58 protein-coding genes and 1 tRNA gene (2 of these 59 cut by a window edge) are annotated in these 54,406 nt (G+C 57.7%); 30 read left to right on the forward strand and 29 right to left on the reverse strand.

Annotated elements, in window-relative coordinates; translation table 11 throughout:
* Positions 1-151 carry the final stretch of a GNAT family N-acetyltransferase gene (locus ACN0VM_RS01925; protein WP_417449140.1) on the forward strand. The gene continues 695 nt to the left of window position 1, outside the view, so 151 of the gene's 846 nt are visible here — the last part of the coding sequence; the start codon falls outside the window, past its left edge; the stop codon is at positions 149-151.
* Between the two features lie 44 nt (positions 152-195).
* Here the strand turns inward: ACN0VM_RS01925 and ACN0VM_RS01930 are convergent, their stop codons facing one another.
* Positions 196-891 (reverse strand): response regulator transcription factor, encoded by a 696-nt coding sequence (locus ACN0VM_RS01930; RefSeq protein ID WP_417449141.1) that lies wholly within the window; start codon positions 889-891, stop codon positions 196-198.
* A gap of 184 nt (positions 892-1,075) precedes the next feature.
* On the opposite strand from ACN0VM_RS01930, the gene ribA reads away from it, so the two are divergent.
* Both ribA and ACN0VM_RS01940 read left to right on the forward strand, forming a co-directional pair.
* A complete protein-coding gene (gene ribA / locus ACN0VM_RS01935; protein ID WP_417449142.1) occupies positions 1,076-2,185 on the forward strand; it encodes a GTP cyclohydrolase II in 1,110 nt (369 codons plus the stop codon).
* 3 nt (positions 2,186-2,188) lie between these two features.
* Complete coding sequence (locus ACN0VM_RS01940) at positions 2,189-2,710, forward strand: L,D-transpeptidase family protein (protein ID WP_417449143.1); 522 nt, start codon at positions 2,189-2,191, stop codon at positions 2,708-2,710.
* A 274-nt stretch (positions 2,711-2,984) separates the two neighbouring features.
* Here ACN0VM_RS01940 and ACN0VM_RS01945 read toward each other — a convergent pair whose 3' ends face one another.
* A complete protein-coding gene (locus ACN0VM_RS01945) occupies positions 2,985-3,656 on the reverse strand; it encodes a YggS family pyridoxal phosphate-dependent enzyme (RefSeq protein WP_417449144.1) in 672 nt (223 codons plus the stop codon).
* Between the two features lie 69 nt (positions 3,657-3,725).
* Here ACN0VM_RS01945 and ACN0VM_RS01950 point away from each other — a divergent pair, with 69 nt between their 5' ends.
* Positions 3,726-4,328: a thiamine phosphate synthase gene (locus ACN0VM_RS01950; protein ID WP_417449145.1), complete on the forward strand. Its 603-nt coding sequence runs from the start codon at positions 3,726-3,728 to the stop codon at positions 4,326-4,328.
* Positions 4,329-4,364: 36 nt separating this feature from the next.
* Here ACN0VM_RS01950 and ACN0VM_RS01955 read toward each other — a convergent pair whose 3' ends face one another.
* Positions 4,365-5,243, reverse strand: coding sequence for a porin (locus tag ACN0VM_RS01955; RefSeq protein ID WP_417449146.1), 879 nt, complete (start codon positions 5,241-5,243; stop codon positions 4,365-4,367).
* A gap of 247 nt (positions 5,244-5,490) precedes the next feature.
* Between ACN0VM_RS01955 and ACN0VM_RS01960 the strand changes: the two genes are divergently transcribed.
* The 5 genes from ACN0VM_RS01960 to ACN0VM_RS01980 all read left to right on the forward strand — a co-directional run bounded on the left by ACN0VM_RS01960 (position 5,491) and on the right by ACN0VM_RS01980 (position 10,733).
* Complete coding sequence (locus ACN0VM_RS01960; RefSeq protein ID WP_417449147.1) at positions 5,491-5,931, forward strand: DUF3576 domain-containing protein; 441 nt, start codon at positions 5,491-5,493, stop codon at positions 5,929-5,931.
* Positions 5,932-6,079: 148 nt separating this feature from the next.
* Entirely contained in the window at positions 6,080-8,644 is a 2,565-nt protein-coding gene (gene leuS / locus ACN0VM_RS01965; RefSeq protein ID WP_417449148.1) for a leucine--tRNA ligase, read from the forward strand.
* Positions 8,644-9,138: an LPS assembly lipoprotein LptE gene (gene lptE, locus ACN0VM_RS01970; RefSeq protein WP_417449149.1), complete on the forward strand. Its 495-nt coding sequence runs from the start codon at positions 8,644-8,646 to the stop codon at positions 9,136-9,138. The genes leuS and lptE overlap by 1 nt, the downstream gene beginning before the upstream one ends.
* Complete coding sequence (holA, locus tag ACN0VM_RS01975) at positions 9,135-10,154, forward strand: DNA polymerase III subunit delta (RefSeq protein ID WP_417449150.1); 1,020 nt, start codon at positions 9,135-9,137, stop codon at positions 10,152-10,154. Before lptE ends, holA begins: the two co-directional genes overlap by 4 nt.
* 9 nt (positions 10,155-10,163) lie before the next feature.
* Positions 10,164-10,733, forward strand: coding sequence for a GDSL-type esterase/lipase family protein (locus ACN0VM_RS01980; protein ID WP_417449151.1), 570 nt, complete (start codon positions 10,164-10,166; stop codon positions 10,731-10,733).
* On the opposite strand, the gene ACN0VM_RS01985 is transcribed toward ACN0VM_RS01980, so the two are convergent.
* A complete protein-coding gene (locus ACN0VM_RS01985; RefSeq protein WP_417449152.1) occupies positions 10,730-11,704 on the reverse strand; it encodes a GlxA family transcriptional regulator in 975 nt (324 codons plus the stop codon). The genes ACN0VM_RS01980 and ACN0VM_RS01985 overlap by 4 nt on opposite strands.
* A gap of 117 nt (positions 11,705-11,821) precedes the next feature.
* Between ACN0VM_RS01985 and ACN0VM_RS01990 the strand changes: the two genes are divergently transcribed.
* A complete protein-coding gene (locus tag ACN0VM_RS01990; RefSeq protein ID WP_417449153.1) occupies positions 11,822-12,493 on the forward strand; it encodes a DJ-1/PfpI family protein in 672 nt (223 codons plus the stop codon).
* 74 nt (positions 12,494-12,567) lie between these two features.
* Here the strand turns inward: ACN0VM_RS01990 and secB are convergent, their stop codons facing one another.
* Complete coding sequence (secB, locus tag ACN0VM_RS01995; RefSeq protein ID WP_417449154.1) at positions 12,568-13,134, reverse strand: protein-export chaperone SecB; 567 nt, start codon at positions 13,132-13,134, stop codon at positions 12,568-12,570.
* Between the two features lie 122 nt (positions 13,135-13,256).
* Positions 13,257-13,745 (reverse strand): FxsA family protein, encoded by a 489-nt coding sequence (locus ACN0VM_RS02000; protein WP_417449155.1) that lies wholly within the window; start codon positions 13,743-13,745, stop codon positions 13,257-13,259.
* 112 nt (positions 13,746-13,857) lie between these two features.
* On the opposite strand from ACN0VM_RS02000, the gene ACN0VM_RS02005 reads away from it, so the two are divergent.
* Genes ACN0VM_RS02005 through ACN0VM_RS02020 form a run of 4 tightly spaced genes read left to right on the forward strand, consistent with a single transcriptional unit; the run spans position 13,858 to position 16,682 of the window.
* The gene (locus ACN0VM_RS02005; RefSeq protein WP_417449156.1) at positions 13,858-14,514 is read left to right on the forward strand and encodes a Tim44/TimA family putative adaptor protein; all 657 of its coding nucleotides are present in this window, start codon (positions 13,858-13,860) and stop codon (positions 14,512-14,514) included.
* A 2-nt stretch (positions 14,515-14,516) separates the two neighbouring features.
* Positions 14,517-15,731 carry a murein transglycosylase A gene (locus ACN0VM_RS02010; RefSeq protein ID WP_417449157.1) on the forward strand — a complete coding sequence of 405 codons (1,215 nt, stop codon included), beginning with the start codon at positions 14,517-14,519 and terminating at the stop codon, positions 15,729-15,731.
* Complete coding sequence (locus ACN0VM_RS02015; RefSeq protein ID WP_417449158.1) at positions 15,724-16,314, forward strand: Smr/MutS family protein; 591 nt, start codon at positions 15,724-15,726, stop codon at positions 16,312-16,314. The genes ACN0VM_RS02010 and ACN0VM_RS02015 overlap by 8 nt, the downstream gene beginning before the upstream one ends.
* 2 nt (positions 16,315-16,316) lie before the next feature.
* The gene (locus ACN0VM_RS02020; protein ID WP_417449159.1) at positions 16,317-16,682 is read left to right on the forward strand and encodes a helix-turn-helix domain-containing protein; all 366 of its coding nucleotides are present in this window, start codon (positions 16,317-16,319) and stop codon (positions 16,680-16,682) included.
* Between the two features lie 7 nt (positions 16,683-16,689).
* Here ACN0VM_RS02020 and ACN0VM_RS02025 read toward each other — a convergent pair whose 3' ends face one another.
* Both ACN0VM_RS02025 and ACN0VM_RS02030 read right to left on the reverse strand, forming a co-directional pair.
* Positions 16,690-17,307: a hypothetical protein gene (locus tag ACN0VM_RS02025; RefSeq protein ID WP_417449160.1), complete on the reverse strand. Its 618-nt coding sequence runs from the start codon at positions 17,305-17,307 to the stop codon at positions 16,690-16,692.
* A gap of 32 nt (positions 17,308-17,339) precedes the next feature.
* Positions 17,340-17,903, reverse strand: a complete 564-nt coding sequence (locus ACN0VM_RS02030; protein WP_417449161.1) for a hypothetical protein — start codon at positions 17,901-17,903, stop codon at positions 17,340-17,342.
* A gap of 314 nt (positions 17,904-18,217) precedes the next feature.
* Here ACN0VM_RS02030 and ACN0VM_RS02035 point away from each other — a divergent pair, with 314 nt between their 5' ends.
* Positions 18,218-19,756 (forward strand): YifB family Mg chelatase-like AAA ATPase, encoded by a 1,539-nt coding sequence (locus ACN0VM_RS02035; protein WP_417449162.1) that lies wholly within the window; start codon positions 18,218-18,220, stop codon positions 19,754-19,756.
* Positions 19,757-19,778: 22 nt separating this feature from the next.
* The gene (locus tag ACN0VM_RS02040) at positions 19,779-20,108 is read left to right on the forward strand and encodes a VOC family protein (protein WP_417449163.1); all 330 of its coding nucleotides are present in this window, start codon (positions 19,779-19,781) and stop codon (positions 20,106-20,108) included.
* A 24-nt stretch (positions 20,109-20,132) separates the two neighbouring features.
* On the opposite strand, the gene ACN0VM_RS02045 is transcribed toward ACN0VM_RS02040, so the two are convergent.
* Together ACN0VM_RS02045 and ACN0VM_RS02050 are read right to left on the reverse strand one after the other, a co-directional pair.
* Complete coding sequence (locus tag ACN0VM_RS02045; RefSeq protein ID WP_417449164.1) at positions 20,133-20,867, reverse strand: SDR family NAD(P)-dependent oxidoreductase; 735 nt, start codon at positions 20,865-20,867, stop codon at positions 20,133-20,135.
* 52 nt (positions 20,868-20,919) lie between these two features.
* The gene (locus ACN0VM_RS02050) at positions 20,920-22,173 is read right to left on the reverse strand and encodes a TetR/AcrR family transcriptional regulator (RefSeq protein ID WP_417449165.1); all 1,254 of its coding nucleotides are present in this window, start codon (positions 22,171-22,173) and stop codon (positions 20,920-20,922) included.
* A 165-nt stretch (positions 22,174-22,338) separates the two neighbouring features.
* On the opposite strand from ACN0VM_RS02050, the gene ACN0VM_RS02055 reads away from it, so the two are divergent.
* From ACN0VM_RS02055 to ACN0VM_RS02065, 3 genes are all read left to right on the forward strand, one after another.
* Positions 22,339-24,588, forward strand: a complete 2,250-nt coding sequence (locus ACN0VM_RS02055; RefSeq protein WP_417449166.1) for a TonB-dependent receptor — start codon at positions 22,339-22,341, stop codon at positions 24,586-24,588.
* A 1-nt stretch (position 24,589) separates the two neighbouring features.
* Entirely contained in the window at positions 24,590-25,735 is a 1,146-nt protein-coding gene (locus ACN0VM_RS02060) for a serine hydrolase domain-containing protein (RefSeq protein ID WP_417449167.1), read from the forward strand.
* Between the two features lie 122 nt (positions 25,736-25,857).
* Positions 25,858-26,196, forward strand: coding sequence for a hypothetical protein (locus tag ACN0VM_RS02065; RefSeq protein WP_417449168.1), 339 nt, complete (start codon positions 25,858-25,860; stop codon positions 26,194-26,196).
* Between the two features lie 36 nt (positions 26,197-26,232).
* On the opposite strand, the gene ACN0VM_RS02070 is transcribed toward ACN0VM_RS02065, so the two are convergent.
* Genes ACN0VM_RS02070 through hisB form a run of 6 tightly spaced genes read right to left on the reverse strand, consistent with a single transcriptional unit; the run spans position 26,233 to position 30,347 of the window.
* Positions 26,233-27,258, reverse strand: coding sequence for a M23 family metallopeptidase (locus tag ACN0VM_RS02070; protein ID WP_417449169.1), 1,026 nt, complete (start codon positions 27,256-27,258; stop codon positions 26,233-26,235).
* Positions 27,259-27,270: 12 nt separating this feature from the next.
* Positions 27,271-27,597 carry a phosphoribosyl-ATP diphosphatase gene (locus ACN0VM_RS02075; protein ID WP_417449170.1) on the reverse strand — a complete coding sequence of 109 codons (327 nt, stop codon included), beginning with the start codon at positions 27,595-27,597 and terminating at the stop codon, positions 27,271-27,273.
* Positions 27,594-28,361 carry an imidazole glycerol phosphate synthase subunit HisF gene (gene hisF / locus ACN0VM_RS02080; protein WP_417449171.1) on the reverse strand — a complete coding sequence of 256 codons (768 nt, stop codon included), beginning with the start codon at positions 28,359-28,361 and terminating at the stop codon, positions 27,594-27,596. Before hisF ends, ACN0VM_RS02075 begins: the two co-directional genes overlap by 4 nt.
* A complete protein-coding gene (gene hisA, locus ACN0VM_RS02085) occupies positions 28,355-29,074 on the reverse strand; it encodes a 1-(5-phosphoribosyl)-5-[(5-phosphoribosylamino)methylideneamino]imidazole-4-carboxamide isomerase (protein WP_417449252.1) in 720 nt (239 codons plus the stop codon). The genes hisF and hisA overlap by 7 nt, the downstream gene beginning before the upstream one ends.
* Positions 29,074-29,730: an imidazole glycerol phosphate synthase subunit HisH gene (hisH, locus tag ACN0VM_RS02090; protein WP_417449172.1), complete on the reverse strand. Its 657-nt coding sequence runs from the start codon at positions 29,728-29,730 to the stop codon at positions 29,074-29,076. The genes hisA and hisH overlap by 1 nt, the downstream gene beginning before the upstream one ends.
* A gap of 17 nt (positions 29,731-29,747) precedes the next feature.
* On the reverse strand, positions 29,748-30,347 hold the full coding sequence (gene hisB, locus ACN0VM_RS02095) for an imidazoleglycerol-phosphate dehydratase HisB (protein ID WP_417449173.1): 600 nt from the start codon (positions 30,345-30,347) through the stop codon (positions 29,748-29,750).
* Between the two features lie 198 nt (positions 30,348-30,545).
* Here hisB and hslV point away from each other — a divergent pair, with 198 nt between their 5' ends.
* The 3 genes from hslV to ACN0VM_RS02110 all read left to right on the forward strand — a co-directional run bounded on the left by hslV (position 30,546) and on the right by ACN0VM_RS02110 (position 32,922).
* Entirely contained in the window at positions 30,546-31,130 is a 585-nt protein-coding gene (gene hslV, locus ACN0VM_RS02100; RefSeq protein ID WP_417449174.1) for an ATP-dependent protease subunit HslV, read from the forward strand.
* 2 nt (positions 31,131-31,132) lie between these two features.
* Positions 31,133-32,443: an ATP-dependent protease ATPase subunit HslU gene (hslU, locus tag ACN0VM_RS02105; RefSeq protein WP_417449175.1), complete on the forward strand. Its 1,311-nt coding sequence runs from the start codon at positions 31,133-31,135 to the stop codon at positions 32,441-32,443.
* A 101-nt stretch (positions 32,444-32,544) separates the two neighbouring features.
* A complete protein-coding gene (locus tag ACN0VM_RS02110; RefSeq protein WP_417449253.1) occupies positions 32,545-32,922 on the forward strand; it encodes a histidine triad nucleotide-binding protein in 378 nt (125 codons plus the stop codon).
* A gap of 9 nt (positions 32,923-32,931) precedes the next feature.
* Here the strand turns inward: ACN0VM_RS02110 and ACN0VM_RS02115 are convergent, their stop codons facing one another.
* The 4 genes from ACN0VM_RS02115 to ACN0VM_RS02130 form a co-directional block, all read right to left on the reverse strand.
* A complete protein-coding gene (locus tag ACN0VM_RS02115; protein WP_417449176.1) occupies positions 32,932-33,114 on the reverse strand; it encodes a Trm112 family protein in 183 nt (60 codons plus the stop codon).
* 27 nt (positions 33,115-33,141) lie between these two features.
* Complete coding sequence (locus tag ACN0VM_RS02120; RefSeq protein WP_417449177.1) at positions 33,142-33,807, reverse strand: LON peptidase substrate-binding domain-containing protein; 666 nt, start codon at positions 33,805-33,807, stop codon at positions 33,142-33,144.
* Between the two features lie 9 nt (positions 33,808-33,816).
* A complete protein-coding gene (locus ACN0VM_RS02125; RefSeq protein WP_417449178.1) occupies positions 33,817-34,758 on the reverse strand; it encodes a tetratricopeptide repeat protein in 942 nt (313 codons plus the stop codon).
* A 113-nt stretch (positions 34,759-34,871) separates the two neighbouring features.
* Entirely contained in the window at positions 34,872-35,405 is a 534-nt protein-coding gene (locus tag ACN0VM_RS02130) for a prolyl-tRNA synthetase associated domain-containing protein (protein WP_417449179.1), read from the reverse strand.
* A 172-nt stretch (positions 35,406-35,577) separates the two neighbouring features.
* On the opposite strand from ACN0VM_RS02130, the gene ACN0VM_RS02135 reads away from it, so the two are divergent.
* Positions 35,578-35,652: transfer RNA gene (locus tag ACN0VM_RS02135), tRNA-Gly, on the forward strand.
* A 76-nt stretch (positions 35,653-35,728) separates the two neighbouring features.
* On the opposite strand, the gene ACN0VM_RS02140 is transcribed toward ACN0VM_RS02135, so the two are convergent.
* Genes ACN0VM_RS02140 through ACN0VM_RS02150 form a run of 3 tightly spaced genes read right to left on the reverse strand, consistent with a single transcriptional unit; the run spans position 35,729 to position 37,942 of the window.
* Positions 35,729-35,920: a DUF1289 domain-containing protein gene (locus ACN0VM_RS02140; protein ID WP_417449180.1), complete on the reverse strand. Its 192-nt coding sequence runs from the start codon at positions 35,918-35,920 to the stop codon at positions 35,729-35,731.
* A 7-nt stretch (positions 35,921-35,927) separates the two neighbouring features.
* On the reverse strand, positions 35,928-36,140 hold the full coding sequence (locus ACN0VM_RS02145) for a SlyX family protein (RefSeq protein ID WP_417449181.1): 213 nt from the start codon (positions 36,138-36,140) through the stop codon (positions 35,928-35,930).
* Positions 36,137-37,942, reverse strand: a complete 1,806-nt coding sequence (locus ACN0VM_RS02150; RefSeq protein ID WP_417449182.1) for an AMP-dependent synthetase/ligase — start codon at positions 37,940-37,942, stop codon at positions 36,137-36,139. The genes ACN0VM_RS02145 and ACN0VM_RS02150 overlap by 4 nt, the downstream gene beginning before the upstream one ends.
* Before the next feature lie 185 nt (positions 37,943-38,127).
* Here ACN0VM_RS02150 and ACN0VM_RS02155 point away from each other — a divergent pair, with 185 nt between their 5' ends.
* The 3 genes from ACN0VM_RS02155 to ACN0VM_RS02165 are packed head-to-tail and all read left to right on the forward strand — an operon-like array spanning position 38,128 to position 44,928.
* Complete coding sequence (locus tag ACN0VM_RS02155; protein WP_417449183.1) at positions 38,128-39,390, forward strand: hypothetical protein; 1,263 nt, start codon at positions 38,128-38,130, stop codon at positions 39,388-39,390.
* A gap of 50 nt (positions 39,391-39,440) precedes the next feature.
* Complete coding sequence (locus ACN0VM_RS02160) at positions 39,441-44,255, forward strand: NAD-glutamate dehydrogenase (protein WP_417449184.1); 4,815 nt, start codon at positions 39,441-39,443, stop codon at positions 44,253-44,255.
* 34 nt (positions 44,256-44,289) lie between these two features.
* Positions 44,290-44,928: a hypothetical protein gene (locus ACN0VM_RS02165; RefSeq protein ID WP_417449185.1), complete on the forward strand. Its 639-nt coding sequence runs from the start codon at positions 44,290-44,292 to the stop codon at positions 44,926-44,928.
* Positions 44,929-45,038: 110 nt separating this feature from the next.
* Here the strand turns inward: ACN0VM_RS02165 and ACN0VM_RS02170 are convergent, their stop codons facing one another.
* Positions 45,039-45,872 carry a pirin family protein gene (locus ACN0VM_RS02170; protein WP_417449186.1) on the reverse strand — a complete coding sequence of 278 codons (834 nt, stop codon included), beginning with the start codon at positions 45,870-45,872 and terminating at the stop codon, positions 45,039-45,041.
* A gap of 11 nt (positions 45,873-45,883) precedes the next feature.
* Positions 45,884-46,855, reverse strand: coding sequence for a glutathione S-transferase family protein (locus ACN0VM_RS02175; protein ID WP_417449187.1), 972 nt, complete (start codon positions 46,853-46,855; stop codon positions 45,884-45,886).
* Positions 46,856-47,078: 223 nt separating this feature from the next.
* Between ACN0VM_RS02175 and ACN0VM_RS02180 the strand changes: the two genes are divergently transcribed.
* Positions 47,079-47,726 carry a hypothetical protein gene (locus tag ACN0VM_RS02180; RefSeq protein ID WP_417449188.1) on the forward strand — a complete coding sequence of 216 codons (648 nt, stop codon included), beginning with the start codon at positions 47,079-47,081 and terminating at the stop codon, positions 47,724-47,726.
* 26 nt (positions 47,727-47,752) lie between these two features.
* Here ACN0VM_RS02180 and ACN0VM_RS02185 read toward each other — a convergent pair whose 3' ends face one another.
* The 4 genes from ACN0VM_RS02185 to thrS form a co-directional block, all read right to left on the reverse strand.
* Complete coding sequence (locus tag ACN0VM_RS02185) at positions 47,753-48,658, reverse strand: LysR substrate-binding domain-containing protein (RefSeq protein WP_417449189.1); 906 nt, start codon at positions 48,656-48,658, stop codon at positions 47,753-47,755.
* Between the two features lie 218 nt (positions 48,659-48,876).
* Complete coding sequence (locus tag ACN0VM_RS02190; protein WP_417449190.1) at positions 48,877-49,560, reverse strand: helix-turn-helix domain-containing protein; 684 nt, start codon at positions 49,558-49,560, stop codon at positions 48,877-48,879.
* A gap of 306 nt (positions 49,561-49,866) precedes the next feature.
* A complete protein-coding gene (gene infC, locus ACN0VM_RS02195) occupies positions 49,867-50,403 on the reverse strand; it encodes a translation initiation factor IF-3 (protein WP_417449254.1) in 537 nt (178 codons plus the stop codon).
* A gap of 139 nt (positions 50,404-50,542) precedes the next feature.
* Entirely contained in the window at positions 50,543-52,528 is a 1,986-nt protein-coding gene (thrS, locus tag ACN0VM_RS02200; protein ID WP_417449191.1) for a threonine--tRNA ligase, read from the reverse strand.
* 172 nt (positions 52,529-52,700) lie between these two features.
* Between thrS and ACN0VM_RS02205 the strand changes: the two genes are divergently transcribed.
* The 3 genes in view from ACN0VM_RS02205 to ACN0VM_RS02215 are tightly spaced (at most 40 nt apart) and all read left to right on the forward strand, a layout consistent with a single transcriptional unit that may run on beyond the window.
* Entirely contained in the window at positions 52,701-53,453 is a 753-nt protein-coding gene (locus ACN0VM_RS02205; protein ID WP_417449192.1) for an alpha/beta fold hydrolase, read from the forward strand.
* Positions 53,453-54,106 (forward strand): endonuclease III, encoded by a 654-nt coding sequence (nth, locus tag ACN0VM_RS02210; protein WP_417449193.1) that lies wholly within the window; start codon positions 53,453-53,455, stop codon positions 54,104-54,106. The genes ACN0VM_RS02205 and nth overlap by 1 nt, the downstream gene beginning before the upstream one ends.
* 40 nt (positions 54,107-54,146) lie before the next feature.
* Positions 54,147-54,406, forward strand: the start of a protein-coding gene (locus ACN0VM_RS02215; protein WP_417449194.1) for a M20/M25/M40 family metallo-hydrolase. It continues 1,231 nt past the right edge of the window; only the first 260 of its 1,491 coding nucleotides appear in the window; it begins with the start codon at positions 54,147-54,149; its stop codon lies beyond the right edge, outside the window.

Here is a 54,406-nt window from a genome sequence, read left to right on the forward strand (position 1 = left end):
CGACACGCCGGAGAATAACCCGGCGGCGGTTCAGCTTGCCACCCGCTACGGCATGGAAAAAGTCTTCGCCACCGCGCGCATGTACCAGAAGGGCATGCCGGGTATCGCCAACCACAAGATATTCGGCATCACCTCGTTCGAGCTGGGCTAGTCCTTACTCGCTTCATCACCTGCCGGCGAATGACGATGCGGGGATTATACCCCCAGCCCCTGCAGGCTATAGCCGCCCGGTTCGGTGATCAGGATGCGTGCCATGTTGGGTTGTGGCTCGATCTTCTGCCTGAGGCGATACACATGGGTCTCCAGTGTGTGGGTGGTCACCCCTGAATTATAGCCCCATACCTCTGTCAGCAATTCCTCGCGCCCCACCGGTTTGCCGCCAGCGCGGTAGAGGTATTTGAGGATGGCGGTTTCCTTTTCCGTCAGCCTCACCTTCTTGCCGTTTTCCTTTTCTTCGAGGATCTTGCCGGAAGGCCGGAACTGATAGGGGCCAATGTCAAATGTGGCGTCTTCGCTTTGCTCATACTGGCGGAAATGGGCGCGGATGCGCGCCAGCAGTACGGTAAAGCTGAACGGTTTGGTGACATAGTCATTGGCGCCCGCGTCCAGACCCAGGACCGTATCAGCGTCCGACACATTGCCGGTCAGCATGATAATGGGGACGGAAATGCCCTGCTTGCGGATGCGTTTGCACAGCTCGCGCCCGTCCATGTCGGGCAGGCCCACATCAAGGATGATCATATCGACCTGATTATCCTTGAGGAAGGCGAGCGTGTCGGCGGCATTGCCCTGCTCGGTCGTGGAAAATTCGTCACACAGCGCCAGCTGGTCGGCCAGTCCTTCGCGCAGGTCCACGTCATCATCAACAAGCAGCAGTTTCCGCACAGCCATTTTATTCCTCCGGTCGCTTAGAAAATTATTTTTCTAGTATGCTTTACCCCGCCCTATATAAGAAGTGGAAAGCGATCCTGCCATCACAGACGCTCACATTTGATTGATCGGCCTGTGTTGGACTTATGCAGCCAAGTGCAATTCCGCTGCTGACATTACGGTATTTTCCCCTATATGAGGGTGCATGACTGATTTGGACAAGGACCTCCTGACGCTTGAGCGCGCCGCAGACGACCTGCGCCGCGGCTATATGGCTGTGGTGATGGCTGGTGGGGCCGCACGTGGGGATGATGGCCGGGCGCTGGCGCTTATCCCGGCCGAATTGGCGAACACGCCGTCGCTTGCGCGTTTTGACATGCTAACGGACACTTCCTTTATCCTGCTTACCAACAACCGCGCCGCCAGCCTGAAGGTGCCGGGCGAAGACTGGCCGGTGGTGCGCATCGCGCGCCCCGCGTGGATGAAGGCTGAGGATATCGTGGCGCTGGCTGACCCCACGCTTGACCTCGCCACCCCGCTCAAGGGCCCGTTCAAACGCTTGAACCATGCGCCTGACGCGGTGGACCGCGCGGCGGTCAAGCTGGTGAAATGGGCGCGGCTGTTGCCTGCGGTGATCGCGGCGGAGGTACCTGCGTCCTTCGCGGCAGACCATGGTTTCCTGAGCGTGCCTGCGCCGGCGGTGCTGGACGCAGACTATACGCAAGCCGCGAAGCTCCGGCAGGTGGCCTCGGCCCGGGTGCCGCTGGCGGGCGCGGAGAATACCCGCCTCGTCTCCTTCCGGCCGCTGGTGGGCGGGATTGAGCATATCGCCATTGTCATTGGTGAGCCGCACCGGCACGCACCGGTGCTGATGCGGATCCACAGTGAATGTTTCACCGGTGACCTCCTGGGCTCGCTCAAGTGCGACTGTGGTGAGCAACTTCGGGGGGCTATCAAGGCCATTGGCGATGCGGGTGGCGGTGTGCTGCTCTACCTTGCGCAGGAAGGCCGGGGCATCGGGCTTATCTCCAAGCTTAAGGCCTATGCGCTGCAGGACCAGGGCTATGACACGGTGGACGCCAACACCCGCCTCGGGTTTGACGTGGACGAACGTGTGTTTGCGCCCGCAGCCGAAATGCTGAAGGCGCTGGGTTTTGATGCGGTGCGCCTGATGACCAACAACCCCGACAAGGTTACGGGGTTGGAGCGCTTCGGCATCACGGTGGCTGAACGTGTGGCGCACAAATTCCCCACCAACCCGCATAATGAGCATTACCTCGCCACCAAAAAGGCCCGCACCGGGCACCTGCTCTAAGCCATGGCGGTCTGGACAGTCAGCGCGGACGCAGATGACGGTCGTCGTGGGCGGCTCACTGGCCCGATGTTTGATGCGCCCTGTGCGCTTGGCCGCGGCGGCATGGTCCCGGCGGACAGCAAACGTGAGGGGGATGGCGCCAGCCCCATGGGCAGCTATGCCCTGAGGCGGGTCTATTTCCGTCCTGACAAGGTTGAGCAGCCACTGACGGCCTTGCCGTGCGAGATTTTGCGCCTTGAATACGGCTGGTGCGACGACGCGGAAAGCCCGCACTATAACCGCCTTGTGCGCCTGCCCTTCGGGCCGAGCCACGAGAAGATGTGGCGCGACGACGATGTTTATGACTTGGTGGTGATCATTGGCCACAATGACAACCCGGTGGTGCCGGGGCTTGGCAGCGCCATTTTCATTCATGTGGCGCGCGACGGCCTCACTCCTACGGAAGGCTGCGTCGCGCTCACGCTCCCCGCCCTTACCCGTTTCCTGCGCCTTGCCGGGCCGGAGGATACCCTCAAGATCGGCTAAGCTTGTCAGGTTCTCAACAGAGGAGGCGATCGCGTCGAATTTCTCGGCATCAAAGCCAAAGGTTTGAATTTAACCCACAATAATTTTAGCTAAAAGCTTTAGATTTCGAGTTTGTGCGCCTTTTTGGCGTGCGAGATAGAACCGCCAAAATGTACCTAAGGAGTGTTTTTCTGCCGCTATACTAGCCGTCGCGCGGCCCTGTACTTTATGTCGGTGATGTTTTGGTAGTAACTGTTTCAAGGGGCTTTAGACTACCTCAGTTGAATTTCCGCTTCTAGCGGTAATCCCGCGCGCCGAAGATGGCGGTACCGACGCGGATGTCTGTCGCACCCATGGCGGCGGCGAGGGCGTAATCCCCGCTCATGCCCATCGAAAGCCGCTTGAGGCCGTGGCGTTTTTGCAGTTTTTTCAGCAACGCGAAGTGCAGGGTGGGGTCTTCGCCCGCCGGCGGGATACACATCAGCCCCACCACCTCAAGACCAAGGTTCTGGCATTCATCCAGAAGCGCGGGCAGGTCCTCAACCATGCAACCGCCCTTCTGTTCCTCGCGGCCGGTATTGACCTGAATATAGACCGGCAGCTGTTTGCCCTGTTTTTCCATCTCGCGTGCAAGCGCTTTTGCCAGCTTGATGCGGTCGACCGACTGGATGACATCAAACAGCGTTACGGCATCCGCTGCCTTGTTGGTTTGCAGGCCACCGATCAGGTGCAGCTCAATATCCGGGTACTCGGGCCTGAGGGCGCCCCAGCGTTCGCTGGCTTCCTGCACCCGGTTTTCGCCAAAGACGCGGTGACCAGCCTCAAGGGCGGCGCGCACGCGCTCAAGCGGTTGCACCTTGGAAACCGCAATCAGCTTCGGCTGGTTCTCCCGCGTGTCCACATGTTTGCACATGCGGCTGATCTCATGGCGGACGGCGTCGATATTGGCTTTGATGTCGGGCATCATGGCGTGGACCTTCCTTGTGCGCGTCACGTTCATATTTTTCTTATGCACCCTATGTGATAGGAAGCGAGCATGGTCAAGCTTGCGCAAAAAAAAAACCGGCAGTTCCCCGCGCACGCGCTTGCAAAAGCGGCGGGGGTAGAGCGGCTTATTTTCTGCACAGATATTGCACGGGTGTGCAAGCCCGATGCGGTAATAGAGAGCTTGCCCGCAGGCAGCCTTGTCATTTGCCGGGATTATGACCACCCGGACCGTGAAGCCTACGCGCGGCACCTTCGGGCGTTGACGCGGAAAAACCGCCAGTTTCTGCTGGTTGCGGGCGATGTGGCGCTGGCGCGAAAGGTGGGTGCCGACGGGGTGCATCTGCCTGAGTACATGCTGTCGCGCCGACAGGTTCTTGGTGGATTCAGGCTGGTTACCGCCGCGTGCCACAGCCGGGCGGCTCTTGTGCGTGCGGCGCGACTCGGTGTCGATTTTGCCCTTGTTTCCCCGGTGTTTAGCACACGCAGCCATGTGGGCGCGCCTGCGCTTGGGCCGCACCGCTTCAGGCTGCTCACTTCCTGCACAGCGCTGCCGGTGGCTGCACTTGGCGGTGTGAACGTGCATACAGCGAAAAAACTGCGGCCATTCAAGCTGGCGGCTGTGGCGGCGATAGACGGGTTTTTAACTGAATAATCAGATACTTGGAAGGTCAGGTGCTGAGAGGTTCAGCTAGAATTTAAGGCGGCCACCAAGGAAAACCATCTGCGATTTTTCGCCCGCTTCGGGGTGCAGCATGATCCGGCTGCCATAGTCATAGTAACGTACGCCACCCTGCAGGCCGAGGCTGTTGGTCAGCCGGTAACTGGCGCCAAGCTCCACGGAGATGATATTGCGTGCTTCGTTCTCAATACCGTATAGGTCCGCGCCTTCTTTGTATTCGCTCAGGGAAAGCCGGGCCATCCAGCTTGATGCCTGGTAGGAGAAGCCAACGCCGTAGCCTGATATATCGCGGTCGAACAGGCTTTCCTGCCGCATCATCGATGCGTCGACATTGAAGCCGGAATACCCAACGGTCAGCCCGATATTATAATTGCGTTCCGCCGTATCGCTAGAGCCGAAGCCCGCAAGCGCTGGAATGCCCTGCATTGACAGGCGGTAGTTGCTCTCAAGCGAAACCTCGATGCCCGGCGCATAGGGGTTGCTGCTGGTTGGCAGGCTGATTCCCATGCGAGACGAGGTGTCGAGAATGTCCTGACCATAGGAGCCGCGCACTGTGCCGTCGGGCGCGAGAAGCGAAGAAAAGTCAGGCCGGTCGCCAAGATCACCGGGAATGATCATCGACCCCGGCAGGCTGTTTGTTGCGCTGCGATCTCGCAGGTAGAGGAAGCCGCTATCGGCTGCACCGGAGGTATCCCTGAGACTGAGCTCAATATCTTTGATCTTCTCAGTTTTGTCTTTTTGTTCATTGCTGCGCAGTTTTGAAACCTGCTCGGCAATAAAAAGATCAAGGCTTTGCATAAAGCCGGTTGCTTCAAAACGAGCTTTATCCTCGGCGGAGGAGACCGTCGAGGCGCCGCAAATCAGGGTTGCGGCAATGCTATATTTCAAAACAGTCTTCATGACCTTGGTGAGACTCGCTCTCATAACTTGGTGCATATGGTATTGAATCTACCCCCATCTATGCAAGATGGTCTGGCAAAAATAGGGCGCTCTGTGTCCTAGTTGCCACTATTTGATCCACTTTCTGTCTGGTCAGCGCCTTTTATGGTCGCTATAACCCGCATTAAGCCATGGTTGTTACACATTTGAGGTGTAACACCCGTGAGACGATAATAACGAATCTACGGGGTGTAGCATGCAAAAATTTGCCCGGACCATGATGGCGCTAACGTTGGCGTTCTCGCTTGGTGCCTGTTCCGGATTGTTTGGTGGTGGTGATGAGAAGGGTGGGCGGCTTGCTCCGCGCACCACAGCCATTGGCGTAAACGGTTATTTGTGGCAGGCCACGCTTGACACATTGTCCTTCATGCCGTTCGACCGGGTGGAACCCGCGGGCGGCGTTATTACGACCGACTGGCATTCAACCGCCGACGCGCCGAACGAGCGTGTGAAGGTTACCATTCAATTTGTGTCGCAAGACTTGCGCTCGGACGCGATCCGCGTGTCGGTTGTGCGTCAGGAACGCGAGACCGGCAGTTCCTGGCTTACCGTGCCCGTACAGGCGGCGACGACGCTTCAAATCGAGGAAGCCATTCTGTCCCGCGCGCGTCAGCTTCGCATTGGCACCGAAGGCTAAGCTTGGGTTTTTTTGTATGACGGCGGGGTCTTTCCGGGCCTCGCATGCCGGATAACCCTTTTAGTATTCACTTCATGCCGGGCGGTTGTCCGGCTGTTTCAGTTACCCCATGCCGACCCTGACCGGCGAGCCCAACCGAGATAAAAACATGTCGCGCTACAACGCAAAGGCAACCGAAGCCAAATGGCAGAAAATCTGGCGTGAAGCCAACACGTTCAAGACCGACAGCAAGTCGGACAAGCCAAAATATTATGTGCTTGAGATGTTCCCGTACCCTTCTGGCCGCATCCATATGGGCCATGTGCGCAACTATACGCTCGGGGACGTCGTGGCCCGTTTCCGCCGGGCGAATGGCTTTGAGGTCCTGCACCCCATGGGCTGGGACGCGTTTGGTATGCCGGCTGAAAATGCGGCGATGGAACGCAAGGTGCACCCGGCCGACTGGACATACGACAATATCGCCAACATGCGGGACCAGCTGAAGCAGGTTGGTTTTGCCATTGACTGGGACCGTGAGTTCGCCACTTGCGACGCTGAGTATTACGGCAAGGAACAGCAGATCTTCATCGACTTTTTCAACGCGGGCCTTGTGTACCGCAAGGAAAGCTGGGTGAACTGGGACCCTGTGGACAATACCGTGCTCGCCAACGAGCAGGTTATCGACGGCAAGGGCTGGCGCTCGGGCGCCACCGTTGAACGCCGCAAGCTGAGCCAATGGTTCCTCAAAATCACCGATTTTGCCGAAGACCTCCTCGGTGGCCTGAAGACGCTTGAACGCTGGCCGGACAAAGTGCGCCTGATGCAGGAAAACTGGATTGGCCGTTCCGAAGGGTTGAAGTTTAGTTTTAAAATTGCCGAGACAGGCGAAGACCTGCCGGTTTACACCACCCGGCCTGATACACTTTTTGGTGCCAGTTTCTGCGCCATTGCGCCAGACCACCCACTTGCAGCCAAGCTGGCGGAAGATAACGCCGAGCTGAAATCCTTCGCCGAAGAGTGCCGCAAAACCGGCACCACCGAAGAAGCGATCGAGAAGGCGGAGAAAAAAGGCTTCAATACCGGGCTTCATGTGCGCCATCCACTGGACAAGGATTGGCTTCTGCCGGTTTATGTGGCCAACTTTGTGCTGATGGATTACGGCACGGGCGCGATTTTCGCCTGCCCGGCCGGAGACCAGCGCGACCTTGATTTTGCCCGCAAATACGACCTGCCGGTGATCCCGGTGGTACTGCCGGACGGCGAAGACGCCGCAAGCTACAAGATTGGCGATGAGGCCTACACGGGCCCCGGCAAGATGATCAACAGCCGCTTCCTTGACGGCATGGACGCCGTGGACGCCAAAGCCGCGCTCATTGACAAGGCCGAGGCCGAGGGCTGGGGCGAACGCACGGTCAATTACCGCCTGCGTGACTGGGGTGTGTCCCGCCAGCGTTACTGGGGCACGCCTATCCCGTTTGTGCACTGCGGGGATTGCGGTGTGGTACCGGTGCCGAGCGAGGAGTTACCGGTCAAGCTGCCGGAGGATGTTTCTTTCGACAAGCCGGGCAACCCGCTTGAGCATCACCCGACATGGAAGCACACCAAATGCCCAAGCTGCGGCAAGAAGGCAGTGCGCGAAACCGATACCATGGACACCTTTGTCGATTCGTCATGGTATTTCATGCGTTTCTGTACGCCGGATGAGGACGCCCCGTTCGACAGCGACGTGGTGAACGACTGGCTGCCGGTGAAACAATATATCGGCGGGGTTGAGCACGCGATTTTGCACCTGCTGTATGCACGCTTCTTTACCCGTGCGCTCAAACATGTGGGCCGCACCAATGTGGACGAGCCGTTTGAAGGCCTGTTCACCCAGGGCATGGTTACCCACGCCACCTATAAGGATAGCAACGACGAATGGGTTTTCCCCGACGTTGTGCGCCCGCGCGATGATGGCTCCCTCTACCGGACCGATAATGGCCTTGAGGTATCCGAGGGCCGCATTGAGAAGATGTCAAAGTCAAAGAAAAACGTTGTCGATCCCGATGATATCATCGACCAATACGGTGCCGATACCGCGCGCTGGTTTGTGCTTTCGGATAGCCCACCGGAGCGTGACCTGTTGTGGACCGAAGCCGGGATTGAGGGCGCGTGGCGCTTTGCCCAGCGCGTGTTCCGCCTTGTGAACAACCCGCCAGCACCCATTGGTGCATTTGGCGCGGCACCGCCCGAGGCCTTGTCCAAAACGGCGGAAGCCTTGCGCAAAGCGACGCATAAAACCATTGAGGGCGTGACGGCGGATATCGAAAACCTGCATTTCAACAAAGCTGTCGCGCGGCTTTATGAATTTGCCAACGCCGCAGGCGGCAAATGCACCGGCGACGGTGCGCCTGAGGTGCTCAGGGAAGCACTTGAAACGCTTGTGCTGCTGGTCGGCCCGATGATGCCGCACCTCGCGGAAGAGCTTTGGAAAAAGCTGGGCCACAAGGAACTGGTTGCCAATACGCCGTGGCCGAAAGCCATCAAGGCGCTGACCGTGGATGACACGGTCAAGATGGCGGTGCAGGTGAACGGCAAGGTCCGTGATACCATTGAGGTCGCGAAGGACTTGGCCAAAGAAGAGGTTGAGAAAATCGCCTTGGCATCCGACAGTGTTAAAAAGTTCACCGATGAGGGCACGATCCGCAAGGTGATTGTGGTGCCGGGCCGTATCGTCAACATCGTGGTAGGCTAATGAAAAAGCTGCTGGCTATCGGTTTTGTTCTGCTGCTTGGCGCCTGTGGTTTTCGCCCGCTTTATGAAGCTGGCGGCTCCTCGGCGGCGATGCAGCAGCATCTGGCAGGGGTGGAAGTTGCCCCCATCGCTGACCGCCTTGGCCAGCAGATGCGCAATCGGCTTCTGGACCGGCTGAACTCGGGCGGCACGCCGCAATACCGGCTTGTTATCACTCTGGCGCAGGAAAGCGAAGGCTACGGCATTCGTCCTGATGCGGCAGCGACACAGGAACAGCTAACGGTTTTTGCCAAGGTGCAGCTTATCAACCTGAACGGCGAAACGCTGGTGTTTGAGGAAGATATGCGCGCAACCACATCTTATGACCTCGTGCTGTCGGATTATGCCATTCTTTCCCGCCGGGAAGATAGCGCGCGCAGGCTGGTGCTTGAACTTGCCGAACGCATTCACCGGCGACTGGCGCTGCATTTTACCAAGGTAGAGCCGGCACCGTGAAAGCCAAACCCCGCGATATACCGGCCATACTGAAGGCGCTGGACCCGAAGATGCGGGCCGTGCTGGTTTTTGGCCGTGATGACGGGCTGGTGCGCGAACGTGCCGAGAAAATCGGCAAACAGGTCTGTGAAGACCTTTCCGACCCGTTTCAGGTCGCCCGGCCCGGCAGTAGCGATATCAAGGAAAGCCCGAGTATCTTGCTTGATGAAGTTGCCGCGCTCTCGATGATGGGGGGCAGGCGGTTGGTGCGCCTCGAAAGCGTGGGCAATGAGGCCACCGAGGCGGTCAAACTTGTGCTCGATAGCGATGCGGGTGACGGCCTTCTTGTGATCACCGCCGGGGATCTCAAGCCGACATCAAGCCTCAGGAAACTGTTGGAAGGTGCCAAAAACGCCATCGCCATCGCGTGTTATGAAGACAGCGCGCAGGACATCATGGGTCTTGTGCAAACCGTACTTGGGAATGCCGGGCTGTCAGCGACACAGGACGCGGTGGCTTATCTCGTTGATAATCTGGGCGGTGACCGCATGGTGTCGCGCAGTGAACTGGATAAGCTGGTGCTTTATAAGGGTTCGGCTGGTGGACAGGTTACCATTGAGGACGCCAAGGCGTGCGTGGGCGATACGGCGGCGCTTGGCCTCAATCAGATCGCTGAAGCGGTAACCGCAGGCAACCTCAAGCAGCTTGAACGGTTCCTTGAACGCGCCTGGACATCTGGCGAAAGCGCCATCGCCATTTTGCGCACGTTGCAGAACCGCATGATGCGTATTCATCTGGCGCGCGGCTTTATGGATCAGGGCATGAGCGCGGGGGAAGCAGTGGGTAAATTGCGCCCGCCGGTTTTTTTCGGTGAACGTGACAAATTCATGGGGGAGGTCAGCCGCTGGTCTGCCCGTAAGGTAGAAACCGCGCTTGATATCCTCATCGAAGCTGAACTTGCGTGCAAAACCACCGGTAACCCGGCAGACACCATCTGTGCGCGCGCGCTTTTGCGTCTCGCCAAAGCGGCACGGTAAGGCGAGCAGATGCGCATTGGCTTTTTTGGTGACAGCTTTATCGCAGGCATGGGCGAGCCGGACGGCAAAGGCTGGGTGGGCCGCGTGGCCGAGCGGGGCGGGTTTACCGCGGTAAATTTGGGCATTGGCGGCGACACCAGCACGGATGTGCTCAGGCGCTGGCGCGCTGAGGCTGAGGGCGCTAACCTCGACCGGCTGGTTTTCTCTTTTGGTGCCAATGATTGCCTGCTGACAGACCACAAACGCATTACCGTAGGGCAGGTGGACCGGCTGAAGAACGCCAAGTCCATTATGGCCGAGGCGGGCAAAAAGTGGCCTGTTTTATTTGTCAGCCCCTTGCCGGTGGCAGGTGACCGGGCAGCCACCAACCGTATTGGCGAAATGGCCCGCCAGCTCATCACCTTCACCCGTATCCACAGGACACCATATGTGAACATCTTCGATGATGTGAATGCTGCGGATGTCTGGCACAGGGAAGCGCTGGCAAACGATGGCGCGCATCCGGGGGCAGCTGGCTATGGCTTTGTGGCGGACCTTGTGGTGGCGCACCCCGAATGGCAGGGGTGGCTAAAAAGCTAGGCTGCGGACGCGCCGTGCAGTTTGCGGTAGGCGCCGGGCGTCAGGCCAAAACGTTTTTCAAACACCTGAATAAGCCTGCCAGATGAGCCAAACCCCGAGGACGCGGCCACGGTTTTGACCGGGATGTCCGGTTGTTCCAGCAGCGCGCGGGCGCTGTCGAGCCTGAGACGCTCCAGATAGCGTGCCGGGGTCACCCCCATTTCAGCGACAAATTTGCGGTGGAAGCTGCGTTCGCTCATGCCCGCCGCATTGGCGATATCTGCCACGGTGATAGCCCCATCTATATGGCTGGCCATCCATTCAGTGGCTTTGGCGACAAGGCCAGTGCCTTTGCTCTGCCCTTCCAGAAGCGCGCTGAACTGGCTCTGGTATCCGGGCCTGCGTGCATAGACCACAAGGCGGCGGGCGATCTCCATCGCGAGACTGCGGCCATGGTCGCGCTCGACCATCGCAAGGCTCATGTCGATACCTGCTGTCACCCCGGCGGAGGTCCAGACCGGGCCATCCGCTATATAAAGGGCGTCCGGGTCCACTTTCACCTTAGGGTAAAGGCGCGCGAGGGCGCGGGCCGAGTTCCAGTGTGTCGCGGCTCGCCTGTTATCCAACAGGCCGGCGGCGGCAAGCAGGAAAGCGCCTGAGCAGACACTGGCCACACGCTCGGCACGTTTAGCCGTCTCTCTTACCCAGGCCACCAGTGCTTCGTCCGCCACTGCAGCGCGGACACCGTCACCACCGGCGACGATGAAGCTGTGTATGGGACCGCGAATATCAGTATAGGGCACCGTATCCAGCGCGATACCGCAGCACATGCGGGTGGACGTACCGTTTGCACTGGCAAGGATGATATCATAGGCTAGACCGCCATAGGCTTTGTTTACGGATGCAAAAACCTGTGCTGGGCCGGTAACGTCAAGGATCTGGCCGTTGTCAAAACACAGGATAACCAGCCTCTTGGTGCTTACGTCAGACATTACTGCTCCCCGACATATCTGTTTGGCAGAAATTAATAATAATATGTCATATCCGCCAAAGCTGATCAAGGGCAGGATGGCGGCACCCATCCGATCATGAACAACGAGGATAAGATCATGAGCCTGACCATCGGTTTTTACCTGTTTCCAGAGATGACCCAGCTGGATTTTGCCGGGCCATTCGAGGTTTTCTCCCAAGTGCCGGATACGCAGATACATCTTGCTGCTAAAACCCTTGAGCCGGTGAAAGCGGATACTGGCCTGCGCCTGCTGCCGACTACAACACTTGAGGCTTGCCCGGACGTTGATGTCCTGTGTGTGCCCGGTGGCCCGCATGTGGACCTGCTGTTTGATGATGAGACTACCCTTGCCTTCCTGCGCCGTCAGGGCGTGCAGGCAAGTTATGTCACTTCTGTATGCACAGGATCGCTGATTCTGGGGGCTGCTGGCTTGCTCAAGGGCTATAAAGCAACGTCACACTGGACATCCGTGGACCTGCTGTCGCATTTCGGCGCGGTGCCAACCAGGGGCCGGGTGGTCAAGGACCGCAACCGTATTACCGGGGGCGGTGTGACGGCGGGTATTGACTTTGCGCTGACGGTTGTTGCCGAACTGAAGGGCGACCGTGTCGCAAAGATGATCCAGCTGGGCACGGAATATAACCCCGAGCCACCGTTCAATTGCGGCCACCCTGATGTGGCGGAGCCGGAGATTGTCGACGCCGTCAAGACCCGTATGTCGGACCGGCTGGAACGCCGCCGCGGGCGGGCGGGTGCATTTGCCGAATAACCCCCTCCCAAACGAAAACCGGCTGATGAGATAAACCCATCAGCCGGCCTGCATTTCGGAAATTTACTGCCTGATTAATTGAGATTAATCGGGGCAGGGTCTTCGGAACTCACCGAGTCAGCGTTAGCTGCCCCGGCTTGTTGCGCTTCCTGTGCCTGAGCACGGTAAAGCGCTTCGAAGTTGATTGGCTCCAGAAGGAGCGGCGGGAAACCGCCGTCACGGCTTGCGTCTGCAATAATGCGGCGCGCAAACGGGAACATCATCATTGGTGCTTGCACCAGAAGGAACGGCTTCAGCGCGTCCTCGGGTACGTTGCGAATGCCGTAGAGGGAGCCATAAGCAAGCTCAACAACAAAAGCCACCTGTTCGCCACCTTCTTGTGCCGGCGCGGTAGCTTTCGCGGAGATTTTCAGCTCAACCTCGTAAACTTCGTCGTTCATCTTGCGAACGCCGACATTGACATTGACGTCAATGGCGGGCTTGGCGCCAGCGAGAGCCTGAAGGCTTGCCGGGGCGTTCGGGTTCTCAAACGACAGGTCTTTTACATATTGTGCAATGACGCCAGCCTGCGGGCCTTCAGCACCAGCTGGTGCCGGGCCGCCTACTGGCGTTTGGTCGTTACCAAATTCATTATCAGCCATTTTTTCACTCTTTAATTGTCTGCCACCCCCCCAAACCACCTGGGTTGGCGAATCTGGGGCAAACGGCTAGCACGGTTTCAACAGATGAACAATAAACAATTGCGCCGGAGTTGGCGGTTTTCCTAATTTTCGGGCTTGTCTGTGCCCTTGCTCTCACGGTCTCGCTCTTCATGGGGGAGGGTCTCGCTTGGGGCTCTGTTTTCTTCGGCCGACCAGAATTCCCCTTCAATGACAATATTGCCGCGCTGCATGGTGTCCGCCTTGTGGACCGTGACCCAGCGCGCGATACCGCGGCCAAGCCACAGCCTGAGCGGCGGAACAAGCAGAAGGCCACCGATAATATCGGTTACAAAGCCGGGGATCAGTAGGAACACACCGGCAAGGGCAAGGAAAAAGCCGTGTACAATGCTGGTGCCGATACGCTGGTCCTGTTTTTGAATGCTTTGCAGGGTTGCAAGCCCCTGCTGGCGCACGATCGTGAGGCCGACACCAGCGGTCAACAGACACAGCGCGACCGTGGGGAAAGCGCCGATCTCGCCGCCAATATCGATCAGGATCGACAATTCAACAACGGGTACGGCCAAAATTAACAACAATATGATTAAGGGCATTCCTTGTTCTTTCTCTCATTTCCACCTATCTATAAGGGCATGTGAGGCGGCTCGTTCAATAGCGGGTGGCCAAGTCTTTTAATATTTCAGGACGATCGGACTTCTGTAAGTCATGCTGGATATCATTCTTCTCGCCATGTTGGCCGGTTTCATTATTCTGAGGTTACGCTCGGAACTTGGCAAAAAAACGGGCAATGAACCATTGCCCCCTGCTGCCCCCCGTCCGTCGGCCAACACGGGTCGTGTGACGGTGCGCGCTGACGATGGCGAAGACAGCGCGCCAAGCGAGAATAACGTGATCGAAATGGAGGAAAACCCGGCGCTCAGAAAAGCCTATCAGGATATTCGCCGTGCCGATTCAAGGTTCGATGTGCCAACCTTCATGGAAGGTGCAACTGCGGCTTACGGGATGATCCTTGAAGCATTCTGGGCAGGTGACCGGGAAACGCTCAAGGATTTTCTGGACGCGTCTGTCCTGCAGCAATTCACCTCTGCGATCGACGCACGGGAGCAGAATGGCTATAAGGTCGAGAACCGGCTGATTGACGTCGACAAGGCCGAAATTATCAATGCTCAGCTTCTTGACCGTACAGCGGAACTGACCGTGCATTTCACCGCCGAAATTGTTGCTGTGACCAAAGATGCAGACGGTAACCTCATTGAGGGCGACCTGTCGGACGCGGTTGAAGTAAATGACCGCTGGACCTTCGCACGTGACACCCGCTCGCGTGATCCAAACTGGATTCTTGTCGCCACCCGCGCGGGCTGACCATGGCCGGGCGTGCCTTCAAATATATTGGCTTCATTGCCCTTATGGCGCTGCCTATTGTGGCGGCGCTTTTGCTGCTCAGCCGCAAACCAGCGGGGCTGAGTTTTCGTCCGGTGCCGTTTATCGCCTTGCCTGGCTGGCAGACGGATACCTTGGCAGACGCCTTGCCTGCGCTCAGGAAAAGCTGCGAAAGCATGAAACGTCAGCCCGATGCGCGGCGTTTGCCCGGCGCTGCCCTTGGCGGCACGATGGCGGATTGGGCGGAAGTATGCGCGCATATCCTGACCGCTGGCCCAAACGACGACCTGCGCAGATTTTTCGAGGAAGCCTTCCAGCCGCTTGAGGTCTCCCTCGGCGGTGAAACCCGCGGCATGTTCACCGGGTATTATGAAACCCTGCTGCAGGGCAGCGAACACCAGAGCGAGCGTTATCAGGTGCCGCTTCACATGAAACCGCCAGAGCTTGTGAGTGTTGACCTTGGTGCGTTTCGCCCTGACCTGAAGGGCCGCCGCATTGCAGGAAAGCTCAAGGGCGACCGGCTGGTGCCCTATTATGACCGCGAGGCGATCAGTTCCGGCGCGATTGACGGCCGTGAGCTTGAACTGTTGTGGGTTGATGACCCGGTTGACGCCTTTTTCCTGCATATTCAGGGGTCGGGCCGCGTACTGATGGATGATGGCCGCCTTGTGCGTGTGGGTTATTCCAGCCAGAACGGTCATACCTATACGGCGGTTGGCCGTCAGCTTATCGCCGAGGGCGAGGTCCCGCGCGAAAAAATGTCAATGCAGGCGATCCGCACCTGGCTAAGCGAGAACCCGGACCGGGCCGCCGCGCTCCTGAACAGCAACGCTTCTTATGTGTTTTTCCGTCTGCTTGAAGACGGTGACGGGCCCTTTGGCTCGGCCAATGTGGCCCTGACGGCTGGACGTTCGCTTGCTGTCGACCGTAACCACCTGTCGCTGCATGTGCCGGTTTGGCTGTCTGCCAGCTATCCAGACCCGGCGAGCCGCAGCGGCGACGCTCTGCCGCTCAACCGGCTGATGGTCGCCCAGGACACCGGCGGCGCGATCAGGGGCGAAATTCGCGGCGATGTATTCTGGGGTTTTGGTGACGAGGCCGAGGAGATAGCGGGCCGTATGGCGAACCGGGGCCGTTACTGGGTTCTGTTGCCAAAACCACTGGCGACCCGCCTGCTTGAGGACAGGGCCGGTGGCTAGGAAAAAAGACCCGCTCTCGGGCCGGGACCGTGAGATATGGCGTAAGGTGACAGAAAGCGTGACCCCGCTTGGTGGCCGACCAGAAGCGCCTGAATTACCCCCCCGGCCACGGGTGCGCGTCGCCGATGAGCCCCGCAGCCTGCCGATGGAATGGCACACCCGACCCGCCGCACAGCCCAGCGCGCGTATCGACCGCCGTATGCAGCGCCAGATCGCCACCGGCAGGCAGGAGGTTGACCGCTCCATCGATTTGCACGGCATGACACAGGACCGCGCTTTTGCCAAACTGCAGCACACCATTGAGGGAGCTATCAGGCGGGGTGATAAAACCTTGCTGGTAGTCACCGGAAAAGGCGGCAAGCGGTTCAGCCAGCTTGACGCGACACCTGCCGCCTACCGTACGCGCGGTGACTTTGACCAGCATGGTGGGGTACTCAGGCGCATGGTGCCCCTGTGGCTTGAGGGGCCTGAACTGAAACCCTTCATTCAGTCCTACGGCACTGCCTCGGCAGAGCACGGTGGCGACGGGGCGCTTTATGTCATCCTCAGGCGGCGCCTGCCGGGAAGCCGGAGGAAGCCATAGCCATGACCCCTTTTGGTGAAAAACTCAGGCAGCTCCGTGACCGGCAGGGCATTACACAGGCCGAACTGGCTGCGGCACTTGATGTCAGCCCGGCCTATCTGTCAGCGCTTGAACATGGCAAACGCGGCACGCCTTCATGGGCGTTCCTGCAAAAAATCATCCAGTATTTTGGCCTTATATGGGACGATGCCGAACAGTTGCAGGAACTGGCGCGCCTGTCCAAACCCAAGGTCACGATCGACACGTCCGGCATGGACGAACGCGCCACCCGCGCCGCGAACCTGCTGGCGCGGCGTATTGGCCGCCTGAACGACCGCGAGCTGGATCAACTGCTTGCGTTTCTGAGCGACCAGCCGCGTGCGGGGTAAAGCCAGCCTATCCGGTTATTTCCACAAAGCTGGCAATCTTGCTGGAACTGACGCTTGACGTTTCGGGGAATTGCACCCCCACATATTCCTGATGATAGTGAACAATGGTGGCATTGATTGGCACGGTCTTCGGGAACGAACTGCCTGGGTGATATATCTGCACGCCGCGCAGGTGATAGGTATAGACCGGTTGCCACCACACAACTGCTGTTTGATGCTTTTTGGGATTGACGGCAAATGTGGTCTCTATCGTCTCGGACTTGGTAAAGGTGATCGTCTGCGATGTCATATCTGACAATTTTGCACTGATAGAACCCAGTTTTCCAGCCACGCCGAGGCTGGCGGAAAAAGACTCCGTGGTTGTTGTGCTGCTGCTTGTGCCTTTGGTGACGGTGATGCTTTTACTGAAAGGTGTACTGGGGCTGCAGCTTACAGCAAGCAGTTTTAGCCACTGGGCGGTTACGGTTATTTGCATGCCGGTCATATAGGGCGGTGTAGTTGTTTGTGGCGGGATGGGAATGTACGCTACCTGAGTGATCAGGGGCGTATCTGGAAAATCATACAGCGCCGATATGCCGGGCGGCGGTGTTGGAAGTTTGGTCCACGGAATAGTGTTTGCGGTCATTTTTCACCCTTTCGGTCGGGGGCCAGTGATGATCAGTTGCTGCCCGATATCCATTCGCTTGATGCATATTCCCGGTGAAGAACGGAAATTGTCGATGTGAACGGTGCGGTTGGCGCCCAACTTTTGGGCCAGTTACCGGCAATGCCACCGCTCAGGTCAAAGCTATATTGCAGCTGCCACCAGACGGCGGACACCGGCGCCGTGTCATTGCTGATGGTGAAGGTGATGCTGTCGGTCACAGATTCGCTGAACGTCACTGTATTGGAAATGGATTCTGAAATACTGGCACCGACGCTGAACAGGCTGTCGGCAACACCAAGGCTGGCTGAAAATTTATGGGTATCGGTGTTTGTTGTAGAGGTGCCCCTTGTCACGCTCACGCTTTGGCTAAACGGTGAGGATGGCTGCGACGTGCCCTCGACAATTTTCAACCACTGCGCATTCACCGTTACGGTCAAGCCGACCAAAAAACCATATGTGAAACTCAGCTTATCCAGAAGGCCATAGCTGCAAAGGGTCTGCTTTTCGGGGGTGTCAGGAAAGATGCTGATACCGGAGGGTGCGGGCGGAGGTGTCAGTGGTGTCCAGTTGCTCATATATATATTCCTAAAAAAGAACTCCATACCTCACTCTGTTGACCAGCCTGCTTTGCGTATCGCGGTCATTCCAGCGGTCCTGCAAGTCATGCTTACGGAAACATATCAGTTTACAGTCAGGGCTAAAACATTTTTTGGTGTAAAAATAAACTAATAGCTGCATTTTGACCCTGGGCAAGTTTGTGCCGCCGCGTTTCGCTGCGCGCCGGACAAGTGCGATGGGACCTTTCAGGCAATGCGCTGGCGCATTTCGTGTGGCAATTGTTGCCTTTTTGTTCTAGATTTACCAGCAAGGCGGAGAAGGCGGGGTCTTTATGGTTGCATCAGTGCGGACAGTGGCGTTTGAGGGCATCGAGGCGTGCCCCGTGGAGGTTCAGGTGCTGATCTCCTCCGGCCTGCCGTCTTTCACGGTGGTTGGCTTGCCGGACAAGGCGGTCTCTGAAGCGCGGGAGCGGGTACGCGCTGCCTTGTCGGCCATCGGGCTTTCGCTGCCTGCCGAGCGCATCACCGTCAACCTCTCACCGGCTGACCTGCCCAAGGAAGGCTCGCATTATGATCTTCCCATTGCGCTGGCCACCCTGGTGGCAATGAATGTACTGCCAAGCGATGCGCTTGAAGGCAGTGTGGTAATGGGGGAGCTGGGGCTGGACGGCAGTATTCGTGCTGTTATCGGCGCGCTGCCTGCTGCTATCCACGCCAGTGCCCTGAACGCCAGCTTCATTTGCCCCTATGCTGTGGGCGCAGAAGCCGCATGGGCGGGTGGTACTGAAATACTGGCGGCAGAGAGCCTTTTGGCGCTTATCAACCATTTTCGAGGTAACCAGACATTACCTGCACCCGAACTGAAGCCTGAGGCCGACCTGAGCGACCTGCCTGATTTTGCGGATATCAAGGGGCAGGAGACCGCCAAGCGCGCGCTTGAGGTGGCGGCAGCGGGGGGCCACAATATGTTGATGTGCGGGCCGCCGGGATCAGGCAAGTCGATGCTGGCGGCACGGCTGCCGTCCATTCTGCCGCCCCTGAGCGCTGAGGAAGCGTTGGAGACCAGCATGATTGCTTCGGTGGCGGGGCTGCTTAAGGATGGTCGCATCAGCCGGGCACGACCCTTTCGGTCACCGCATCATAGTGCCAGCCAGCCCGCGCTTGTCGGCGGTGGCCAGAAGGCAAAACCGGGTGAGGTATCGCTGGCCCATAACGGGGTTCTGTTCCTTGACGAACTGCCTGAATTTGCCAGAAACGCGCTGGAAGCGCTCCGGCAACCGATGGAAAGCGGGGAGGCGGCCGTGGCGAGGGTGCAGGCCCATGTGGTGTATCCGGCCCGGTTCCAGATGATTGCTGCCATGAACCCCTGCCGCTGTGGTTATCTGGATGACCCGGCGATGGCGTGTGGCCGTGCGCCCAAGTGCGCACTTGATTACCAGTCAAAAATTTCCGGGCCGCTTTATGACCGTATGGACCTGCATGTGGACGTGCCGGCGGTGTCTGCCGCGGACCTCACTTTACCCACCCCGTCAGAAAGTTCGGCTGACGTCGCTGTGCGGGTGCTTGCTGCGCGGGAAATACAGGCCCGGCGGTATAAGGCGCTTGGCGCGCCCGACGCGGTGCGGGTTAATGCCCGCGCTGACGGTAAAATTCTTGAAGCAGCGGTGAAACTGGATGATAGCGGCAAAACACTGATGGAGCGCGCAACCGACCGCATGCGGCTTTCGGCGCGCGGCTATCACCGGGTATTGCGCGTAGCACGGACACTGGCCGACCTTGAGGGTGCAACTGGCGTGAGCAGCGATCATGTTGCAGAAGCCCTGATTTACCGCCGCATGAGCCCGCATCTGGCCATGACGGCGGCAGGCTAGATTATAGAGAGGGAGGTATAAAATGAACTTGGGTACATTTTCGGTGAGCCTCGCGGTTAAGAACCTGAAGGCGTCGCGGCAATTTTACGAAGCTCTGGGCTTCGCGGCAGAATGCGGCTCTGAGGAGGAAAAGTGGCTTTTCATGGCCAGCGGCACCACGCGGATCGGTCTTTTTGAAGGTATGTTTGAGGATAATATCCTGACCTTCAACCCCGCAGATGCCCGTGCAGCGGAGAAGGCGCTGAAGGATGCCGGTTATAATGTCGATGTTGGCGCCAAAGGGGAAGATGGCCCGTGCCATGTCATGGCAAAAGACCCGGACGGAAACCTGATCATGTTTGACCAGCTCTAAGCCCATCGTTTACGTCAGGCTGGTTTACCATTCCACTTTTTTACCCAGGTGATCGAAAAAGCAGCCAGACTGTTCGGGTGTAAGGCCCTCCAGCACGCTGAGAATGCGACCGGCTGCGGTTGCGGGTGTTTGCACCTCAAGCCCGGTTTTGGTGAAAGCGCGGGTGAGCGCTGTGTCTACCGTGCCGGGATGAACAGCGACACAAATTGCCTTTGGAGCTCTGCGTTTGAGCTCTATTGCGGCCGTATGCACAAGCTGGTTCAGCGCTGCTTTGGACGCGCGGTAGCTATACCAGCCACCGAGGCGGTTGTCGCCGATGCTGCCAACCCGTGCGGAAAGTGCCGCGAAAACAGAGCGGTGCTTACGGGGTAGCAGCGGCAGGAAATGCTTCATCACGAGGGCCGGGCCGATCGTGTTCGTCATCAAGGTTTGCTGCATTGCCACCGGATCCAGGTCGCGCAGGCTTTTCTCTGCTTTGACGGGGCCATGCTGTAAAACACCTGTCGCGACAAAAATCAGTCCGGGGGTAATGTCCCGTACTTTTAAGCTGGCGGCAGCAGCGGCCACAGAGGCTTCATCGGTAATATCGATTTTCGATGAACCGTAACTCTGTTCCGCGTCCTTGCAAAGGTTTCGAGACAGGCGCAAAACCGGGCCTCTGGTCCATCGCTTGTCAAGCAGGTCAGCAAGAGCGCGGCCGATTCCGCCACTGGCGCCGATGACGATTGCGGCGGCGTAGTCGTCTTCCCGGTCTGTCATAGGCGCTTCCTTCGGTGTTTGGTGTTTGTCCCGGTCGCGCACGCGTGCGTGTTTATCGCAGGCCGTACAAGGCGATGTCGGCGATAAAGTCGGCCATCTGGCGCGCGGAAAGAGTGTCGGGTGCGATCCTGGGCAGGCCCAGAAAATAACCAGCGGCGATGCTGGGGGCATATTCGGCAAGAGATGCGCGAAAAATGCCGTTTGCGATGCCTTCTTCGATGTTGCGCTGGCTGGTGTCATCCAGTTGTTCGGCCCGGCAGTTATATTCGATACGCTTTTTGCCGTTCAGTTTGCCAAGGCCGGGCTGCAGAGCAAGCGGCGGCAGCGTGCTTAACTGCGCCTGCGCGTTGAGGTGGATAACCAGAAAAGCACGGTCCAGCGGTGTTCGCCCCTCGCGGTTACCGGTCTGCATGATAAGGTCATATATATCGAAAGCGCGATCGTAACACCGCTCAATCAGGTCCGTCTTGTCCCTGAAATGGTGGTATATGGCCCCCTTGCTGGTGCCAATGTCCGCGCTGACATCTTCCAGCCTTACGCCGCCAAGACCACGCAGGTTGAACAGCCGGGATGCTGCCGCGATGATCTGTGTGGCTTTCAGCTCTGCGGTTTGTGTCTTGTCAAAGGCATTGAAAGGCTGGCTTGTCAGGTGGTCATACTCAAGTTTGCAGGGCTGTGGTTTGTCGTCTGCCTTGACAATCCCGTTCAGCAGCATGTCTGTCATCGCCTCAACATACCGCGTCTGGCTTGGCTCATCGACGCGGCGGTTGAGCCAGCGCAGTGACACAAGGGCCCATGACAAAACATTCAGAACAAGCCGCGCAACAAGGTGCGCATCGAATGGACGAAAGATCCCCTTGTCTTGACCGCTCTTGAGCAAATCGGCTAGGGACGTCGCGTTTTTATCCGCTTCCGCAATAATCTGTTGTTTGTGCGGTACCGGCAGCACATCGATATCATTGAGAGCGGCGACCGAAGTCCGGTCATCCAGCAAGACACGTCTGATGAGCTGCGACAGTTGTTCGTCCGCCGGAGCCTTCAGACCTTTCGCCCAGTCGATGTGGCCGGCGATACGGCGGCACGTGTCCTGATATGTCTGGAACACGAGGTCGTTTGCATCCCGACAGTAATAATACAGCGAGCTGCGGGATAACCCGAGGCGGGAACAGAGATCTGTCAGGCTGACGGCGCCGGCGCCATCGGTGTTGATTTTCTGCGCGACAGCACTCAGAAGTGCTGCCCGTTGGCGGGGGCCCCTGACCGGTGGTCGGCCGCGTCGGGCCTTGATTTCTGTGGTTTTCTTCATTTCTAGCCAGCCTTTACCCGCACCTAGCCCATTTTTGCGAATCCCGCAACGCCCGACATACCCAATCGTTGAAATATTGACTCTTTTAAAAACAAATATATATGTATTCATACCCAATCGTCGAAAAAAGATGTTGGTATGGGAAGGGAAGCCCGGGAGGAAAATATGTCTGTATATTCTGGCACGATTGTTCGTGCGCTTTTTGTGTGTGGCCTCAGTACAGGTTGTGGTTATGGTGCCGCGTCGGCTCAGGCCCCAGCGGAAGCCCAAGGGGCAGCCGCTGCGGGTGAGGCTGTTTTTGAAGAAATTGTAGTGACAGCAAACAAGCGGTCACAAAGTATTCTTGATGTCGGCGCGACGGTTAACGCGGTTTCGGCCGGTGACATCCAGCAGCGCCGTATCGAGCAAATCACCGATCTTGTTGGCCAGCTGGCCAATGTGGACGTGAAGGACAACAGCCCCGGCGTACTGCCGGTTGTCACCATTCGGGGGGTTGGCCTCAATGATTTCAGCGCGACAAACAGCCCCTCAGCCGGGGTTTATGTTGATGAGGTATATTTAAGTTCTCTGGCGCTCATGAACACGGACTTTTTTGACCTCGAACGGCTTGAGGTCATGCGCGGGCCACAGGGTACCCTTTATGGCCGCAATTCGACCGCCGGTGCGGTAAACGTTATCTCAGCGCGGCCAAGCACCGATGCTTTTTCTGGCCGTGTCGCTGCCGGATACGGCAACTATAATACGCTTGATATCGAAGCCATGGCAAACTTGCCGGTCACGGAGGAGTTTGCCGTCAGGCTGAGCGCGAAGAAGATTGATCAGGCAAAGGGTTTTTTCCATGATCTTTCCGAACAGGACGATGTGGGCGAGCGGGATGTCACCCTGGGGCGGCTGCAGACACTTTGGACGCCGACGGAAAATTTTGAAGCGTTGCTCAAACTGGAAGGCCAGCGCACCCGCTCCGAAGTGGGGGCAGGTGAATTTTTCGGTGCCCTGCCAAATGGTTCGGCCAGCTGTCCCGGCTCGCAGCAGTGTACCGATTTTCTCGGCTATTCTGATTCCGATGGTGATCCCTACACCGGGGACTGGTCGGTAGACCCAACCTATAATGTTGATCAGCTTTCTGCCACGTTGCGTCTTGAGGCGATGCTTGGTGAGGTCACGCTGACTTCCGTATCCGGCTTTATTGATTTTGAACGCCAGTGGGGCGCAGACACGGACGGCACACCGTTCCGGCAGACAGATTTTATCGAAAGGGATGATATACAGCAGTTTTCGCAGGAGGTGCGGATTGCGGGTGACACCGGCAATGCCTCCTGGATCACAGGTGTTTTCTATTCGGTCGACGATGTTGTGGGGCGTTATGATGGCAACTTGCAGGATTTGTTTAACACAACGACGCTGACTTTGTGGGACCAGACCTCCAAGTCAGCGGCGGGTTTTGGGAATGTTGACTATCGTCTCACCGACACGCTTACCGTGATTGCCGGGCTTCGCTATACGTGGGAGCGTCGGCAAAACACGGGCGAGAATATCGATCTTGTCAGCCTGGCGCCGGGCAGCGGGTTGTCTATGGCTCCATATGGCATGGGCCCCGTTACCCTCGCGGCAATTGATATGGCCATCAGCGATAAAAACTGGTCCTGGAAACTGGGGCTGAACTGGTCCCTTGCGGAAAACACACTGGTGTATGCCAGTGTCTCCAAAGGCACCAAAAGCGGCGGTTTTTTTTCGGGGGTCGCGACCAATCCGGGACAGTTGAAGCCCTACAGCCCCGAGACGCTGATTGCTTATGAAGTGGGGGCGAAATACCGCGCGCGATCCTTCGATGTCAGCACCTCGCTTTTTTACTATGATTATCAGGATGTGCAGACCTTTATCCGCGACGAAAGCGGCGGTTTGCCGATCCAGCGTTTGGGCAATGTTGACGAGGCCGAGATATACGGTGCCGACCTAACGGCGTCGTGGCGCCCCGCCTGGGTTGAGGGTTTGACGTTGTCTGCGGCGCTTGGGCTTCTGGATACCCGTCTTGGCGCGTTTTCTTCCTCGGCAGGGGTGGTGCCTGCTGGGAACGAGTTACCCAATGCTGCAGATGTAAGCAGCACCCTGGGCGTTGATTACCGGCACGAACTGACCGGAGACTGGGCATTGAATGTGCAGGCCGAGGCGCGGTACGCCGGTGCCATGTACAGGGATTCACTGAATGATCCCTTGATCGCGAGCGATGCATATTGGGTGTTTAACAGTCGTTTGATTGTGTCGAGCAACGACGGCTGGGCGATTGCCCTGTGGGGCCGAAATCTTGGCAACAAGCGTTATGTCACGCAAGGGGTTAACCAACTGGCGCTTGGGTATGGATACCGTGTCTATGGCGCGCCGCGCACCTATGGTGTTTCTGTTTCGAAGGAATTTTAATATGAGCCCGACTTTTAACATTGAAGGGCAATGTGGTGAGCGTTTCGCCGCAGTGCGTGAGGCCTTTATGGCCAATTTTGAAGAGCATGCCGAGGTGGGTGCCGCTTTTGCCGTTGTTCACAAGGGAGAGCTTGTGGTTGATCTTTGGGGCGGTTATGCCGATGCGGCCGGAACCCGGCTCTGGCGACCGGACACGGTTAGCAATGTCTGGTCCACCACCAAAGGCGTGGCGGCAATCTGTTTTGCGCTGCTGGTTGAGCGTGGCATGGTAAATTATGATGACCGTGTCGCCACTTTCTGGCCCGAGTTTGCCGCGCGCGGCAAGGGCGAGATCACGGTTGCGCAGCTTCTCTCGCATCAGGCGGGTCTGTGTGGGTTCAGGGAACCGGTGACCATGCAGGACATCGCCGATCAGGCGAAAGCGGAACAGCTGTTGGCTGATCAGGCGCCATATTGGCAGCCGGGCACACGGAGTGGCTATCACGCTGTTACCTATGGGCCGCTGGTCAATGCGCTTTTCAGGCGTATTGAAGGGCGGACACTGGCGCAATTTCTGGAAGAAGAACTCGCACGGCCTTATGGGCTGGAAATCTCTGTGGGCCTTCCGGAGGCGGAGGCGGGTCGCGCGAGCGAACTTGTCGCGCCGCCGAACTTGTCTTCCCCCGATGCGAACCCCGCTCCTTCACCCGAGCAACAGGCGGCGTTGGCCAACCCTGTGCTTGATCCCCTGGATGCCAACACGGCTGTATGGCGGCAGGCCCAAATCCCTTCCGTCAACGGGTTTGCGACAGCCAAGGCTTTGGCTCGTCTCTACGGCATGATGTCAGACGGGACCCTGGACGGTGACCGGCTGATATCTCCGGAAACGCTTGCCATGGCATCTGCGGTTCGCATTGAGGGGGAAGACCTCGTTCTTGGCCTTGAGGTGAAATGGGCCGCGGGATTTTTGCGCAATATCCACAATGTGTATGGTGACAGCGACGCGGCTTTTGGGCACTCTGGCTGGGGCGGCTCACTGGCCTACGCGGACCCGGACCGTAAACTGGGTGTTGCTTATGTCATGAATGCAATGGGGCCGAACCTTGTCGGGGACCCGCGCGGCTTATCGCTGATCGAAGCAACGGTCGCGAGCTTGAAGGTAAACTGAACGCTGTCTCCCCAGTTAGAATGCGGATGCCACGCTCTGTGACGGCATCCGCAAAAAGTGAAGGTGGCAATGGGATACGCGGGAGGTACCATAGTGCAGGCTACACAGAATAGGTATCTTGTATGAGGCCTATGATTTTAATGCTCAGTGGCATCATTTTGATGGCTTTGATTGTTGCTTTCACCCTTCTCGCGCCATCACCGGACAAGTGGGTAGGTCGTGCTGCAGTATTCGCTACCTTTGCGATTATGGCCTGGCGGCGTTATCTCTGTATGGCGCTTTACGCCCGGCAGGTATTCGGGGCTGCTCTATCCGGTGCGGTTCTGGTGCCGGTTACCTGTTCGCTCGCACCCGAGTTCAGTGCGGTGTCTTTCTCTCTCTGGCTCTACCCGTTGTTGGTTTCCGCGCTGATGACAGCCAGCTTCTATGGCCTGACCAAGGGCACAGGGCGTATGGCATGAGATAACCTGCCCGCCGCCCTTTGCCGCCGCCCGCCTCTATTCGGTGCGGAACTCTACTTTGATCTTTTTGACGGTGTCGTCACCGCGCCGGGCGGTCAGTTCACCGGTCCAGATACCGGGCATGAAGCCACCGGCTGGCCGCTTTATACCGATAAAGTGGTAATAAAACTGTTTATCATCATCCAGAATGACCTTTTGGTCCGCAGCGATTTTGCCCTTGGGGTTCCGGATCTGCATATGCCAGCTGTCACCGTTTCGCGTAAACATGGCGCGCGCGGTTATCACCATGGCCGGGCTACTGCTTTCAAGGGTTTTGGTGCCGGCCTGCCAGATTTTCTCTCTGCTCGGTGCCTTCGTGCCAACGCGCAGGTCAAATAATGTCAGCGCTTCGTATGGCAGGTCGTTTGCCCAAAGCAAAGGGCCGCCTGCGTCGCAGCGGTCGTTCATTTTGCTGCCGTCGAACGGGTCGATAACGTCGCCATCCCGGTAGAGTGTATAGTGCAGATGAGGGAATTCTGTCTCGCCGGAAAGGCCAATTTCGGCAATCTTGGCACCCGCTTTCACGCTGTCTCCGGACGCGACCCGGATGCTGCCGTTTTTCACATGGCAATATTGGCTGCGGTCGCCATTGCTGTGCTCGATCATGATGCCGTTGCCGCATTCCTGCCCGTCATTGGAAGCTGCGCCGTTTCTCCGTACGGAGATGTCCCGAATTCCATCGCGTATGCGCAGGACTTTGCCGTCAGCTGTCGCCAGCACACTGACCCCGGCTTCCATGCGTCCCATATCGGCAATCGCAATATCGGTTCCCTTGTGCCCGGTTTGGCTTTGTTCACCGCACAGGTAATCCTGTGCGCGACCATTCTGCCCATGATCGACATAGCGGGCTATCCAGCAGTCTTTGCCAAGCTCGCAACCCGCGGGGAAGAGAAGACCGTTCGCATTGGTGGCTGGGTTGGCGGCGCCGGCATCTGCGGGGTCGGGTTGCTCGCACGCGGACAGCGCGAGAGGGATAATGACAAGGGCGGCAAGGCTTTTTGAAATTCCCGGTAATGCCGCCATCTTGTCTCTCCTTTATTTGCTTCGGTTGGCCTTCTCGATAAGGCCGGACAAGCCCTCACGCCGGGCAAGTTCTTTCGTTACGTCTGCCAGCGACAGGCCCTTTGCGCGCAGCAGCACCATCAGGTGAAACAACAGGTCAGCGCTTTCGGCGACCAGTTCCTTGTCATCACCACCGGCGACCGCCATGGCGGCTTCAACGGCTTCTTCCCCTACCTTCTGCGCTATCTTTTTGGCACCTTTATGGTAAAGCCGCGCAACATAGCTTTTTTCAGGGTCGGCGTTTTTTCGTTCCTCCAGCAGGGCCTCAAGTTTTGTTAGTGTCTCTAACATGTCACTCATGCTGCTGTCTCCCTGACCGGAATACCTTCAAGCGCCATATGCGCCTTTGCTTCGGCAATGGTATAATCACCAAAGTGGAAAATCGAGGCCGCAAGCACGGCGGATGCGTGCCCGTCGCGCACACCTTCAACCAGATGGTCCAGCGTGCCCACACCGCCCGAAGCAATCACCGGGATACTTACCGCGTCTGATATCGCGCGTGTCAGCTCAATGTTGAAGCCTTCCCGCGTGCCGTCGCGGTCCATGCTGGTGAGCAGGATTTCACCCGCGCCCAGGCGTGCCGCTTCTTTGGCATATTCAACCGCGTCAATGCCGGTGGCGGTGCGGCCACCATGCGTGAACACCTCCCACTTGCCGGGGGCGACCGCCTTCGCGTCAACGGCGACCACAATACACTGTGCGCCAAATTTTTCCGACAGTTCGCCAATAAGGGCCGGTCGGTCAACGGCGGCGGTCATGACCGACACTTTGTCCGCGCCCGCAAGCAGCAGCTTGCGCCCGTCCTCTGCCGTGCGCACACCGCCGCCTACCGTCAGCGGCATAAAGCAGGCTTCGGCTGTGCGGCTGACCACATCCAGCAGGATATCGCGTCGCTCGGATGAAGCGGTAATGTCCAGAAATGTCAGCTCGTCCGCGCCCGCAGCATCATAGACACGCGCCTGCTCCACCGGGTCACCGGCGTCGATGAGGTCCACGAAGTTCACACCCTTGACCACACGGCCGTCCTTCACATCAAGGCAGGGTATAATGCGCGCTTTCAGCATTTTGCTACCTCCAGCGCGGCCTTCAGGTCCAGCCGCCCGTCATAGATGGCGCGCCCCGTGACCACACCCTCAAGGTTGCCGGCAGCCTTGACCGCGTGGATGTCATCAATGTCCTTCACACCGCCTGAGGCTATCACAGGGATGGAAACCGCGTTCGCAAGCAGCGACGATGCACCCGCGTTCACGCCCGCGAGTGTACCGTCCCGGTCGATATCGGTGTGGATAATCGCGGCGACACCGGCGTCCTCAAACTGGCAGGCAAGCTCTGTCACCTCTACTTCACTGGCTTCGGCCCAGCCTTCGACCGCAACCATGCCGCCCTTGGCGTCAATACCGACGGCAACCTTACCGGGGAACAGCTTGCAGGCTTCCTTGACAAGGCCCGGGTTCTTGACCGCGAGCGTGCCGAGGATCAGCCGCGAGATACCGGCCTCCAGCCAGCGTTCCATGGTTTTGAGGTCACGGATACCGCCGCCCAGTTGCACGGGTACATTGGTTGCCTTCAGGATGGCCTCAACCGCACTTGCGTTCACCGGTTCGCCAGCAAAGGCGCCGTTAAGGTCCACCAGATGCAGCCAGCGGCAACCTGCGTCCACGAACTCCTTCGCCTGCGCGGCCGGGTTGTCGTTAAAAACCGTGGCGGCGTTCATGTCGCCCTTATAAAGGCGCACGCAGTTACCGTCCTTCAGGTCGATAGCGGGGTAAATCGTAATCATGGCTGCCACTCCAAAAAGGCGGCGAGAAGCGCGAGGCCAACGGCCTGGCTTTTCTCGGGGTGGAACTGGGTACCGACCATGTTATCACGGCCGACAAGGGCGGTGATGCTGCCGCCATGCTCTGTACTGGCGAGCAGGGCGTGGTCGTCCGCCAGTGTCATATGGTAGCTGTGGACAAAATAGGCGTGATCACCGGAGCGGATGTGTTTGCACACCGGGTGCGCACGGCCTGCGCCCGACAGGGTCAGCTCATTCCAGCCCATGTGCGGGATCTTGAGGCTGGGATCAGCGGGGGTCATGGGCTCGACCACGGCGTCCAGCCAGCCGAAGCCCTCATGGATGCCGTGTTCATGTCCCTCGCCCGCCATCAGCTGCATGCCGACGCAGATGCCAAGGAAGGGTTTACCTGCTTCCAGCACAGCTTCTTCCGTCGCGTCGGCAAGGCCATCAATGGCCATCAGGCCACGGCGGCAATCGCCAAAGGCACCAACGCCCGGCAGCACGATACGGTCGGCTTTTGCGACCACTTTGGGCTGGTCGGTCACAATAATCTTGCGGTCAAGCTTGGCGTCCAGCGCCGCCCGCGTCAGCGCTTTTTCAGCGGAACGCAGGTTGCCCGAGCCATAATCAATAATGGCAACGGTTTCGGTCATAAGGTGTCCCCGAAATGTTAGAGGCTGCCGCCAAGCGTGCCTTTGGTGGACGGAACAGCATCTGCCTTGCGCGGGTCTACCTCTGTGGCCACCCTCAGCGCCCGGGCAACTGCCTTGAAGCTGCTCTCGATAATATGGTGGTTGTTGACACCGTACAGGTTTTCCACATGAAGCGTCACGCCTGCGGCAAACGCAAAGGCGCGGAAAAACTCTTCAAAAAGCTCGGTGTCCATCTCGCCGATCTTGTCGCGGCTGAAATCCACCTTCCACACGATGAAGGGCCTGCCGGAAATGTCGATCGCGGCGCGGGTAAGCGTCTCGTCCATCGGGATATAGGCACTGGCGTAACGCGTGATGCCCTTCATGTCCCCGAGCGCTTTTTTGACCGCCGTGCCGATTACGATGCCACAGTCCTCGGTGGTGTGGTGGCCGTCAATGTGCAGGTCCCCCTTGGCGCGCAGGGTGATATCCATCAGTGAATGGCGCGACAGCTGCTCGATCATATGATCAAGAAAACCAATGCCGGTATGAACGTCGTACGTGCCCGTACCGTCCAGATTTACCGTCACGGAGATTTCGGTCTCCTTGGTCTTTCTTTCACATGATGCAGTGCGCATTGGATGCTCCGCTTAAGGGATTGGCCTGTTTGTACGAACCGGGGCAAGCGCCGGTTCAGGATCAATATGGCTTTAGGGTTAAAGTGGCTCCGGTGCAAGGGTTTATGCGGCTTTTCGGCCTAATTGCTTGTAAGAAGGAGCTTCGGTTCATATATGCTTTCCCAAAGCGAAGAACCAAAAAAGGAAAACTAAACCCTTATGACCCAGTTCAATTCAGAGCTTCCCACATGGCATGCCACCACCATCTGCAGCGTGCGCAAGGACGGCAAGGTGGTGATCGCCGGTGACGGACAGGTTTCGGTCGGCGACACGGTGATGAAAGCCAACGCGCGCAAGGTGCGCCATCTGGCGGGCGGCAAGGTTATTGCCGGTTTCGCCGGTGCGACCGCCGATGCGTTTACACTGTTTGAGCGCCTTGAGGCCAAGCTTGAACGCCACCCCGGCCAACTGGCCCGGGCGTGCGTGGAACTGGCGAAAGACTGGCGCACCGACAAATACCTGCGCCAGCTTCAGGCCATGATGATTGTGGTTGATGAAGATACCAGTCTTGTGGTCACTGGTAACGGTGACGTGCTGGAGCCCGAGCACGGTGTGGTCGCCATCGGCTCCGGCGGCAACTATGCGCTTGCTGCTGCCCGCGCGCTTTATGACCAGGACCTGAGCGCCGAGGACATCGCGCGCAAGGCAATGAAAATTGCCGCCGATATCTGTGTATACACCAATAATAATATCGTGGTTGAGCATATGGAAGCTTCCGTCCCCACGACCGATCGTCAGGAGTAAATATGACCAGTTTTTCCCCGCGGGAGATTGTCTCCGAGCTTGACCGCTTCATCATCGGCCAGCAGGACGCCAAACGCGCCGTTGCCGTGGCGCTCAGGAACCGTTGGCGCCGTCAGCAGCTTGAAGGCCAGATGCGCGACGAGGTGCTGCCCAAGAACATCCTGATGATCGGGCCAACCGGCGTCGGTAAAACCGAGATCTCCCGCCGCCTTGCCAAGCTGGCCGAAGCCCCGTTTATTAAGGTTGAGGCCACCAAATTTACCGAAGTAGGGTATGTGGGCCGCGATGTGGAGCAGATCATCCGCGACCTGATTGAAAACGCCATCCTGATGCTGAAGGAAAAGCGCCGCAAGGAAGTGGCCGCCAAGGCCGAGATCCACGCCGAAGAGCGTGTGCTGGACGCGCTTGTGGGCGACGGTGCCGGCGACGCCACGCGGCAGAAGTTCCGCAAGATGCTGCGCGAGGGAGAGCTGTCTGAAAAGGAAATAGAGCTTGAAGTGGCAGACACCCAAAGCCCCTTCCCGCAGTTTGATATTCCCGGCATGCCCGGCGCCAGCATGGGTATGGTCAACCTTGGTGACATGTTCGGCAAGGCCATGGGCGGCCGCAAGGTCAAGAAGCGACTGAAGGTTTCGGAAGCTTATGAGGTGCTGATGGCTGAGGAAGCCGACAAGCTGGTGGACGAGGAAAGCGTGACCCGCGACGCTACCAGCCTTGTGGAGAACCACGGCATTGTCTTCCTTGATGAGATCGACAAAATCTGCGCGCGGCAGGATGTGCGCGGCGGTGATGTCAGCCGCGAAGGCGTGCAGCGCGATTTGCTGCCGCTCATTGAAGGCACGACGGTGTCGACCAAATACGGTGCGGTCAAGACCGACCATATCCTGTTTATTGCGTCCGGTGCGTTCCATATTGCCAAGCCAAGCGACCTGCTGCCTGAGCTTCAGGGCCGCTTGCCGATCAGGGTTGAACTGCGACCGCTGACGGAAGAAGACTTCAAACGCATCCTGACGGAACCCGACTATAGCCTCATCCGCCAGTATGTCGCGATGATGGGCACCGAAGACCTGACGCTTGAGTTCACCGAGGACGGCATCGACGAAATCGCACGTATTTCTGCACACTTTAACGAAACGGTTGAAAATATCGGTGCCCGGCGCCTGCATACCGTGCTGGAAAAAGTGCTGGAGGAAGTCAGCTTCACCGCCAGTGATCAGAGCGGCGGCAACATCACCGTGGACGCTGACTTTGTGCGTAAAAACATGGGCGAATTGGCCGAGAAAGACAACGACCTGTCCAAGTTCATTCTTTAGCGCTCTGGAAATTTATCATGGCGCCTCAACTGTCCGGTGGACGCCGGTGGTTGGGGCGCTATAGTTTTATGCAACCTTCAATGACAAGCGGAGACACCTTCATGGCCTATGACGAGAATAATATTTTCGCGCGCATTCTGCGCGACGAGATTCCGTGCAAGAAGGTCTATGAGGATGATTTTGCGCTCGCCTTCCATGATATCAACCCGCAGGCACCCGTTCATGTGCTTGTGATCCCCAAGGGGCCTTATGTGTCCATGGCGGACTTCACCGCCCATGCGCCGAATGACCTGGTCGCCGGTTTCATGCGGGCGGTGGGTAAAACGGCGGAGGAACTTGGGCTGGCGGAAGATGGTTACCGCACGCTCGCAAATGCGGGCGAGAACGCGCATCAGGAAGTGCCACACCTGCATATTCATATCTTTGGCGGCAAGCCGCTTGGCCCAATGCTTGTGATGGGCTGGGAAGGCAAGATTTAAGTCGCGCTTTTATTCAAGCTCGCGTGCTTCGTCGGTCAGCAGGATGGGGATGCCGTCGCGGATCGGGAAGGCGAGCCCTGCTGATTTGCTTATGAGTTCCTGCTTTTCCCGGTCATAGTCAAGCCGCTGCTTGGTGACAGGGCATACAAGAATCTCCAATAGTTTAGGGTTGGTGCTGCTGCGATCGCTCATGATGTTTTCCGCTGTGCTGGTCGCCCCTTAGTGGGCTTTGGCCGGGCCTTCGTTTTTCATCGTACTTGCGACGGCCATCGTCAACAGGTTTCTCAGGAGTGCCGAGCGCATATAAACCGTCTCCGCCTCCAGCAGCGCCTGCTTTTCCGCGTGCGCAAACGGCACAATCATTGACAAGGTGTTCACCAACACATCATCGGGCGCTTCGGCAATCGCGCTGAAATCGGCTTCCAGCCCTTTGATGTCAAGATAGGCCTTGAGGGAAGCAAACAGGTCGTCGCGCTCAACCGTTGTGGTGGTCTCCCCGCCCCATGGGTCAGCGGCGAAGGCTGCCCAGTCTGCGCGAATCTGCCGGTAAGGCGTGGCCGTGCTCAGTTCTTCTTCAATCCTGAACCTCGATATACCCTTGAGGCGAATGAGGAATCGACCGTCGCCGGTTTCCTTGAGTTCCGAGATCATGCCCATGCCACCTACGCCATAGAGCGCGGGCTTTTTGCCGCCTTCGTCCTTGTCCTTGGGCTGGACCATGCCAATAAGCTTGTGGCTGGCTTCCGCATCGCGCACCATCTTGAGGTAGCGCGGTTCAAAGATATTCAGCGGCACGCTCGCGCCCGGCAGCAGGATAACGCCGGGCAGCGGAAATACCGGAATGACGGACGGCAACGCCTCTAACGTATGCTCTTTGTCCGACACACCACGCTCCTAGCTGAACAGTACCGAAGACAGGCGGCGCCTGTACTTCAGGGTGAAGGGGTCTGTCGCTCCCTGTGCTTCAAAAAGCTTCAGCAACTGCTTGCGCGCGGCATCATCGTTCCATTCGCGGTCACGCATGATGATACCAAGAAGGGCTTCGGCGGCTTTATCAAGCGCGCCTTGCCCTTGATACGCCAGCGCGAGCTTGTAGCGTGCCTCATGGTTCATCGGGTCAGCGGCTACTTCGGCCTCAAGCGCGCCAGCGTCGCCAGCGTCCTTGGCTTCTGCCGCCAGTTCAAGCGCAGTGTGGATGCGCGCGAGACGCTCCTTGAGTTTGGCGTCCTCCAGCTTGGTTTCATCGATAGCCTCGAGAATTTGCCCGGTTTTGTCGCCTTGTCCCAGCTTGACAGAGGCATCGGCCATCCCAATCAGCGCGTGGGTGTTGCCCTCGTCATGCATCAGAATTTGCTGATAGACCTGCGCGGCCTGCATCACCTCGCCTGCCTCGAACAGCTCATCGGCATGCGCAAGTGCTTCGGCAAGAGGGTCCCCATCATCAGCGCCGCCTTCACCGCCTGCAAGCTGGACCAGCCGGTCAATGAATGTCTTAAGCTGCGAGGGCGGCACGGCGCCCTGAAAGCCATCAACCGGCTGGCCTTGCCAGAAAGCCAGCACGGTCGGCAGGCTCTGTACCTGAAGCTGGGAACATAGGGTCTGGTTCTGATCGGCGTTGACCTTCACCAGCGCCACAGCGCCGCCTGCCGCGTTGACCGCCGCCTCAAGCGCGGGCATCAGCTGTTTACAGGGGCCACACCAGTCGGCCCAGAAATCAACGATCACGGGCCGCGTGCGCGATGCGACGATGACATCTTCGCCGAAACTACGGACATCGCTGTCCTTGATCATATCTTCATTTGCAGCGGTTTCACCGCCACCCAGGATGGTTTCCATAACGATACTCTTGTCTATTTTCGCGCCAGAAGTGGCGACATGTCTTTCCGCGACCATAGGCGTTCAGGTGCGCCATGACCAGTGCGGATTGATGAAATTTTCTGTGCGTCCACCTAGGTTTCGCTATCAAAGTCGATCACAAGCGGGTGGAAGCCGCAGGCGTGGATGAACCGCATCAGGTCGTCCGGCGTGATCGCGATCGTCGCGGTATTATGCAGCGGGTGAACGTTGATCAGGTCGCTGGCGAGCAGGCTTTGATCCAGAACGAAGGTAAGTGGTGGGTCCATACCGTCTGTGGTGCGGGCATTATAAAGCGCCAGCGGCGTGACCGAGCCGGGCGCGACACCAAGATAGTGCATCAGGCTGTCGGCGCTGCCGAAGGACAAGCGACCCAGTCCGATCTGGTTGGCCAGTGTGTGCAGGTCCACTTTGCGGTTTTCATCAAGGGTGACCAGCGCGCGGCGTTTTTTCTTGTCCCGTACAAACAGGTTTTTGGTATGCGCGCCGGGCATGCCGCCCACGATACTGATGCGGGCAGTCTGTGCGTCTTCGACGGTGAACACCGGCGTGTGGCGGTAGGTTTTGACCTCTATATCCAGCGTTTTCAGGAAAGCGTGCAGGGCTTGCTCGGGTTTTGGCGATTCCATGTGAATGATCCGTTTTTCAGCCGGAAGGCGATGTATCATGCAGTAATTTTTTATATTTTACATAGAGTTAGGCAAGGTTCATAAAAAAATAAAAAAAGGTGTTGCAAAGGGAAGGTGGATAGCTATTATCCCGCCTCGCAAGCAGCAATGCTTGTGACCCCTTACGTGTTGAGCGGGCGTAGCTCAGGGGTAGAGCATAACCTTGCCAAGGTTAGGGTCGTGAGTTCGAATCTCATCGCCCGCTCCATTATCTCCCTGATTTATCAGGGATTTGTAAAAAGCCTCCTCACTGGAAACAGTCGGGAGGCTCTTTTGTTTTGCGCTTAAAGCCGCGCAATTCGCTCAAGGATCGCGCGTTTTTCAGCTTCGATGGCGCGTGACCATACGCCGATCTCAAAACGGGTGCGCAGGCAACCGGTGCAATACTTACCGTCGTCATCCAGTTTGCATACGCCGGTGCAGGGGCTTTCAACGATATCGGGCTTGCTGTCCGGTTTTTTCGCTTTTGCGGTCATGCGCGCCTCAATAATGTGGCGGCGGCGGGTCCGCCTTGTTATCCGAGCGACCGGCTTCAAGCTCGGCCATTTCACCCTGCAATTTGTCCAGCCGTCTGGTCAGCCGGTCAATCAGCGCCCACTGTTTTGTCACGATATCATTGAGGCTGTCGATCGTCTCCTGCTGGAAGGCGAACTTCATCTCAAGGTCTGCCATGCGGCTATCGGTATCGTTGCTCATGTGCTTTTTGCTTTCGCCCGGTGATACAGTTTTTCAAGCCGGTCACCATATACTGCCCCCACCACGTGACGACGCAGCTTCAAGGTGGGCGTGAGTTGTTCATTCTCGATCGCGAAGGCTTCCTGTGCGATGATGAATTTCCGTACTTTTTCAAGGTTCGACAGTCGCCCGTTGATGCGGGTTACGGCCTTGTCGATCGCGCGGTGAAGGTCTGCATCCGCATTGAAGTCCATGGTGTCCGCGTCCTTGCCGTTTTCTCTGGCCCAGTCGCGCAGCCATTCGGTGTCTGGCACTATAAGGCCAACAAGGTGGGGCTTGCGGTCGCCATATACCATAGCCTGTGCGATTTCATCCTCAAGCGCGAGCATGCCCTCAATCCGTTGCGGGGAAACATTATCGCCCTTGTCGTTGACGATGATGTCCTTCTTGCGGTCGGTGATCATCAGGTGGCGGTCCTCATCAAATGTGCCGATGTCACCTGTATGCAACCAGCCATCGATGATTGTTTTTGCCGTTGACTTGTCGTCGCGCCAATAGCCTTTCATCACCAGATCGCCGCGTACAAGGATTTCACCATCCTCTGCGATACGGACCTCGGTGTTGGGGAAGACCAGCCCGACACTATGGGCTTTGGGCGATGTCGGCGGGTTGACCGAAATAATCGGGCCGGATTCTGTCTGGCCGTACCCTTGCAGCAGAGGCAGGCCAAGCGCCTCAAAGAAATAACCAACATCGGGGGAAAGCGGAGCGCCTCCCGAGACAAGCGCTTTGATACGGCCACCAAATTGCTTGTTGACCTTGCGCCGGACTGTCAGCGACAGGAAGATGTTTTCCAACTTTTCCATGAACGTCAGCGGTTCAGCCTTGGCCTTCTTGGTGCCTAGCTCAATCGCCCGGTTAAACATTTTGGCTTTTGCGCCGCCTTCTTTTTCAATGGCGCGGCTGATACGGGTGCGCAGCATTTCAAACAACCGCGGCACCACCACCATGACGGTCGGCTTGGCCTCTGCCATGTTGGTCGCAAGTTTCTCAAGGCTTTCCGCGTACCAGATCTGAGCACCGATGGTCAGCGGCCAGCACTGTCCCGCCGTGTGTTCATAGGCGTGACTCAGCGGCAGGAAAGACAGGAAGGTGTTATTCTCGAGCCCCAGCTCGCGGAAAATCTCAATCGCGCCCTCGGCATTATGCAAAATTGAGCCATGATGGGTTTTCACGCCCTTGGGCGCCCCGCCCGTACCGCTGGTATAGATCAGGCAGGCGATATCGTGACGGGAGACATCCCGCGCGCGTCTGGTGTAATGCGCAATATCTGCCTCTTCGGCGGCCAGTGCCTGGTCCCAGTGGTGCACACCCACGTTCACCTGCTGCTCCAGCTTCACAGGGTCAATGGTGATGGTGTGCTCCAGCTCGTCGGACTGGTGCGCGGCCTTGAGGAAAGTACGCGCCAGTTGTTTTGTGGAAACAATCGCTGCCTTGGCACCGCTGTTCTCCAGAATATGCAAATGGTCCCGAGCCGTGTTGGTGATATATGCCGGCACCGTGATGGCGCCTGCGGCCATAATGGCGAAATCGGCAATCATCCATTCGGGGCGGTTCTCGGACACGATGACCACCCTGTCGCCGGGTTCAACACCCAGACGCTCAAGCACCCGTGCCAGTTTGGTGACGGTCTCTGCCACCTCGCGCCAGCTTTTCGACTGCCAGCGGCCATCTTTTTTGGCGCACAGCAGGGGCGTGTCGCCCATTTTGGCGGCCTGATCAAAGAACATGGCGGTGAGGCTTTGCCAACGCTTGTCTGGCATGTGTCTGGTCTCCCTCTTCTTCCCCCCGAAGGTCCTGCCCTTTTTGGCGCAAAATACGACAATGGGCAAGCATCAAGCGCTGGCAGCGCTGTCAATTTATTGCAAAGGCTGGTTGTGGGAAAAAAGTTGTCTATTACGCCCGATCTTGCTTGCATGTGGCTCTGGGCGGTGCCATACCCGGAGACATGCGACACAGTGCTGACGCAGAAATTAATGATGGTTTGTGGGCCATGAGCGGCGATCACGAAGATATAGCTGAAGAAACAGACCACGAAGTCCCAGACGACTTTTCGCCTGCCTCAAGTGATGCCTCTCCTGTGGCTGACACCGAAGAACGCCGTCTGCATTTACGCGCCTTTGATTATTGGCATGCGCTGAAGGGTGAGCGTGTTTTCCCGCTATTCAAGGACCTTAGCCCTGAAGGCCTCTCGCCCTTCAAGACCAACAGCCTTCTGCTTGAGTTCACAACGGCGGGTGCCACTGTCCGTTTTGTCGGCGACGCTGTGGTCAAGCTTATGGAAGAGCCAATCGCGGCAGGCACCAGGCTGGAAGAAATGCCCAACTCGCCCTTTGCCAGCGCACTTCTCAGCCAGTTCGGGAAAGACGGCGGCCGCACACGCGCCGCTGAATTTGAGTTCGTCGAAGACTTCCTCGATTGCCGCGGCATCATGCTGCCTTTCAGTCGCACTGGCGACGATGCACATTTCATTATGGTTGTGGTCAGCTTCCGCCAGCGTCAGGAATGGACACCTGATATGGCGCGGGAGCAAGACACACATGCGCCGGTACAAACCGCTTCAGATAGCACCGCCCCGGGAAACCGCGCCATGGGAAAAGAAGGTGATGCCAAGGCGCTTCAGGCCCCGCTTGAGGCCTGTGAGGACGCCGTTTCGCAGGTGGCGCACCTTGACGGTGGCGGGCGCGATAGCCTCTATAATGCGTTGGCCGCTGCCTTGCGGCTTTATGAAGAGGCCAGCCTCAATCCGTCAGCCTATCAGGCATTGCTTGCGGAACATGACCTCAAGGTACAGGCGCGGGCGCCTTATACACCTGTGCTGAAACTGACCTTTGGGCGTGACTATGACAAAACCCGGTTGACGGAATATGCTGCGGCCCTTGCCTTTGCGCAGCGGTCGGGCGAAACGTCCGAAACCCTGGCCGCCTTCCTCAAGGCGCAGCAGGGCGGCATAAAAGGCTGTGTGAAAGCGGAGCGCGCCGCGCGCCGCGCCAAAGCCGGCACCAGCGCGCACGCTCAGTGGGAAGCCGCGCTTGATGCGGCGCGACAGTCACCGGGCCATGATTTGAGCACACTTGAAAGCGAAGAAGAGTTTTGTCTCGTGCTTGCACGCCGCACAGATGGCGGTGGGCTTGAGGCGATCGGCGTGGCGGAAAGCCCGCCGGGTGATGTGGATGCAGCCTTGCGCCGCTTTCACCGCATGAGTGAATGAAAACAATAAAATAAAGACCCCAGTTATCAGGTTTTGAAGGGACCAGAAAAGTGACCAGTGATGAGCAGTACAAGCAGGTCATGGCAGAGATTGGCCGCCGCGCCGTTGAGGCCATGTCCGGTGAAGAGTTGGAGGCATTCGACAAGTTCCTGGCGCAGTTTTATGCGCAGGGCCCCGATGACCTGATGGCCTTTGACCCCGAGGCGCTGTACGCCATTGCCCACAATATGTGGCAGATGGCCGAAAGCAGGCCGTCGGACAAGCCGCTTATCAAAATCATGAACCCGCGGGGCGGTAAAGCCGGCTGGTCGACCAAACACACCGTGATCCAGATTGTGAACGATGACATGCCGTTTCTGGTCGATTCGATCACCGGGTGCCTCGCCGTTACCCTCCAGTACCGCATTCATATGATGCACCACCCGATCCTGAAAACGTGGCGCGACGACAAAGGTAACCGTACCGACGAAGGCAAGGGCACCGAGATCACCGAGAGCTATATGTTCATCGAGATCGACACGCAGTCCGACAAGGCAGTGCTGAAGGAGATTGAAGACACGCTGGCAACGACGTTGGCTGACGTGCGCGCCGCCGTGCGTGACTGGAAGGCCATGCTCGCCAAGATTGACGAGACTGTTGCGTCCCTGACTGTGAACCCGCCGCCGATCGATCAGGAAGAGGTGGATGAAACCATCCGCCTTTTGCGCTGGCTTGGTGCGGACCACTTCACTTTTCTGGGCTTCCGGGAATACCGTTTTGAAGGCGACCCGGCCAAGTTCGACTTTAATCGCGTCGACGGCTCTGGCCTTGGTATCCTGCGTGACCCTGAGCGCAACGTATTGCGTGACAAGGACGGCCTGACGCCGATGTCGCCTGAAATCAGGCACTTCCTGTCACAACCTGACCCGCTCATTATTACCAAGGCCAATGTGAAATCCATGGTGCATCGCCAGTCGCACATGGACTATATCGGCGTCAAAATCTTCAACGACGAAGGCGTAGCCATTGGCGAACGCCGCTTTGTCGGTCTTTTTACTTCGCTTTCCTACCGCAAGTTCGCCACCGATGTGCCGATCATTCGCGGCAAGGTCGCCAATATCATGAAACGTTCGCAATTTGCCAAGCGGTCCTACGCCGCCAAGGCGCTGGCGCATATTCTGGAAGCCTTCCCACGCGACGAGCTGTTTCAGGTTGGCGAGGATTGGTTGTTTGAGACTGCCCTTGGCATTCTGCAATTGACAGAACGCCCGCGTCCGCGCGCCTTTGTGCGGGCAGACAGGTTTGAGCGGTTTGTCTCCGCCATGGTGTATGTGCCGCGCGAGAACTATCACTCGGGCTTGCGGCAGGCTGTGGCGGATATCCTGTGCAAATCCTACAACGGTGAAGTCTCGGTCTATTATGCCAACCTGTCTGAGGAAGCACTTGCGCGCTGGCACTTTATTATTCGCACCTTCCCGGGCGAAGTGCACAAGCCGGATGTGGAAGACATCAACCGCGCCATCGCTGAGGCCGCGCAGGGCTGGGTCGACCGCCTGCATACGGAGCTGATCGCCCATCACGGCGAAGAAAAAGGCGGCCGCCTGCATCACGAATATAAAACCCGCTTCAAGATCGCCTACCGCGAAAACTTCACCCCGGCGCAGGCCGCCTATGATGTCGCGAAACTGGAAGACGTTGCCGGTGTGGATGATGTGCGCGTGGATTTCTACCGCCACCTCGAGGACGGCGACAATCACTTCCGCCTCAAAATCTATCACGGCACCCAGTTGATCGCGCTGACGAACTGCATGCCGATCCTCGAGAATATGGGCTTCAAGGTCATTTCCGAGCATTCCTATGAGGTGCGCGGCAAGACCACGAGCTACATCCATGACTTCGCGCTCAATCGCCCTGAAGGCAGCCCTTTTGCGCTTGAGCGGTTGAAACCACTTGTCGAAGAGTTGTTCGTCAAAGTGTGGCACGGCGCGGTCGAGAATGACGGTTTCAACGAAATGGTGATCACGTCGGCGATGGACTGGCGTGAAATCCAGCTGCTTCGCGCTTACGGTAAATATATGCGCCAGCTCGGCATGGGCTATACACCTGACTATATCGCTGACGCCATGGTGGATAACACACAGATATCTGCCCAGCTTGTGGCCTTGTTCAAAGTGCAGTTCGACCCGGCCTATGAAGCTGCGAACCGCGATACCATGGCACAGAATATCGTCACCGACATCCGCAGCCTTCTCGACAGTGTGACCAGCCTTGACCATGACCGCATCATGCGGGCCTACCGCAATGTGATCAGCGCGACGCTTAGGACCAACTTCTACCAGCCTGGTGTGCTGGAGGGTGTCGACGAGCGAGCACTTGCGTTCAAGATCCGCTCCCGCGAGGTCAACGAAATGCCGCTGCCGAAACCGTTCGCCGAAATCTGGGTCTACAGCCCGCGGGTTGAAGGTGTGCATCTGCGCGGCGGGCCTGTGGCACGGGGTGGTCTCAGGTGGTCGGACCGGCGCGAAGACTTCCGCACCGAAGTGCTGGGCCTTGTGAAGGCGCAACAGGTGAAAAACGCGGTGATCGTGCCGCAAGGGGCAAAGGGCGGGTTTTTCCCCAAGCAACTGCCGCCTATCGCTGACCGTGAAGCCTATATGGCTGAAGGTGTGGCAGCCTACCGCAGTTTTATCTCAAGCCTGCTGTCGTTGACCGACAACCTTGTGGGCAACAAGGTTAAACCCCCGCAGAATGTGGTGCGCCGGGACGGGGACGATCCCTACCTTGTGGTCGCGGCCGACAAGGGCACGGCGACTTTTTCGGATATCGCCAATGGCATTTCGGTCGACCATAACTTCTGGCTCGGCGATGCGTTCGCCAGTGGCGGCTCCAATGGTTATGACCACAAAAAAATGGGCATCACCGCCAAGGGCGGCTGGGTATCCGTGCAGCGGCATTTCCGTGAAATGGGCGTCAATGTCCAGAAGGACGAGTTCACCGTTATCGGTGTGGGCGATATGGCGGGTGACGTGTTCGGCAACGGCATGCTGCTGTCAAAAACCATCCGGCTCAAAGCAGCCTTCAACCACATGCATATCTTTATCGACCCCAATCCGGGTGATACCAAAGCCGCGTGGAAGGAACGCAAGCGCCTCTTTGAAATGCCGCGATCCACGTGGGACGACTACGATAAAAAACTAATTTCCAAGGGTGGCGGCGTGTATGCGCGTGCATCGAAGTCCATTTCGCTGACACCGGAGATCAAGGAATGGCTGAAGGTTGATGCCGATGCCATGACACCGACCGATCTTATCCATCTCATCATGAAAGCGGAAGCTGACCTCTTGTGGTTTGGCGGTATCGGCACCTATGTGCGCGCCACCATCGAGACCAATGCACAAGTGGGCGACCGTGCCAATGATGGCCTCAGGGTCACGGCGCAGGAACTTCAGGTCAAGGTCATCGGCGAGGGCGGCAACCTTGGTATGACCCAGAAATCGCGGATCGAGTTTGCCCGCCGCGGTGGCCGCCTGAACACCGACTTTATCGATAACTCCGCCGGCGTGGATTGTTCCGACAAGGAAGTGAACATCAAGATTCTGATGGCGGCGGCCATTGCGAATAAGAGCCTCAAGGCGGAAGAGCGCGACAAATTGCTCGAATCGATGACCGACGAAGTGTCCGATATCGTGCTGTCAGATAACTATCTGCAAACGCAGGCGATATCGCTTGCGCAGGAAAATGCGGTCCGCTCGCGGGAATATCACCTTGGTCTCATGCGGGCGCTTGAGCGCGACGGTGGCCTGAACCGTGAGATCGAGAACCTGCCGTCTGACGAAGGTTTTGCTGAACTTGCGGCCAATGAGCAGGGCCTGACCCGGCCCGAGATCGCGACACTCATGGCCTATGCCAAGATGTCGCTTCTCGATATTCTTGTGAAAAGTAAGCTGATTGAAGACCCGGTATTGCGGCCTGAGCTTGAATGGGGCTTCCCCACCGTGTTGCGCAAGAAGTTCGAGAAGGAGCTTTCCAACCACCGGCTGAGACGCGAGATTATCGCAACGGTTCTCGCCAACGAGGTGGTGAACTGGGCGGGGCTGACCTTTGTCTATGAGGTGAAGGAAGAAACAGGCCTTGGCGTGGAAGAAATTGTGGCTGCCTTTGTGGTGGTGCGGCAGGTGTTTGGCCTGCAGGCGCAGTGGGAGGCTATAAACGAGCTTGATTACAAGGTGCCTGCGACAGTGCAGTATGACATGCATCAGTCGGTCTCCGATTCCATGAAACAACAGGTGATGTGGGTGCTCAGGAATCTGCCGCGGCCCTTTGACGTCAGTGCGCTGGTTGAACGGTTCGAAGGTCCGGTGGAAAAGCTCTTTGGTATCAAGCAGGAAATCCTGTCGGAACCGGCGCAGGATGCTTTTGTTGGCCGCCGCGACATGCTCAAGGGCAGCGGAGTCGGCCATGATCTCGCGACCTTTGTGTCAGCCTTTGAAGTGCTGACATCCGGGCCGGATATCATTGAAGTGGCAGAGAAAGCCGAAAAACGGGTCGACTATGTAGCCGCAGTGCATTTCGCGCTTGGTGACCGGCTTGGCTTTGACTGGCTCAGGCAGCGTGCCGACCGAATCCAGCCTGAAAACCACTGGGACGTGCTTTCCGTCCGCTCTGAGCTTGAGGACCTTGCCGATCAGCAGCGCGCGCTGGTTGAACGTGTCTGCCTTGAAGCGGGGGAAAAGTCGGCGAAGCAGGCCACAAAGGACTGGGCAGCCAACCAGGCAACCCAGATCATCCGTGCTGAGCGCCTGATCGAAGACCTCAGTTCATCTGGTGGCCTGACAGTGGCGAAACTCAGCTTCGCAACCCGTCACTTGCGTTCTATCCTCAGGTAGCGCTACTCTTCAGGTGAACGGGAGGCATGGAAACATGAGCGGTTCACCTGAAGATAACCACAGCATCGCGTCTGCCCCCGAGCGGGGCTGGCGCCTTTCCAAAGACACACTCAACCTTGTCATTGCGGTATGTGCGGTGCTGATCTCAGCCGCCAGTTTTGTCGCCTCCTATATGCAGTCAGAGGCGGCGTTCAGGCAGGTGAAAGCCGAGACATGGCCTTACCTGCAACTTGATAGCGGTAATGTCGACAGTGTGACGGGTGACCGGATCATCACGGTCAAGCTCGAGAATGTGGGGGTTGGTCCGGCAGACGTTAAAAGTTTTGAGCTTTATTACAAGGATGAGCACGTCAAGACGGTTTACCAGTTCATCCCGATGTGCTGTGCCGCTGCAAGCGATATGCGCATGCCTGCCCTTACTGCCGCGGGCTTCATCACCAGCACACCTGCCCCCAAAATTCTTGCAAGCGGGGCCGCTTCGCTGGTTTTTGCACTGCCTGAAACTACCGAGAACGCGGCGCTTTGGGCGGTGCTGGACAAGGCCCGTTTCGACCTGCGGGCCAGGGGGTGCTACTGCTCACTGCTGGGCGAATGTTATGAAACTGACTTTGTGTCCGCGCCGATCGGGGTGGAGGCCTGCCGTGTGAACCCCAAGCTCAATTATTCTGGCTAGGCAGGATAAGGCCTCAGGAGGGGCCCCGGGCTCTCGGGGAAGGGGGGTCTGGGGGGAGGAGGAAAGCCCGGGGTGTAGAACTGGGAAGAGTCGTCTTGGGAACACTTCTGTTACGAAGCAGACAGGAAGCGCCCTTTGTTCCAATCGTCGATTGTTGCCATTATTTCTTCGCGGGTGTTCATGACAAACGGACCATAGCGGGCAACGGGCTCGTTATTGGGCTTGCCCGCAATCATCAGGAAGCGCGTGCCTGCCTTGCCGCGCACATTCACATGGTCCCCGTCGGACAGGACCGCCAGCGTGCGTGCTGGCACGGCTTCACCACCGACAATAATGTCGCCCTGAATGCCGTATAGAAAGGCCGTATGGCCAGCATCCACCGGCAAAGTGACGTCTGCGTCACTGGTCAGCGTTATGTCGGCGAAAAAAGGCCGCGCGGCAATATCCTTGACCGCCCCTTCTTCGCCAAGCAGCGACCCGGCGACAAGCTGTGCATTAAAACCCTCACCCTTCACCGTCGGGATTTCATCGCGCGAGACATCCTGATAGCGTGGCGGGATCATTTTTTGGGCGGCAGGCAGGTTTACCCACAATTGAAAGCCGCGCACATCCTCATCCGATGCTACAGGCATTTCCGAATGGATGATGCCGCGCCCGGCTGTCATCCACTGCGCGTCACCAGGGCCGATGACACCGTGGTTGCCGACGCGGTCTCCGTGTTCCATGCGTCCTGAAAGCATATAGGTCACAGTCTCAAAGCCGCGGTGCGGATGCTCGGGGAATCCGGCGCCTTTGGCGTCCTTGGGCAAGACCATTTCGTCCAGCAGCAGGAAAGGATCAAGGACCGAAAGGTCCGGCCTGCCGATGCTGCGGTGGACCGTCACGCCCTGCCCTTCCGGTGTGGCGACGGCCGGGTAAAGCCGGTCGATTGTGCGTGCTGTCATGGTGGCCTCCTTTAAAGCCAGTCCCGCCCGTGCGGGGCGGTCAGGTCTTGTTCCGGCCCTTCCGGCACGATGCCGGTTGGGTTGATGGTTTTGTGGCTGGCGTAATAGTGCGTTTTGATGTGGGTCATATCCACGGTCTCCGCCACGCCGGGCATCTGGTATATTTCGCGTAGGTAAGCGCTGAGTTCCGGATAGTCGGCAATGCGCCGAATGTTGCATTTGAAGTGGCCAACATACACCGGGTCGAACCGGACAAGAGTGGTAAAGAGGCGGATATCCGCTTCGGTGAAGGCGGCCCCCATCAGGTAGCGATTATCGGCCAGCCGGGCTTCGGTCCAGTCCAGCGTATCAAAAAGCGGCTTCACGGCCTCTTCGTAAGCGTCCTGGGTCGTGGCAAAACCTGCTTTATAGACACCGTTGTTGACGGTGTCATAAATGCGATCATTCACGTCATTGATGTCATCCTGCAAGGCAGCCGGGTAATAGTCAGCTTTGGCACCGCCAATGTCGTCAAAGGCGCTGTTCATCATGCGGATGATCTCGGCACTCTCATTTGAAACGATGGTTTCGGTCTTTTTATCCCACAAAACAGGTACGGTCACCCGGCCGGAATAGTCCGGTTTTGCACGGGTGTATATCTCATGGAGATAGTCAGCCCCGTAGAGGGGATCGCCCGTGCTGCCATCCTTGGCGTCAAAGGTCCAGCCGTGGTCGAGCATTTTCATGCCGACGACAGACACGTCAACCATATCTTCGAGGCCCTTGAGTTTACGCATAACCAGGGTGCGGTGCGCCCAAGGGCATGCCAGCGAAACATACAGGTGATAGCGCCCGGCCTCGGCCTTGAAGCCACTTTTACCTGAGGGGCCAGCCGTGCCGTCCCTTGTTACCCAGTTGCGGAAGACGCTGTCCTGTCGTTTAAACCGACCATCATCAGTGTCATACCATTTGTCTTTCCACTCGCCGTCCACAAGCAAACCCATGTTTGTCTCCTGTCGTTTTGATCGCTGTTTGTCTTGCGCTCAAGATAAGCGGGAAGATTGACGACTTGTAGGCAGAGAAAAGCGAAGCCTGTGTTGCAGCTATTCGAACGCAGGCAAAATATAAATACTGTAACCTATTAGAACTAAAGCGTTTATACTGTGTGAAAATATTAATTGAGAATTGGGAAAAGCAGTGTTTTTCAGGCTCCTTTTGGTTGTTTTTGTGACAGCATTCACTTCTTCTGGTGGTGTTATGGCTGAAGGTGGTCAATGTCTTGAAATCGGCAGGCCGGTTGCGCTTGTTGACGAAGCGCGACTGCAACGGTTCCAGCGGCAAATGGCGGCAGACCATGGCATTTGCCTCACATTTATTGCCATTCCGTTCCGCCGCAGCGAGCAGATGATGCTGCAAGGTAAGCTGGACGGAGACCTCTTGAGAACGGCCATCTGGGCGGAAATGTATGCCCGCGAGGTTGTTGCGGTACCAACCCCGGCGTTCAGGAGTGCAGTGATCGCCATCAGCCCGAAAGCATCAGCCGTCAAGATCACAGCGCTGCTGGACCTGAAAGCTTACCGCCTGCTCTATCCTTCCGGTTTCCGCTGGGCAGAGCAGGTCGTTCTGGAACTGGATATGAGTGCAATGCAGATTCCCTCAGTGGGCCGGTACCTGACAACACTGCGCGCTGGCGAGGCTGACGTCGGCTTGCTTGAGAAGTCGGTTTTACCGTTCCTTGGCGACGTCTCCGACATGACTATCCAGGAGGTAGAAAAGCTGGATTATTTTATCGTCTTGCAGCGGCGCCACGCTGGCCTTGTTAACGCCTTTGATGCCGCCCTTGAAAAAACCGGCCCGTTTTTACTGCAGGAATAGTCCGGGGGCTCCGGCTTTCTTGCAGGCTACAGGTTGCTGGCGTGACAATCCTCGGCAAACCAGTCTGCAAGATGATCAATCAGGGCGCGGACCTTCAGCGGCAACAGTCGCTTTTCCGGATATAAGGCGTAAAGCGCCGTCGGGGGTTGCGGATAATCTTCAAGGATTGACACAAGTGCGCCGCTCTCAAGCGACGTGTGGACAAAAAAGCGCGGCAAGCTGGATACGGCAAGCCCCGCGAGCGCGGCTTCATGTTGCATCTGGCCGGAGTTGCAGGTCAGGCGGCCTTTGACGCGCACCGACTCGGTTTCGGGGCCGCTGCCGAAACGCCACTGTTTGGCGGCTTCAACATTTGAATAGAACACGCAATAATGGTCGCGCAGGTCTTCAGGTTTTTCAGGTGTACCATACTTTTCAAGGTAGTCGGGACTTGCAACAACATGGCCGCGCATGGTTCCAAGTTTACGGGCGATGAGACTGGTGTCGTCCAGTTCCCGCGCGATCCTGAGACCAAGGTCATATCCGCCACCGATGATGTCCACCCGCTCGTCGGTCAGGTTCATTTCAAACTTCAGGTCCGGGTGTCGTTTCATGAAATCCATCAGTGGCGGGCCAAGGAAAAGGTCAGCAAAACTGCGGGGTGCTGTGATGCGCAGGTTGCCGACAAGGTTGCCTTCCGTGCACTTGACCGCCTGCGCTGCATCCTCAAGGTCATCGAGGATGCGTTGGCCGCGTTCATAAAACAGCGCGCCTTCATCGGTGGGGCTGACACCCTTGGTGGTGCGTGCAAGCAGCCGCACACCAAGGTCGTCTTCGAGCGACTGGATGCGGCGCGACGCCACGGATTTGGTGACATGTAGCGCCTTGGCGGCGGCGGTGAGGTTGCCGGTTTCAACAGCGCGGCAGAAGGTGCGGATGGCCTGAAGGTCCATGTGGTGAACTCCGTATGATTATCCGGAACACTTTGGGTGCAATAATGGTCTGGCGTTGTGTGACGCGCAACAAAAAACCGGCCTCATGGGGCCGGCTTGTGCACAGTTTGTGCAGGCTTTTTACACTATATGCGCAGGATTGGTGCAGGGTTTGTGCAAGTCCTGAGTAGGTTAAGCACAGGTTCAGGCCAAGTCCCGGGCGCGTTTTCAGGCACGCATTATCGCCAGCGCCGACTGATATAAAAACACGCCAGCCCGCCGAAGATGAACATCACCCCGAAGCTGTAATGCCAGCTGATGGCAGAAGGCCTGCTTTCACGTTGTTGGTCATAAAGCGTATATTTGCGGAAGCCGCCATCTGTCTGCTCAACGAAGCTCGGCCCCTTGTTGCTGTCCAGTTCCTTGAAATCATAGTCCAGCCGGTCGCTGAGCGTTCGGTTTTCGCTGTCCGGCCCGCCGACCGCGAGAAACTCGAACAGCATGGGGCTCTCCCCCTGTTTTATCACTCCTTCCGAGCGGTAGAGATAATGCATGTGCGCACCCTCGGGGACTGAATAGGCAAGCCCGAACAAGCCACCGCCCAGCATGATCATGACAAGCCCGGCAATGAGCCACGCGCGCTGGAAGCGGGTTTCATTCTGCCCGCGCCTGAGCAACAGGGCGCGCACGTCGCCAATTTCCCTGAGCTTGTCAAGCTCGGCGGAAAAGACCTTCTGGCTCAGGTCCGCCACATCAATGGCATAGGCCTTGACGAGGCGGCCAAAGATGTCTTCTGACGGGTAAGATTTTCCTGTCTCCAGTTTTGACAGGTAAGATTGTTCGATATTGGCCCTCGCTGCGGCCTCGGGCTGGGTCCAGCCATTGTGTTCCCGTATCTGTCGTAAATAATCGCCAAACTTCATGTTGGTCTCCTGTGCCGCGCTTTTGGTGCGCTAGTTTGTTGAAAACACGACACATTCTTTTGAAGTCATGCCCGGAATGCCAGATGAATATAGCGGAATATCACGCGGTGCGCAGGAATATTAGGCTGGTCCAGCGAATAGCCGGGCCCTTTAGGCGTATCAGGGCAACGCGCTAACCCCGCCCCCATATCATGGCGGGACATCGCGGGCCTTCTTGTGGACAGGACGAACGGTGGGCCCTGATCCCAAATAAAAAACCGCCCTGAATGAGGACGGTTTCTTGGGTGTTTCACGTGAAGCGCAGCCTTATTTTGGTGCGATGACCATGATCATCTGGCGGCCTTCCATCTTGGGGCGAGCCTCGATCTTGGCTTCTTCTTCCATCTCGGCGGCAACTTTCTTGAGCACGTCCATGCCCAGTTCCTGGTGCGCCATTTCACGGCCACGGAAACGGATGGTCACCTTCACCTTGTCACCTTTTTCGATGAACTGGTGAATTTTCTTCATCTTGGTTTCATAGTCGTGGGTGTCGATGCCGGGACGCATCTTGATCTCTTTGACCTCTTGCGTCTTCTGGTTCTTGCGAGCCAGGTTGGCTTTTTTCTGCTGTTCGTACTTGAACTTGCCGTAGTCGAGAATCTTGCATACGGGCGGTTCCGCACCTGGCGAGATCTCTACAAGATCCAACCCTACGTCGTCGGCGAGTCCTCTCGCCTGTGCGACGGTTACGACACCATGGTTTTCACCATTAGCTCCGATCAGCCGGACTTCTTTCACTCTGATCTGATCGTTAACGCGCGGCCCTTCCTGTTTGGGTGGGGTCGCAAATTGCCCTCTACGTATGGTCAGTTCTCCTGTCGACGTTAAGTGGCGAGCCACACTTGCGGGCTCGCCTTGCACTTTTTTTACTATACCCTGTATCGTGGTCGCTGGAAAGCCTTGAAAAACGCGGGCTTCGTAACGGTGCCACAAATTGGCAACACTAGTTGCCGGTCGGCATCACCGCTTCAGCAGACAGCGCGGCCGCGGCGTCATCAAGCGTCATGACCTTGTTCTCGTTCGAGCCAAGGCGGCGCATGGACACTTTGCCCTCTTCCGCTTCGCGCATACCCACCACCAGAATCACCGGCACCTTGGCGTGGCTGTGCTCGCGGACCTTATAGTTGATCTTCTCGTTCCTGAGGTCCGTGTTCACGCGCATGCCCAGTGCCGATAGCCTGTCAGCCACGCTCTGTGCGTATTCGTCGGCCTCCGACGTGATGGGCGCCACAGCAACCTGTGTCGGTGCCATCCACAGCGGCATCTTGCCGGCGTAATGCTCAATCATGATGCCGATGAAACGCTCCAGCGTGCCAAGAATGGCGCGGTGCAGCATTACCGGGCGATGCTTGTTGCCGTCCTCACCGATATAGCTTGCGTCCAGCCGTTCGGGCAGCACAAAATCGGTCTGCAATGTACCGCACTGCCAGGTACGGCCGATGGCGTCCGACAGGTGGAACTCAAGTTTGGGGCCATAAAAGGCACCTTCGCCAGGGGCGTATTCAAACTCAAGGTTCGCCGCCTTCAGCGCGGCTTCAAGTGCGCCTTCCGCCTTGTCCCATATCTCGTCACTGCCAGCGCGCATCTCAGGGCGCGTTGCCAGCTTTACCTGAAAGTCAGGGAAGCCGAGGTCTTTGTACACGCTGGCCAGAAGCGCGCAGAAAGCTACACTTTCTTCTGTCACCTGATCTTCGCGGCAGAAGATATGCGCGTCATCCTGTGTCATCTGGCGTACGCGCATCAACCCGTGCAGCGCACCATGCGCCTCGTTCCGGTGGCAGCAACCAAATTCGGCAAAGCGGATCGGCAGGTCACGGTAGGATTTGATACCCTGCTTGAAAATCTGCACATGCGCCGGGCAGTTCATCGGCTTGAGCGCCATCAGCTTGGCGTCGCCCGACAGTACCGGGCCGTCCTCTTCGGTATTCGGCACCTCATCGGGCACGACAAACATGTTTTCACGGAACTTGGCCCAGTGGCCCGATTGCTCCCAGAACTTGCTGTCAAGCACCTGTGGCGTCTTCACCTCGCGGTAGCCCGCGCCCTGAAGTCGCGTGCGGATGTATTTTTCAAGCGCGAGCCAGATTGTGTAGCCTTGCGGGTGCCAGAAGACCGACCCCTGCGCTTCTTCCTGCAGGTGGAACAGGTCCATTTCGCGGCCCAGCTTGCGGTGGTCGCGTTTTGCGGCTTCTTCAAGCCGCAGCAGATAGGCTTTCAGCTCTTTTTTATCGCGCCAGCAGGTGCCGTAAATGCGGGTCAGCATTGCGTTTTTGCTGTCGCCGCGCCAGTAAGCACCCGCCACCTTCATCAGCTTGAAGGCGTCGCCCAGTTTACCGGTTGAGGGCAGGTGCGGCCCCCGGCAGAGGTCAAGCCATTCGCCTTGCCGGTAAATGGTTACCAGTTCACCCGCCGGGATGGCTTCGATCAGCTCGGCCTTGTAGTGCTCGCCGATTTTCTTGAAGTAGGCGACGGCGTCGTCCCGGTCCCACACTTCGCGGATGATGTCCTCGTCGCGCTTGACGATCTCGTGCATGCGTTTCTCGATCACCTCAAGGTCTTCTTCGGTGAACGGCTTGTCGCGTGCAAAATCGTAGAAAAAGCCATCTTCGATCACGGGGCCGATGGTAACCTGCGTGCCGGGGAACAGTTCCTGCACCGCTTCGGCCATGATGTGCGCCGCGTCGTGGCGCATCAGCTCAAGCCCGTCATCGTCCTTCTTGGTGATGATGGAAACGTCTGCGTCCGCTTCAATTTCACGGTTCAGGTCCCACAGCTCGCCACCCACTTTGATCGCCAGCGCAGCCTTGAGAAGCCCCGGCCCAATGTCCGAGGCGAGTGTGGTGCCGGTTACCGGGCCATCAAACGTGCGCACGCTGCCATCAGGCAGGCGCAGGTTGACCGGGTTTTTGACACTCGCGTTCTCGTTCATTGGTCTGGTTTCCTCAAAATAGAAATTATGGAATTCGCGAGTTAACTACGCGGTGGCGGGAAGTCAAGCAAAGCCTTGGCTTTTATGCCGCTTGAGCCTTAAAAAGACCCCTGCTAGGGTCACGCCGGAGCAACACCACTGTCAGTCTATTATAGCTAAGGGGAAACAGCGCATGCCAAAACCATCCTTCATGGACACCGATCACGGCACCAATATCGCCTATCACCGCACCCATGGCGCGGGGCCGGGCGTGGTGTTTTTGGGCGGTTTCATGAGCGATATGGAAGGCTCCAAGGCGCTTGCGCTCGAAGACTGGGCCAGGCGCACGGGCCGCGCTTTTGTGCGCTTTGACTATCAGGGGCACGGGCAGTCGTCGGGCACGTTCGCTGACGGCACCATTGGCCTTTGGCTCCGGGACGCGCTTGCGGTGATCGATCGGTTGACGACAGGTCCGCAAATTCTGGTGGGTTCGTCCATGGGCGGTTGGATCGCGCTGCTCGCGGCCAAGGCGCGGCGCGCACGGGTGAAAGCGCTTGTCGGCATCGCCGCAGCGCCTGATTTCACGCTTTGGCACTGGGACGCGCTGACGGATACTGAGCGCGAGACCATCCTCACCGAAGGCCGCCTGCTGGTGCCAAGCGATTATGGCCCCGACCCGTATGTTTTCACCCGCGACCTGTTTGAGGACGGCTGGCGTAACCGGGTGAATCACGGCCCGATCCACCTTGATATCCCTGTGCGGCTTATTCAGGGCACCGCCGACCCTGACGTGCCGTGGCAAACCGCGCTCAGCATTGCCGACAACCTCACGGGCGAGGACACGGAGGTTATCTTGGTGCCGGGCGGTGACCACCGGCTGTCGCGCGACGTTGACCTTGCGCGCCTTGTGCGCGTAGTGGGGAACCTCGTGGAAGGGCTCAGGTAATGGCAGGCAAATATTCAAAGCTGAACCGCGACAAGATTTTTGAGTTTTTCAGAAGGCTCGCGGAAGATAACCCCAACCCCGAGGGCGAGCTCGATTATGTAAACGAGTTCACGCTTCTGGTCGCCGTTGTACTGTCGGCGCAGGCAACGGACGTGGGGGTGAACAAGGCGACCAAAAACCTCTGGCCCGTGGCTGACACGCCGGAGAAAATGGTTGCGCTCGGCGTGGATGGCCTGAAGGAATATATCAAGACCATCGGGCTTTATAATTCCAAAGCCGAAAATGTTATCAAGCTGTGCCGTGACTTGATTGACAAACATGGCTCCAAAGTGCCTGAGACACGGGAAGAGCTTGAGGCGCTCGCCGGCGTTGGCCGCAAGACCGCGAATGTGGTGCTCAATATCGCCTTCGGCCAGCCGACGTGTGCTGTCGATACCCATATCTTCCGGGTGTCGAACCGCACCGGCCTCGCGCCCGGCAAGGACGTGCTGAAGGTTGAGCTGGCGCTTGAAAAAGTCATCCCCGAACCCTTCCGCCTGCACGCGCACCACTGGCTCATTCTGCTTGGCCGCTACATCTGCAAGGCTAGGAGGCCCGACTGCGCCAAATGCAAGCTGACGGACATCTGTTTGTACAAAGAAAAAACGATCTAACTCATAGCTGTAGTATGGCGCTGTAAATCGAGGGACTGTGATGCGTACTGTTAAATTTTTAGGGCTTGCCCTGCTGTTGGCTGTTGTTGTGTTGGGTACCGTGATGGTGACTCGTACCTTTATGCTGTTGCCGGCGGGGGAAGCGCACAGCGTGAAAAACGCGACGCTTGATGACGCCGACGTGCGCCGAATCGGTGAAAACCTCGCGGCCGCCATCCGTTATGAGACCATCAGCCACGACCTGAATACCGCCCCCGACGATGCGGCGTTTAAAGGCTTCCACAAGTTCCTTGAAGACAC

Source organism: Kordiimonas sp., from assembly GCF_048260245.1.
Lineage (GTDB): Bacteria > Pseudomonadota > Alphaproteobacteria > Sphingomonadales > Kordiimonadaceae > Kordiimonas.

Coding starts and splice junctions, on each gene's coding strand:
- ACN0VM_RS02045 (WP_417449164.1), bottom strand. CDS start 20,867: ATGACAGACCGGGAAGACGACTACGCCGCCGCAATCGTCATCGGCGCC.
- ACN0VM_RS01940 (WP_417449143.1), top strand. CDS start 2,189: ATGGCGGTCTGGACAGTCAGCGCGGACGCAGATGACGGTCGTCGTGGG.
- ACN0VM_RS02165 (WP_417449185.1), top strand. CDS start 44,290: ATGAGCGGTTCACCTGAAGATAACCACAGCATCGCGTCTGCCCCCGAG.
- ACN0VM_RS01980 (WP_417449151.1), top strand. CDS start 10,164: ATGCGCATTGGCTTTTTTGGTGACAGCTTTATCGCAGGCATGGGCGAG.
- ACN0VM_RS01960 (WP_417449147.1), top strand. CDS start 5,491: ATGCAAAAATTTGCCCGGACCATGATGGCGCTAACGTTGGCGTTCTCG.
- ACN0VM_RS02010 (WP_417449157.1), top strand. CDS start 14,517: ATGGCCGGGCGTGCCTTCAAATATATTGGCTTCATTGCCCTTATGGCG.
- ACN0VM_RS02205 (WP_417449192.1), top strand. CDS start 52,701: ATGCCAAAACCATCCTTCATGGACACCGATCACGGCACCAATATCGCC.
- ACN0VM_RS02030 (WP_417449161.1), bottom strand. CDS start 17,903: ATGAGCAACTGGACACCACTGACACCTCCGCCCGCACCCTCCGGTATC.
- ACN0VM_RS01945 (WP_417449144.1), bottom strand. CDS start 3,656: ATGATGCCCGACATCAAAGCCAATATCGACGCCGTCCGCCATGAGATC.
- hslU (WP_417449175.1), top strand. CDS start 31,133: ATGACCAGTTTTTCCCCGCGGGAGATTGTCTCCGAGCTTGACCGCTTC.
- ACN0VM_RS02050 (WP_417449165.1), bottom strand. CDS start 22,173: ATGAAGAAAACCACAGAAATCAAGGCCCGACGCGGCCGACCACCGGTC.
- ACN0VM_RS02055 (WP_417449166.1), top strand. CDS start 22,339: ATGTCTGTATATTCTGGCACGATTGTTCGTGCGCTTTTTGTGTGTGGC.
- ACN0VM_RS02040 (WP_417449163.1), top strand. CDS start 19,779: ATGAACTTGGGTACATTTTCGGTGAGCCTCGCGGTTAAGAACCTGAAG.
- ACN0VM_RS02155 (WP_417449183.1), top strand. CDS start 38,128: ATGCGACACAGTGCTGACGCAGAAATTAATGATGGTTTGTGGGCCATG.
- ACN0VM_RS02070 (WP_417449169.1), bottom strand. CDS start 27,258: ATGGCGGCATTACCGGGAATTTCAAAAAGCCTTGCCGCCCTTGTCATT.
- ACN0VM_RS02170 (WP_417449186.1), bottom strand. CDS start 45,872: ATGACAGCACGCACAATCGACCGGCTTTACCCGGCCGTCGCCACACCG.
- ACN0VM_RS02125 (WP_417449178.1), bottom strand. CDS start 34,758: ATGGAAACCATCCTGGGTGGCGGTGAAACCGCTGCAAATGAAGATATG.
- ACN0VM_RS02035 (WP_417449162.1), top strand. CDS start 18,218: ATGGTTGCATCAGTGCGGACAGTGGCGTTTGAGGGCATCGAGGCGTGC.
- ACN0VM_RS02005 (WP_417449156.1), top strand. CDS start 13,858: ATGCTGGATATCATTCTTCTCGCCATGTTGGCCGGTTTCATTATTCTG.
- hisF (WP_417449171.1), bottom strand. CDS start 28,361: ATGCTGAAAGCGCGCATTATACCCTGCCTTGATGTGAAGGACGGCCGT.
- secB (WP_417449154.1), bottom strand. CDS start 13,134: ATGGCTGATAATGAATTTGGTAACGACCAAACGCCAGTAGGCGGCCCG.
- ACN0VM_RS02140 (WP_417449180.1), bottom strand. CDS start 35,920: ATGACCGCAAAAGCGAAAAAACCGGACAGCAAGCCCGATATCGTTGAA.
- ACN0VM_RS02110 (WP_417449253.1), top strand. CDS start 32,545: ATGGCCTATGACGAGAATAATATTTTCGCGCGCATTCTGCGCGACGAG.
- ACN0VM_RS02025 (WP_417449160.1), bottom strand. CDS start 17,307: ATGACCGCAAACACTATTCCGTGGACCAAACTTCCAACACCGCCGCCC.
- lptE (WP_417449149.1), top strand. CDS start 8,644: ATGAAAAAGCTGCTGGCTATCGGTTTTGTTCTGCTGCTTGGCGCCTGT.
- ACN0VM_RS02175 (WP_417449187.1), bottom strand. CDS start 46,855: ATGGGTTTGCTTGTGGACGGCGAGTGGAAAGACAAATGGTATGACACT.
- nth (WP_417449193.1), top strand. CDS start 53,453: ATGGCAGGCAAATATTCAAAGCTGAACCGCGACAAGATTTTTGAGTTT.
- ACN0VM_RS02185 (WP_417449189.1), bottom strand. CDS start 48,658: ATGGACCTTCAGGCCATCCGCACCTTCTGCCGCGCTGTTGAAACCGGC.
- ACN0VM_RS02130 (WP_417449179.1), bottom strand. CDS start 35,405: ATGGAATCGCCAAAACCCGAGCAAGCCCTGCACGCTTTCCTGAAAACG.
- ACN0VM_RS01930 (WP_417449141.1), bottom strand. CDS start 891: ATGGCTGTGCGGAAACTGCTGCTTGTTGATGATGACGTGGACCTGCGC.
- ACN0VM_RS02150 (WP_417449182.1), bottom strand. CDS start 37,942: ATGCCAGACAAGCGTTGGCAAAGCCTCACCGCCATGTTCTTTGATCAG.
- ACN0VM_RS01985 (WP_417449152.1), bottom strand. CDS start 11,704: ATGTCTGACGTAAGCACCAAGAGGCTGGTTATCCTGTGTTTTGACAAC.
- ACN0VM_RS01990 (WP_417449153.1), top strand. CDS start 11,822: ATGAGCCTGACCATCGGTTTTTACCTGTTTCCAGAGATGACCCAGCTG.
- ACN0VM_RS02065 (WP_417449168.1), top strand. CDS start 25,858: ATGAGGCCTATGATTTTAATGCTCAGTGGCATCATTTTGATGGCTTTG.
- hisH (WP_417449172.1), bottom strand. CDS start 29,730: ATGACCGAAACCGTTGCCATTATTGATTATGGCTCGGGCAACCTGCGT.
- ACN0VM_RS02075 (WP_417449170.1), bottom strand. CDS start 27,597: ATGAGTGACATGTTAGAGACACTAACAAAACTTGAGGCCCTGCTGGAG.
- leuS (WP_417449148.1), top strand. CDS start 6,080: ATGTCGCGCTACAACGCAAAGGCAACCGAAGCCAAATGGCAGAAAATC.
- ribA (WP_417449142.1), top strand. CDS start 1,076: ATGACTGATTTGGACAAGGACCTCCTGACGCTTGAGCGCGCCGCAGAC.
- ACN0VM_RS02060 (WP_417449167.1), top strand. CDS start 24,590: ATGAGCCCGACTTTTAACATTGAAGGGCAATGTGGTGAGCGTTTCGCC.
- ACN0VM_RS02000 (WP_417449155.1), bottom strand. CDS start 13,745: ATGCCCTTAATCATATTGTTGTTAATTTTGGCCGTACCCGTTGTTGAA.
- ACN0VM_RS01950 (WP_417449145.1), top strand. CDS start 3,726: ATGGTCAAGCTTGCGCAAAAAAAAAACCGGCAGTTCCCCGCGCACGCG.
- thrS (WP_417449191.1), bottom strand. CDS start 52,528: ATGAACGAGAACGCGAGTGTCAAAAACCCGGTCAACCTGCGCCTGCCT.
- ACN0VM_RS02115 (WP_417449176.1), bottom strand. CDS start 33,114: ATGAGCGATCGCAGCAGCACCAACCCTAAACTATTGGAGATTCTTGTA.
- ACN0VM_RS02145 (WP_417449181.1), bottom strand. CDS start 36,140: ATGAGCAACGATACCGATAGCCGCATGGCAGACCTTGAGATGAAGTTC.
- ACN0VM_RS02190 (WP_417449190.1), bottom strand. CDS start 49,560: ATGAAGTTTGGCGATTATTTACGACAGATACGGGAACACAATGGCTGG.
- hisB (WP_417449173.1), bottom strand. CDS start 30,347: ATGCGCACTGCATCATGTGAAAGAAAGACCAAGGAGACCGAAATCTCC.
- ACN0VM_RS02020 (WP_417449159.1), top strand. CDS start 16,317: ATGACCCCTTTTGGTGAAAAACTCAGGCAGCTCCGTGACCGGCAGGGC.
- hslV (WP_417449174.1), top strand. CDS start 30,546: ATGACCCAGTTCAATTCAGAGCTTCCCACATGGCATGCCACCACCATC.